The sequence below is a fragment of the Bacteroidales bacterium genome, from assembly GCA_023228145.1.
Taxonomy (GTDB): Bacteria; Bacteroidota; Bacteroidia; order Bacteroidales; family CAIWKO01; genus CAIWKO01.
In genome coordinates this window covers 1-57,671 of the sequence record JALOBU010000003.1, presented here as the reverse complement: position 1 = coordinate 57,671, position 57,671 = coordinate 1, and the positions used below count along the sequence as shown (strand labels likewise).

General features: G+C 36.4%; 45 protein-coding genes and 2 tRNA genes (1 of these 47 running past the window's edge). 16 read left to right on the top strand and 31 right to left on the bottom strand.

Annotated features, from left to right (window positions below):
• Positions 1 to 133: the final stretch of a single-stranded-DNA-specific exonuclease RecJ gene (gene recJ / locus M0R16_02065; GenBank protein ID MCK9611666.1), read on the top strand. It extends 1,646 nt beyond the left edge of the window; the window shows 133 of its 1,779 coding nt (coding positions 1,647–1,779); the start codon falls outside the window, past its left edge; it ends in the stop codon at positions 131 to 133.
• A 6-nt stretch (positions 134 to 139) separates the two neighbouring features.
• On the opposite strand, the gene M0R16_02060 is transcribed toward recJ, so the two are convergent.
• From M0R16_02060 to topA, 11 genes are all read right to left on the bottom strand, one after another.
• Positions 140 to 1,024, bottom strand: a complete 885-nt coding sequence (locus M0R16_02060) for a lysophospholipid acyltransferase family protein (GenBank protein MCK9611665.1) — start codon at positions 1,022 to 1,024, stop codon at positions 140 to 142.
• Positions 1,025 to 1,091: 67 nt separating this feature from the next.
• Positions 1,092 to 1,823 (bottom strand): geranylgeranylglyceryl/heptaprenylglyceryl phosphate synthase, encoded by a 732-nt coding sequence (locus M0R16_02055; protein MCK9611664.1) that lies wholly within the window; start codon positions 1,821 to 1,823, stop codon positions 1,092 to 1,094.
• Positions 1,824 to 1,868: 45 nt separating this feature from the next.
• Positions 1,869 to 2,540: a 4'-phosphopantetheinyl transferase superfamily protein gene (locus M0R16_02050; GenBank protein MCK9611663.1), complete on the bottom strand. Its 672-nt coding sequence runs from the start codon at positions 2,538 to 2,540 to the stop codon at positions 1,869 to 1,871.
• On the bottom strand, positions 2,522 to 4,630 hold the full coding sequence (gene recG / locus M0R16_02045; GenBank protein MCK9611662.1) for an ATP-dependent DNA helicase RecG: 2,109 nt from the start codon (positions 4,628 to 4,630) through the stop codon (positions 2,522 to 2,524). Before recG ends, M0R16_02050 begins: the two co-directional genes overlap by 19 nt.
• A 58-nt stretch (positions 4,631 to 4,688) precedes the next feature.
• Positions 4,689 to 5,543: a gliding motility protein GldN gene (gldN, locus tag M0R16_02040; GenBank protein ID MCK9611661.1), complete on the bottom strand. Its 855-nt coding sequence runs from the start codon at positions 5,541 to 5,543 to the stop codon at positions 4,689 to 4,691.
• A 22-nt stretch (positions 5,544 to 5,565) separates the two neighbouring features.
• The gene (gene gldM, locus M0R16_02035; protein MCK9611660.1) at positions 5,566 to 7,182 is read right to left on the bottom strand and encodes a gliding motility protein GldM; all 1,617 of its coding nucleotides are present in this window, start codon (positions 7,180 to 7,182) and stop codon (positions 5,566 to 5,568) included.
• A 41-nt stretch (positions 7,183 to 7,223) separates the two neighbouring features.
• Positions 7,224 to 8,243: a gliding motility protein GldL gene (gldL, locus tag M0R16_02030; protein ID MCK9611659.1), complete on the bottom strand. Its 1,020-nt coding sequence runs from the start codon at positions 8,241 to 8,243 to the stop codon at positions 7,224 to 7,226.
• A gap of 48 nt (positions 8,244 to 8,291) precedes the next feature.
• Complete coding sequence (locus M0R16_02025; GenBank protein MCK9611658.1) at positions 8,292 to 9,674, bottom strand: SUMF1/EgtB/PvdO family nonheme iron enzyme; 1,383 nt, start codon at positions 9,672 to 9,674, stop codon at positions 8,292 to 8,294.
• 106 nt (positions 9,675 to 9,780) lie between these two features.
• Complete coding sequence (locus tag M0R16_02020; GenBank protein MCK9611657.1) at positions 9,781 to 10,785, bottom strand: type IX secretion system membrane protein PorP/SprF; 1,005 nt, start codon at positions 10,783 to 10,785, stop codon at positions 9,781 to 9,783.
• Positions 10,786 to 11,082: 297 nt separating this feature from the next.
• Entirely contained in the window at positions 11,083 to 12,258 is a 1,176-nt protein-coding gene (locus M0R16_02015; protein ID MCK9611656.1) for a formimidoylglutamase, read from the bottom strand.
• A gap of 1 nt (position 12,259) precedes the next feature.
• Positions 12,260 to 14,665 (bottom strand): type I DNA topoisomerase, encoded by a 2,406-nt coding sequence (gene topA / locus M0R16_02010; GenBank protein MCK9611655.1) that lies wholly within the window; start codon positions 14,663 to 14,665, stop codon positions 12,260 to 12,262.
• 119 nt (positions 14,666 to 14,784) lie between these two features.
• Between topA and miaB the strand changes: the two genes are divergently transcribed.
• The gene (miaB, locus tag M0R16_02005) at positions 14,785 to 16,098 is read left to right on the top strand and encodes a tRNA (N6-isopentenyl adenosine(37)-C2)-methylthiotransferase MiaB (GenBank protein ID MCK9611654.1); all 1,314 of its coding nucleotides are present in this window, start codon (positions 14,785 to 14,787) and stop codon (positions 16,096 to 16,098) included.
• A gap of 40 nt (positions 16,099 to 16,138) precedes the next feature.
• Here the strand turns inward: miaB and M0R16_02000 are convergent, their stop codons facing one another.
• The gene (locus M0R16_02000; GenBank protein ID MCK9611653.1) at positions 16,139 to 19,063 is read right to left on the bottom strand and encodes an insulinase family protein; all 2,925 of its coding nucleotides are present in this window, start codon (positions 19,061 to 19,063) and stop codon (positions 16,139 to 16,141) included.
• A 133-nt stretch (positions 19,064 to 19,196) separates the two neighbouring features.
• Positions 19,197 to 20,888, bottom strand: coding sequence for a DNA polymerase III subunit gamma/tau (gene dnaX / locus M0R16_01995; GenBank protein MCK9611652.1), 1,692 nt, complete (start codon positions 20,886 to 20,888; stop codon positions 19,197 to 19,199).
• Positions 20,889 to 21,316: 428 nt separating this feature from the next.
• Here dnaX and M0R16_01990 point away from each other — a divergent pair, with 428 nt between their 5' ends.
• A complete protein-coding gene (locus tag M0R16_01990; protein ID MCK9611651.1) occupies positions 21,317 to 21,571 on the top strand; it encodes a hypothetical protein in 255 nt (84 codons plus the stop codon).
• A 120-nt stretch (positions 21,572 to 21,691) separates the two neighbouring features.
• On the opposite strand, the gene M0R16_01985 is transcribed toward M0R16_01990, so the two are convergent.
• The 10 genes from M0R16_01985 to M0R16_01940 form a co-directional block, all read right to left on the bottom strand.
• A complete protein-coding gene (locus M0R16_01985) occupies positions 21,692 to 22,840 on the bottom strand; it encodes a sodium ion-translocating decarboxylase subunit beta (protein MCK9611650.1) in 1,149 nt (382 codons plus the stop codon).
• A gap of 36 nt (positions 22,841 to 22,876) precedes the next feature.
• A complete protein-coding gene (locus M0R16_01980; GenBank protein ID MCK9611649.1) occupies positions 22,877 to 23,929 on the bottom strand; it encodes a TerC/Alx family metal homeostasis membrane protein in 1,053 nt (350 codons plus the stop codon).
• Positions 23,930 to 23,943: 14 nt separating this feature from the next.
• Positions 23,944 to 24,384: a biotin/lipoyl-binding protein gene (locus tag M0R16_01975; protein ID MCK9611648.1), complete on the bottom strand. Its 441-nt coding sequence runs from the start codon at positions 24,382 to 24,384 to the stop codon at positions 23,944 to 23,946.
• A 26-nt stretch (positions 24,385 to 24,410) separates the two neighbouring features.
• Positions 24,411 to 24,656, bottom strand: coding sequence for a hypothetical protein (locus M0R16_01970; protein ID MCK9611647.1), 246 nt, complete (start codon positions 24,654 to 24,656; stop codon positions 24,411 to 24,413).
• 10 nt (positions 24,657 to 24,666) lie between these two features.
• Positions 24,667 to 26,226: an acyl-CoA carboxylase subunit beta gene (locus M0R16_01965; GenBank protein MCK9611646.1), complete on the bottom strand. Its 1,560-nt coding sequence runs from the start codon at positions 26,224 to 26,226 to the stop codon at positions 24,667 to 24,669.
• Positions 26,227 to 26,304: 78 nt separating this feature from the next.
• Entirely contained in the window at positions 26,305 to 26,718 is a 414-nt protein-coding gene (gene mce / locus M0R16_01960; protein MCK9611645.1) for a methylmalonyl-CoA epimerase, read from the bottom strand.
• A gap of 101 nt (positions 26,719 to 26,819) precedes the next feature.
• On the bottom strand, positions 26,820 to 28,541 hold the full coding sequence (locus M0R16_01955) for an Ig-like domain-containing protein (protein ID MCK9611644.1): 1,722 nt from the start codon (positions 28,539 to 28,541) through the stop codon (positions 26,820 to 26,822).
• Positions 28,542 to 28,618: 77 nt separating this feature from the next.
• Complete coding sequence (ahcY, locus tag M0R16_01950; protein ID MCK9611643.1) at positions 28,619 to 30,043, bottom strand: adenosylhomocysteinase; 1,425 nt, start codon at positions 30,041 to 30,043, stop codon at positions 28,619 to 28,621.
• A gap of 90 nt (positions 30,044 to 30,133) precedes the next feature.
• A complete protein-coding gene (locus tag M0R16_01945) occupies positions 30,134 to 30,841 on the bottom strand; it encodes a response regulator transcription factor (GenBank protein ID MCK9611642.1) in 708 nt (235 codons plus the stop codon).
• An 8-nt stretch (positions 30,842 to 30,849) separates the two neighbouring features.
• Positions 30,850 to 32,514, bottom strand: a complete 1,665-nt coding sequence (locus tag M0R16_01940) for a HAMP domain-containing histidine kinase (GenBank protein MCK9611641.1) — start codon at positions 32,512 to 32,514, stop codon at positions 30,850 to 30,852.
• A 236-nt stretch (positions 32,515 to 32,750) separates the two neighbouring features.
• Here M0R16_01940 and M0R16_01935 point away from each other — a divergent pair, with 236 nt between their 5' ends.
• Positions 32,751 to 34,094 (top strand): glucose-6-phosphate isomerase, encoded by a 1,344-nt coding sequence (locus tag M0R16_01935; GenBank protein ID MCK9611640.1) that lies wholly within the window; start codon positions 32,751 to 32,753, stop codon positions 34,092 to 34,094.
• Here M0R16_01935 and M0R16_01930 read toward each other — a convergent pair.
• Complete coding sequence (locus tag M0R16_01930) at positions 34,087 to 34,602, bottom strand: thioredoxin family protein (GenBank protein ID MCK9611639.1); 516 nt, start codon at positions 34,600 to 34,602, stop codon at positions 34,087 to 34,089. The genes M0R16_01935 and M0R16_01930 overlap by 8 nt on opposite strands.
• A gap of 187 nt (positions 34,603 to 34,789) precedes the next feature.
• On the opposite strand from M0R16_01930, the gene M0R16_01925 reads away from it, so the two are divergent.
• Entirely contained in the window at positions 34,790 to 37,231 is a 2,442-nt protein-coding gene (locus M0R16_01925; GenBank protein MCK9611638.1) for a T9SS type A sorting domain-containing protein, read from the top strand.
• 68 nt (positions 37,232 to 37,299) lie between these two features.
• On the opposite strand, the gene M0R16_01920 is transcribed toward M0R16_01925, so the two are convergent.
• Positions 37,300 to 38,040: a YebC/PmpR family DNA-binding transcriptional regulator gene (locus M0R16_01920; GenBank protein MCK9611637.1), complete on the bottom strand. Its 741-nt coding sequence runs from the start codon at positions 38,038 to 38,040 to the stop codon at positions 37,300 to 37,302.
• Positions 38,041 to 38,082: 42 nt separating this feature from the next.
• Entirely contained in the window at positions 38,083 to 39,867 is a 1,785-nt protein-coding gene (lepA, locus tag M0R16_01915; protein ID MCK9611636.1) for a translation elongation factor 4, read from the bottom strand.
• A 113-nt stretch (positions 39,868 to 39,980) separates the two neighbouring features.
• Between lepA and M0R16_01910 the strand changes: the two genes are divergently transcribed.
• Positions 39,981 to 40,529, top strand: a complete 549-nt coding sequence (locus M0R16_01910) for a 1-acyl-sn-glycerol-3-phosphate acyltransferase (protein MCK9611635.1) — start codon at positions 39,981 to 39,983, stop codon at positions 40,527 to 40,529.
• A 44-nt stretch (positions 40,530 to 40,573) separates the two neighbouring features.
• On the opposite strand, the gene M0R16_01905 is transcribed toward M0R16_01910, so the two are convergent.
• A complete protein-coding gene (locus tag M0R16_01905; GenBank protein MCK9611634.1) occupies positions 40,574 to 41,869 on the bottom strand; it encodes an MFS transporter in 1,296 nt (431 codons plus the stop codon).
• 309 nt (positions 41,870 to 42,178) lie between these two features.
• Positions 42,179 to 43,162, bottom strand: a complete 984-nt coding sequence (locus tag M0R16_01900; GenBank protein MCK9611633.1) for an adenosine kinase — start codon at positions 43,160 to 43,162, stop codon at positions 42,179 to 42,181.
• Positions 43,163 to 43,365: 203 nt separating this feature from the next.
• Between M0R16_01900 and M0R16_01895 the strand changes: the two genes are divergently transcribed.
• From M0R16_01895 to pruA, 5 genes are all read left to right on the top strand, one after another.
• Entirely contained in the window at positions 43,366 to 43,764 is a 399-nt protein-coding gene (locus M0R16_01895; protein MCK9611632.1) for a hypothetical protein, read from the top strand.
• Between the two features lie 157 nt (positions 43,765 to 43,921).
• Positions 43,922 to 44,404, top strand: coding sequence for a hypothetical protein (locus M0R16_01890; protein ID MCK9611631.1), 483 nt, complete (start codon positions 43,922 to 43,924; stop codon positions 44,402 to 44,404).
• 5 nt (positions 44,405 to 44,409) lie between these two features.
• Entirely contained in the window at positions 44,410 to 48,159 is a 3,750-nt protein-coding gene (locus M0R16_01885; protein ID MCK9611630.1) for a DUF559 domain-containing protein, read from the top strand.
• A gap of 322 nt (positions 48,160 to 48,481) precedes the next feature.
• Positions 48,482 to 49,906, top strand: a complete 1,425-nt coding sequence (locus tag M0R16_01880; GenBank protein ID MCK9611629.1) for an aldehyde dehydrogenase family protein — start codon at positions 48,482 to 48,484, stop codon at positions 49,904 to 49,906.
• 173 nt (positions 49,907 to 50,079) lie between these two features.
• On the top strand, positions 50,080 to 51,711 hold the full coding sequence (gene pruA, locus M0R16_01875) for an L-glutamate gamma-semialdehyde dehydrogenase (protein ID MCK9611628.1): 1,632 nt from the start codon (positions 50,080 to 50,082) through the stop codon (positions 51,709 to 51,711).
• 278 nt (positions 51,712 to 51,989) lie between these two features.
• On the opposite strand, the gene M0R16_01870 is transcribed toward pruA, so the two are convergent.
• Both M0R16_01870 and M0R16_01865 read right to left on the bottom strand, forming a co-directional pair.
• Entirely contained in the window at positions 51,990 to 52,247 is a 258-nt protein-coding gene (locus M0R16_01870) for a GIY-YIG nuclease family protein (protein MCK9611627.1), read from the bottom strand.
• Between the two features lie 47 nt (positions 52,248 to 52,294).
• Positions 52,295 to 52,368, bottom strand: a tRNA-Asn gene (locus M0R16_01865).
• A 180-nt stretch (positions 52,369 to 52,548) separates the two neighbouring features.
• On the opposite strand from M0R16_01865, the gene M0R16_01860 reads away from it, so the two are divergent.
• The 5 genes from M0R16_01860 (at position 52,549) to M0R16_01840 (ending at position 57,289) form a co-directional block, all read left to right on the top strand.
• Positions 52,549 to 53,907, top strand: a complete 1,359-nt coding sequence (locus M0R16_01860) for a tyrosine-type recombinase/integrase (protein MCK9611626.1) — start codon at positions 52,549 to 52,551, stop codon at positions 53,905 to 53,907.
• 616 nt (positions 53,908 to 54,523) lie between these two features.
• Positions 54,524 to 55,519 (top strand): helix-turn-helix domain-containing protein, encoded by a 996-nt coding sequence (locus tag M0R16_01855; protein MCK9611625.1) that lies wholly within the window; start codon positions 54,524 to 54,526, stop codon positions 55,517 to 55,519.
• Positions 55,520 to 55,773: 254 nt separating this feature from the next.
• A complete protein-coding gene (locus tag M0R16_01850) occupies positions 55,774 to 56,298 on the top strand; it encodes a hypothetical protein (GenBank protein ID MCK9611624.1) in 525 nt (174 codons plus the stop codon).
• Positions 56,299 to 56,310: 12 nt separating this feature from the next.
• Complete coding sequence (locus M0R16_01845) at positions 56,311 to 56,508, top strand: hypothetical protein (GenBank protein MCK9611623.1); 198 nt, start codon at positions 56,311 to 56,313, stop codon at positions 56,506 to 56,508.
• Position 56,509: 1 nt separating this feature from the next.
• The gene (locus M0R16_01840) at positions 56,510 to 57,289 is read left to right on the top strand and encodes a hypothetical protein (GenBank protein MCK9611622.1); all 780 of its coding nucleotides are present in this window, start codon (positions 56,510 to 56,512) and stop codon (positions 57,287 to 57,289) included.
• Positions 57,290 to 57,545: 256 nt separating this feature from the next.
• Here the strand turns inward: M0R16_01840 and M0R16_01835 are convergent.
• Positions 57,546 to 57,619: transfer RNA gene (locus tag M0R16_01835), tRNA-Asn, on the bottom strand.
• Positions 57,620 to 57,671 lie beyond the last annotated feature (52 nt).

Genomic DNA, 57,671 nt, shown 5'->3' with positions numbered 1-57,671 from the left:
TGCTGACTTTTATAACTACATCCATGAAGGCAACTCTTTTGATATCTGCTACCACATTGAAGAAAACGAATGGAACGGATTGATTTCCCTGCAATTAAACATCAAAGATATCAAAGAATCGGAACCTGATTAAACAAGCTTAGCCGTAAAAATTCGGTAGATGTTTCCATCGCTTATGCGACCACAACCAAAATTCAGGCTGGCTTAAAATGCTCTTCTGAAGCAGGCCGACATAAATACTCATAATATAACCAAACTCAGTTTCTTTAGGTTTGTCTGTAATCTTAATAATTTCTATTTGATAACGACCCCGTTTCAATCTTCTAAAATCACCATAAACAACTGAATAGTCATATTCCGCTGCATATTTTTCAGCTCCATACAAAAAATCAGTTTCTTTATTTAAAAAAACACAATGATATCCTTTACTTTTACCTCCGGGATACTGGTCGGAAAGAAACAAGTTCGCTGTAAGTTTGTCCTTGTCTTTTTGAAATTCTTCCTTAATATTCTTTGCATTGATAATTTTCATACCAAAACGACTCCTTCTGGCATTAGTAAGTTTATTCATCACCGCATTTGATAAGGGCTTTCCTACCCCAATAGCCCAATGTGGAAATAATAAATTCATCGAATAAATCAGGTATTCCCAATTGCAATAATGTGCAGACATAAATATGACGCTTTTGTTTTTTTGAGCATATTGCTCCATTATTTCTGGGTTCACACAGATAATTCGTTTTAGCAAATTCTTTTTGCTTATGGTAAAACACTTAATAGATTCGACAAAAACATCAGCAAGAAATCGATAAAAAGGCCATATTATTTTTTTTGCATTTGAATCACCCTGAATACTCCCTTCTAGGTTTTTCATAACAACTTTTTTGCGATATCTTAGCACATAACATAATATAAATGCCAGTAAATCAGCAATGCCATATAATACCCAAAAGGGAAGCAGTGACAACAAAATTAAAACTCCAAATAAAAAATAACTTAAAATTTTGGTCGTGAAATTTCTCATGAAATCAGAGTTTTTCTATATACTAATTGAAATTTCAAATTTTATTTCGGCATGTGCCGCTAAAAAATTATTTAATAATTTGCATAATATCATAAATAAGAGACGAGTTGTTTTCGACAGCATTGCCAATAACAAGAATATCTGCTCCAGCATTAAAAATATCTTTTGCTGTATAAGCATCGCAAATGCCGCCACCAATAACCAATGGGATTTTGATATTCGTTTTTACTTTTTCAACCATTGATAAACTGATATTTTTTTCGGCTCCGCTGCCAGCATCCATGTATATTAGTTTTAGTCCTAACATTTCTCCAGCCAATGCCGTACACATTGCAATATCATTTTTATCATAAGGTATTGGCAATGAATTACTCATGTATGAAACTGCTGTTTGTTTTCCACCATCAACAAGCATATAGCCGGTTGGGATTACTTCCATGCCTGCCTCGCGAATATATGGCGCGGCAATAACATGTTTTCCTATCAGCATTTCAGCATTTCTGCCGGAAATAAGTGAAAGAAACAATATCGCATCCGCATGTGAACTTATCTGTAAAACATTGCCGGGGAAAATTACTACCGGAATTGTTGACCTTTCCTTAACGGATATAATGGTTTCATCTATTTTGTCTGAGGTAAAAAGGCTTCCCCCTATAAAAAAACAATCTATTCCTGCATCTTGAGCAACAAAAGTAATGTTTTGAGTATCGGCATGAGTAAGCTTATCGGGGTCAAGTAAAACGCAAAGCTGCTTTTTACCTTTACTTGCTTTTTCTAAAATTTGTTTGTATATATCCATACTTATGCGAAGATAAAAAAAACGTGCTAATTACTAAATTTTGTTTCAACAAATTACATATGAAAGGAAATAATCTTGAATTTTTTGATAATGTATTAAACAATGAACGGAATAACCTTCATTCTTCAATTGTGCATCAATAACTCCTGTATCACTAAGGCTAAAAGGCTTGAGTAGCATTTGATTAGCAAAATCATAGAAATCAGCGCCAAAAACTTTGTACAGCGCTTCTTTTGCCGACCAACTCACACATAAATAATCAAGCCTGAGATCATTATTCATAAAATTCTGTTCTTCATTACATAAAAACTTTGCTGCAACTTTTTCAATACGTTTGCTAATCTTTTCAATATCAATCCCAACCTTCTTTCTATTACTAATTATAACGGCCGCAAATTCCCCTGAATGGGATATAGAAACTTGTTCGTACTCTTTGTTTTTAGTAATCAATGGCTTACCGGTGTAATCGTATTCGATATTAAAGCTATCAGGAATCATTTGTCTTAACAATAATCTATAACTCAACCAGTGTTTTTTTCGATTTTCATGTACGAAATCATTTATTGGAGACTTTTCCTCACAGCACAAACTATAATTGTCCATTAAATTTACAGAGGTTTCGGTGATATGCCAAACCCCAATTTTTGTGCTCTTATCAATTTGATTAATAAAAAATACAGGCATTTTACTACTTTTTATCAGCTTATCATGCTCCATGAGCCTTTACGCTTGTTTTCACTTTGAATAAAATCCTTTATAGGATAATTTTCTGGTTTTTTAAGTTCAGGGTCAGATTCAATTGTTTCTTTTGCAACCATATGTGCATATTTCAGAATTTTTTCATCAGCAACAATATCTGCAAGTACCAGGTCTGTAATTCCGCTTTGTTGTAAACCGTCAATATTACCTGGGCCTCTCAGTTTCAAATCTGCTTCAGCAATCTGAAACCCATCGTTTGTTTTTAACATAGTTTCAATACGGACAAGGGCTTCGTTACTAATTTTATCTGCTGTCATCAATAAACAATAAGATTGGTCGGCACCTCTTCCCACTCTACCGCGCAATTGATGTAATTGTGACAATCCAAAACGTTCGGCATTTTCAATCACCATAACGGTAGCATTAGGGACGTCTACACCCACTTCTATCACGGTTGTAGCAACCATGATTTGTGTTTCTCCTTTTACAAAACGTGACATTTCATAATCCCTTTCCTGTGATTTCATTTGGCCGTGAACCATGCTGACTGCAAATTCAGGCAAAGGAAAATCCCTAACAATAGCCTCATAACCTTCCATAAGGTGTTTCAAATCCAATGCTTCGGATTCAAATATTAATGGATAAACAACATATATTTGCCGTCCTTGACGTATCTGAGTTTTCATAAACCCTTGTACTTTCAGTCGTGACGAATCATCGAAATGCATTGAAGTTATCGGTTTCCTCCCTGGAGGTAATTCGTCAATCACAGAAACGTCGAGGTCGCCATATATTGTCATTGCCAAAGTCCTTGGGATTGGCGTAGCTGTCATAACAAGAATATGCGGAGGAATAGTTCCTTTTTTCCAGAGTTTTGCACGCTGGGCAACCCCAAAGCGATGTTGTTCGTCAATAACAGCCAGTCCCAGGCTTTTAAATCTTACTATATCTTCTATCAATGCGTGTGTTCCTATTACAAATTTTATATCTCCATTACTCAAACCTTCCAATATTTTTTTTCTTTGAGCGGATTTTACCGAACCTGTAAGCAAAGAAACATTTATTCCCATTTGTTTTAGAAATCCCTGCAGAGTTTGATAATGCTGAATTGCCAAAACTTCGGTCGGAGCCATTAAACAGGACTGGAATCCATTATCAAGAGCTATAAGCATACACATAAGTGCCACCAATGTCTTTCCGCTTCCCACATCGCCCTGCAGCAAACGGTTCATCTGTTTCCCGGTGGACATATCTTTCCTTATTTCACGTATAACTCTTTTTTGAGCTTCCGTCAGTTTGTAGGGCAAAACTTTATAAAAAAATGTATTCAGGTTCTCTCCCACAGTAGCAAAAATATGTCCCCTTATTTCTTTTTGCCTGTAATGTTTCATCATAACAAGCCGCAACTGAATAAAAAATAATTCTTCAAATTTAAGTCTTGCTTTGGCTCTACCAAGTTCATTGAAATTTTCAGGAAAATGTATAGCATTAACCGCTGCTTCGTGAGATACCAAATGCAGTTTTTGAATAATTTTTGTTGAAAGATTTTCCTTTAATTTACCGATAGCATCATTTAAAATATTTCTAATTATTTTACCGACACCCTTGCTATCAAGCCCTTTGGACTTAAGTTTTTCGGATGAATTATAAAACGGCTGTAAAATACTTGAAGTTTTGTTTTTTTCGGATTTTTCCAATAATTCAATTTCGGGATGTGTAATGTTTATCTTGCCATTAAAGTAAGTAGGTTTTCCGAAAACAACATATTCAGAACCCTGTTTAATTTTTTCCTTAAGCCATTTCACTCCATTAAACCAAACCAATTCAATTTCTCCGGTATCATCAGCAAACCTTACAATCATTCTTGTCCCTTTGCCAACTCCTGCAATTGAAATTTCATTTACTTTTCCTATTAACTGTACATATCCGGTACTAGTATCAATTTCATAAATTTTTTGAAATTTTGTCTTATCAACATATCTATAAGGATAATAAGAAAGCAAATCTCGAAATGTAAAAATACCTGCCTCTTTTTTTAATACTTCGGCACGAGCGGGGCCAACTCCTTTACAATATTCAATAGGTGTGTCAAGAAAAGTGTGTAACACAATATCAATTTAAAGCAAAAATAAAAAAACCCCGGCGTTTTGCCGGGGTTTTTTTATTTTAATATTCCCACAAATCATGCTCTTTAACAAAGAGTTCTTCTTTAACCCTCTCCGCTTCGAGCAAACCATCCATTCCCTTTGCATATTGGTATATTCTTCTATCGTAAACATTACTTTCTTTGTAAATATAACTTCCAAAAAGCCGTTTAAAAAACACATCTTCATATGTTCTTCTTTCAGCATCGTTCCATTTGTTATATACTTCATTATTGGCAAAAATTTTGCGACATTCAGGAAAATAAACCCAAAATAATGGTTTAAAACCTTTAGGTTCACCAAATTCATCCAATTCTTCCATATATGGACATAAACCAAGAATTCGGACATCCATAACAGAACGCTGTTTATCAAAAAACCAGTCTTCTTTTACCCTCAATAAATAAACTGAAGATGGATCAAAAGGATTGGAAATCACACTATCATATTCATCGTAAGGTGGTTCCAATCTAGTCATTGTCATAGTATCCTCCTTGTCAAGAGTTCTTTTTAATTCTGCAGGAGTTAGTGGTGTTAAAAATTCTTCGTTATCCGTTGTATAAGCTGTAATTGTGTTTTCTTTAATCGCATTATAAAGAATTTGCATAAGGCTTTTACGCCCCTGTTGTTCTTGAACAGGATAATAAAACGGGAGGTTAATTTTTTGTCTCATATCAATAATGCGCCATATACGTTTGGCCCACATAACATCAGCTTCACGAAGTGAAGAATAAGGTATGGGCTCACGATTAGGAGTGTTCAATTTATAATAAACACCATCTAAAGGCGGTTTTCCTAAATTATTTTGTGCATTTGCATCATGCTGTATAGAGAACAGGAATGCAACAAATGATATGATACTGATTATTCTTTTCATAAAATACCTCCTTTGGGGGGTTTTAATTAATTTTTAAAGCAATTGAACTTAAAGAACGTGAAGATCCATCCGGCCCCTTCGCTTTAATATCTTCAATATATACTTTTTGCCCTCTTGTAGCTTTATTTATCATGGTAATCATTTGTGGGGTAAACTTTGAACCGCTCGACTGAAGAGAAATAAGATCGCCGGCCTGACTCATTGTAAGAGTAAAACTTGTAATCGTAAAATAAGCTTCGAATTCAAAACCATCCATTCTTGGTATGACTCCGCCAGCAGCCAAAAGCGTACCTTTAGGTATCAAACCTCCCTGTACATTCCCAACGTAAGGAATAGGGCTAGGTACACGCTTTACCCTGAATTTCATCGAACACATAGAACGAGAAGTTGCTCCCATTTTGGCGCTTACATTTACTGTTGCTTCTCCCTGAGTTGCTACTTTTACAATGTAATTATGATCCTTTCCATTCACTTTAGTAATGCTGCCACCGCCGCCAGTAATAGTAGCTGTTATTTGTTCGTTTGAAGCTCCAGGAACTGAAATCGAGACAGGATTATCTAGTCCAATATAAAAAACATTCATTTTAACCGGTGATATTGTGGCAGATGGTGTTCCAACAACATATTCACTGTTGAAAGGATACGACCTCTCAACCCCATCAGAACCTGTAACTTTAATAACTCCACCGTATTGCTTAACACCGGGACCTCCGGCTGGAAGTTTCAACTTACCCACACCTGCTTCGCCTTCAACTGTCATTTGTGTCCCACTTATTACGAGAGTATTTGTATCAACTCCTGCACCCACAATTATTTCTGGATTTTGCTTTGTGTCATAAGCTGCGACAAAAATATCAGCTTCATAAGTTTCTCCAGTTAATATATAACTGCTTTTTGCAACTACTTTAGCTCCAATTTTATCAAATTTAAAATCTTCCAGTGAAATTTCAGATATCAATCTGTTTACCACATCAAATTCAGCATTTTTCACTTCGGCAATCAGTTTGTTCAATATAACAATGTCTGCTGCCATGATAGTATTATAAAAATTATGCATCTCCCAATTTTGCTCGCGGCCATTTAAACTTTTATAAGGACCTTTTGTGTCTATACCTAAATTCATATTAGCGCGATGTTTTTCATCAATCAGATTTAACAAACTTGTTTTGTATTCTTCCAGTTTGTTTTTTAATTCAGTGGCCTTGGCTCCCTCACCTTTTTCACTGCTTCCTATAAAATAGCGCGTAGATTCGGACCATTTATCCAAGCCGGGAAGGGATCCAAATTTCAATGTCTTAATCTCTTCAACTGATTTGCGTGATTCTTTAGCAATAACTTCCAATTTCATCTGTTCTATATAAGCAATCAAGTCATCTGAAAATTTCTTGGCCTGCTGTGCTTTTTCGTAATAAGGCTGAACCTTGGCTCTATTAATTTCCATCTGTTTATCGAACTGAGCATATGAACTTTCAACTTTTTTAGAAAAGTTTTTATTTGTTGTTTCCATACCTTCGTTTACAACGAGGTATGCATTCAGAATCTCTTTAGATACGTTAAGTGCCAAAAGTGCTGTCAGAACGAGATACATCATTTGAATCATTCGCTGTCTCGGGGTTTCCGGACAATTTGTTGCACCCATAATTTGCTCCTGTTTTTTTAGTTAAACCCTTTAAATAATTCTTAATTGTTTTGTTTAATATTCATTGCAGCAAGCATATTTCCATAAACTTGATTAAGTGCCGAAACATTTTTAGCCAGCACATTGACCTGTTCTTTGTATTTTGCAGTGCCTTCAACAGATTCATTAAGATTTGACAGAAACGAAGTTATTGTTTCTTTCATCATATCTGTTTTTTGAAGCTGTTCACCTGTGCTCTTCAGTTGTAATTCGTAAATGTTATTAAGGTCAGATAAATTTTTCGACATCCTTTGTATCTGGTCTCCATATGATTTTCCGTCAACAGCAGAAAAATCTATAGCTTCTGCTGATTTTGTCAATGATTCACATGACCTTGTATATTTATCTGCAAGATTATGTGCTGATTCTGTGGCCTGCTTAATACTATTAACGTACATTTCGGTAGCATTAATATCTTTTTGGATAGTTTCAGCCATCTGGCTATATGCGCCCGTTAAATTATTTGCAGAAGCCGAAGCGGTTTTAATACTGTTTGTTAATTCTTCAGCTGAGTAGATATCTTTTCCTAAAATTTCAGCAGTTTTTGCATAAGTTTCTGATAAATTTTTAACAGAGCTAGATGCCATATTCAAATTTGATACGTAACTATCAGTAGCACCGGCAGCATCAGCAACGCCAGAAAGTTTTTTTGCATTTTCGCCCAAATGACGCATCCCTTCTCCCAAACTATTTATAAGTTCTGGACCTATTTTTGCTTCTTCAAGCATTCTATCAAGTTCCTGTGTAAGGTTTTTCTTCTTTTTCTTTCCATCAATATCATCCATGCCTGCTAGTTCAGGATATACCAACGACCAGTCATACTCCACATGCAGTGGTTCAAAAGCCGAGAAAAAGAAAATTAATGATTCTGTCCCCAAACCAATAATAAGCATGATATCTGCCCCGGGATAGTGATTGATTTTAAATAAAGCACCAAGAATAACCACTGATGCACCCCAGCCATATAATTTGGCCATAAATTGTTTGTAACCCTTGCTTCTTACTAAATTATAAAGTCCCATAGTTAAAATTTGTTTTTTAAAATTGTTAATATTAATTGATTATTAATTTTATCTATAAACATTTGAAGAACTTGAGCCATCGTCAATATGACGGCCTAAGTATGTTTGCACGCACCTGAAGCCTATATAACATTTTGCCGTATCCTGAAACTCATAGGTTCTGGTTCCTGTTTGCATATAATATCCAACGTCTTTCCATGAGCCTCCCCTAATAACTTTGCGTTTCAACGCTTCAGGATCTGATTTTTTTGCTTCGTATGAATAATTCATATTGAGATCATGAGCAAAATTATAAGCAGATTCATCATATGCATCATCACACCATTCAGCAACATTACCAGCCATATCATATAACCCATAATCATTTGGTGCAAAGTGAGCTACTATCAAAGTATGTACACCTCCATCATCTATATAATTACCTCTTAAAGGTTTGTAGTTTCCAAGGAAACACCCATTGCTATTGCGAATATAGGGTCCACCCCAAGGGAAAGGACTTTCATCAAGTCCGCCGCGTGCTGCCCATTCCCATTCGGATTCTGTGGGTAAACGGAATTCATTAACTCTTGTTTCTCCACCAGCTTCCAGATAATCATTAAGCATATTAGACCTCCAGATACAAAATGCACGAGCTTGTTTCCAGTTAACGCCTACAACAGGATAATTATCATAAGCGGGATGTGCAAAATAATTCAACATGGGCTCATTATAAGAATATGTGTAATCGTGAACCCAGCATAAGGTATCCGGATAAACATTAATTACATCCTTTTTAATATAAACTGATCTGTCTTTTACTCCCTGAGGACGGTTTGCCAAGCTTGCCAAATCATAGTCGGCTTGGTCTTGTGTAGCTTGTGCATCAGCTGAGAAATCTTTTTTTGCTGCTGCTCTATAATCTATCCAGTAATAAACATAATTTAGTTTTCTGGTATCTATTTCTTTTCTTCTGTAAAATCTTTCATGTTCCGGCATATATAAAGGAGCCAATGCTTCTATTTCTTCCTGCTCCAACCTGTCCCAGCGAATTCTTGTCTCCCAGTTCAGCATGTGTGGTTCCAGTGGTTCGCCAAATTCGTCTTCTTCAATCCACCAATCCTCAGGAGTAACTCCTCCAAGTAATTCCCTTGCCAAAGAATCTCTTACATAATATACAAATTGACGATACTCGTTATTGGTTATCTCAGTCTCATCCATATAAAATGCTTGCACGGTAACTGTTTTGTGTTGTGCCGTTAATGAATATGGAACGTCCTGATCGCTGGGGCCCATTTGATAACTGCCGGGAGGAATAAATAACATTCCGTAAGGTGTAGGCTGATAAAATCCTTCCCTTCCCGGAACCCCTATGAGTTCCCCGCTACCTTGATTTTTGCAACTGCTTAAAGCTATTATTGCAAAAAAAGCTATTATTACCAGGAATTTTTTCATATTTTGATTATTTGCTTACTAATTTTCTTTTTTTATATTGATTTTTATTTCGTTGATACCATTAAAACGTAAAAATAATATTTTTTGTTACGTCTGTTAAACATTTTTATAAAAACCTTGTATTGATATATTTTGTAACATATTTTTTCGGTTCAATTTTAAAGCAATACCCAAGCATTACTTCATGGGAACCACTACTTCTCTTATTCTTTCCTAAAGCTGATGTTGTTATATCATATGAATAGCCTATTCTTAAGTTTTGCAATGCTGGGCTCATGGATGGCTGATTAAGTGGATAAGCCCCAACAATAATCGCAACAGCATCCTGCACACGGTAAGCAACACCTCCCCATATCATATTTTTCCATTTAACCAGGGCAGCGATGTCATATTGTGCCGATGCAAAATCTGTTTTAATAAGAACATAAGGGCTAAGTTCCCATTCGGGATTAATATTCCAATGATAACCTCCGGTAAGATAATAGTGTCTTTTGAGCTTAGAATTAAATTGGTCGCCAAGTTTAAGCTTGCTTTCTATAAGCTGATTTGAAGAAATTCCCACATATGCTTTCCCGGGAATATTATAAAACAAACCGAAAGCAATGTCAGTGATAAATAAGCTTTTCTTTCCCGAGTTGTTCATTAACAATGGGTCGTTAGGATCGAGAGGATTGAATTTGGAAAAATCAATTGACTTATTTAAAAAGCCTGCTTGTAACCCAATACCCAGTGTACCAATGGCAATGTTAACATGAAATGAATATGCCAAGCGAACACCAAGATTATTTTCAGCTCCCAGCTTGTCATTAAATACTGAACCTCCGAGGCCTCCATGCAGGGCCCTGATAGGAGCATCAATGGTAAGTAAAATAGTTTGCGGAGAGCTTTTGTATGTCTTTTCCTCTTGAGTTGATTGGTCAGTATAAGTAGATGTAAAGCCTGTCCATTGCTGACGGAATAATGTCGTTATGCAAATCTGCTTATTGATACCTGCATAACCGGGATTCACAAACATGTTAGTAAACATGTTCTGTGTAAATTGTGCATCTTGTTGAGCAAAGACCGTACAAGAAAACAAAACTGAGATTAAAAATAAGTAGAGTTTTTTCATATTTTTTTTATAATTTTTTAAAAAAGGGTATAAAGTAACACATTATTAATTGTATTAACAAATAAATGTTGATAAAAATTTTTGTAAAATTTTTACCCTTCCTGTAAAAACCTGTTTATCAAAACGTTTCACTTAAAGTCCCAAAAATTCAAAAATAATACTTTTTTACTGTTAAACCCATAAAAAAGTTTCACTACGCAAAGATAATTTTTTTTATCTATCTGAAACAGATGAAAAAAAATTTTTAATGTCAATAAAAAAATTTTGATGAGAAATAAAATAAGCAATCAAAAGCAATTACATGATTTTCTTGTATGCCTGCCACCAGCGGTCGGGAATTTCTTCTTTTAAAGCTGTTTTGTAGTCTTTATATGAGCATGGTACCATAAAATGACGTTCATATTTGGATAAAAGTTTTACAGGACAGGGTACTTCCATCCACCAACGGTCGGATTTCTTACTTTTATAAAAAACGATTTCGTTTTGCAACTCTTTTATTGCTACTCTGTACTTACTATAATATTTTTTATCCTTAACCGGAAAATCATGTTTACGGTTATAATAGCCTTCTATAAAATACCAGATTGCTTGTGCCGCTAAATGAGATGTTTGGCCGTTATTGTCAAACTCAGGATTTATTTCGTAAATTCCCAAAGAAGTAAGCTTATCACTTAATCCTGCATAACGCATGATGCGACATAATTCTTCTCCGTAAAACCCGTTTGGAGTAGCGTTTTTATTACCCGGGGCATCAGATTGGCGAACAGCCGAAATATCAACTGATATCATATCCGCATTGCGAACCATAGGTTCTACTTCTTCCATATCACCTTGTATTATACCTAAACGATATGTATCAAAAAATAATTTATCCATGAGCGCTACGGCTTCGGCATCAACAAAATATGTCTGGTACCCAATGCTTGAATAATTAAACAAATAGCTGGGTTGATGAGTAATTATTTTATTCAGATACGTTTTTGAAGTAAGCGCAACATCCCCGACTCCAAGGTCAAAGGATTTGTCAACATTAACAATATTTATTATTCTACCTATGGATTCATAGGCAAGATAATTCGCATAAGTAAGATCTTGACTACCGCCAATAATCACAGGAATTATATTGCGTGTAAGCATATTCGCAATTACATCACGACAAGCAAAATATGTATCCTTAATAGTATTTCCCTGTCTGATATTTCCTAAATCAGCAATTTTAATTCCGGTATTATGCTTAAATAAAGTATAAAGAAATTTACGGACATTGTCGGGGGCACTTGAACAACCATAATTATTAATAGATGCACGGCTCTCACCCACGCCAAACAATACTATATCAATATTATCGAGATCAGGGAATTTATTACTTTCCTGGTATACAGAGAGTGCATAAAATAAATGGTTAGGATGTTTGTTTTCCTCATCAACTATTTTTTGAACATCTACCGGCTCGAAATAGATTGATACATCCATATTACCTAGTAGTTTTTGCTTTTTTTGCAGTTGATTTTTTTGCCTTACCAACTGTTTTCTTCTTTGGAGCTTTCTTCGTTTTATTCTTTTTAACAGCAGTTTTTTTTGAAGGTTCTTTTTCACCAACCTGATTTATTACATCCAGGCAATCCTGCAGTGTCAAATCCTTGGGCTCTTTTTCTTTAGGGATTTTATAATTTTTTTTCATGGCTGAAATGTAAGGGCCATATCTTCCGTTCAATACCCTGATTTCAGAATTTTCAGCAAATTCTTTTATAATATATTTATCTGATTTCGTCTGTTTGCCCTCCATAATTTCAATGCTTCGCGGCAAAGAAATTTCAAGGGGGTTGTCACCTTTTTTTATAGAGTAAAACTTTCCTTTATGCCTGATATAAGGCCCAAAACGTCCTACCCCCACCACAACATCTTCATTTTCATATTTTCCAAGATTTCGTGGCAAGCTCAACAACGCAAGTGCATCTTTTAGTGTGATGTTATCAATACTTTGCCCTTTTAACAATCCTACAAACCTCGGTTTCACATCGTCGGCATTTTCGCCCAGTTGTATCATTCCTCCGAATTTTCCAAGTTTTACATAAATGTTTTTGCCTGTAACAGAATCAACCCCCAGCATGCGTGAACCGCTCACTTTCTTTGCTGTTTTCTGTGTTTCATCAACTTTGATATGGAAATTTTTATAAAAATCTTTTATCATGACATTCCAAACCTTTTTCCCTTCGGCAATTTCATCAAATTCCAGTTCCACACTTGCAGTGAAATTATAATCCAAAATATCTCCGAAATTCTCCTTCAAAAAGTTGTTTACCAAAATTCCAATATCTGTTGGTGATAACTTCGCTTTTTCATAGCCAACAGTTTCGGTTTTATGTGTTTCTGATATTGTATCATTCCTGAGAAACATTTGATAATAGATACGTTCAACACCATCTTTGTTCCCTAAAACAACGTATTCGCGTTTTTGTATTGTTGAAATAATTGGTGCATAGGTTGATGGCCTTCCTATGCCAAGCTCTTCAAGCTTTTTAACCAGGCTTGCTTCAGTATATCTTGGAGGTTGAAGTGTAAACCTTTCGGTCATAGATATCTCTTCCCTCTCAAGTTTATCTCCTGGCTTTACCGGAGGCAACATTCCTTTATTGTTTTCTTCCTCATCATCATCGGTTGATTCAAAATAAACTTTCAGGAACCCGTCAAACTTAATTACTTCTCCTGTAGCAACAAAAATTTCTTTTACCGATGGACTGCTAATTGAAATATTTGTTTTTTCAATTTCAGAATCACTCATTTGCGAAGCAATAGTACGTTTCCAGATTAAATCGTATAGTTTTTTCTGGTCGTTAGTCCCTTCAATAGTCTGATTGTTGATATAAGTCGGTCTTATCGCTTCGTGAGCCTCTTGAGCACCCTTGCTTTTAGTTTTATAATTTCTGATTTTCACATATTCGCTACCGAATGTGGTTTCAATTTCTTTTTTTGCCATACTCAATGCCATATTAGACAGGTTTACCGAATCGGTACGCATATAGGTAATTTTTCCCAATTCGTAAAGTTGTTGGGCAATCATCATGGTTTTTGAAACAGAAAATCCGAGTTTACGACTAGCATCCTGTTGCAGCGTTGATGTGATGAATGGAGGTGCCGGTGATTTTTTGGCAGGTTTAGTTTCAATATCCTTCACCCAAAACTCAGCGCCAACACACCTTTTAAGAAAATCTTCCGCTTCAGCTTTTGTTTTAAAACGGTTTGACAATTCGGCTTTTATTTTATTACATTTGCCGTCAATCATGATATTGAAAATTGCCCCGCCTCTGAAAAAAGACACCGATGTGAAATTTCTAATTTCCTCTTCGCGCTCCACAATAAGCCTGACGGCTACAGATTGAACTCTTCCGGCAGATAAAGCCGGCCTAACCTTTTTCCACAGTAGGGGCGATAATTCGTATCCCACCAGACGGTCAAGGACTCTTCTGGCCTGCTGTGCATCAACAAGATTGATATTAATTGTCCTTGGGTTTTCTATAGCTTCAAGAATTGCTGTTTTGGTAATTTCATGAAAAGCAATACGTTTTACTTTGGCCGTATCCAGATTTAAGGCTTCAGCCAAATGCCATGATATGGCTTCACCCTCTCTGTCTTCATCAGATGCAAGCCACACGGTTTGTGCTTCTTTAGCATATTTGCCCAGTTCATCAACTAACTTTTTTTTATCAGTAGGAATTTCGTATTGAGGGAGAAATCCATTTTTAATATCCACACTCAATTCTTTTTTTGAAAGGTCACGAATATGCCCAAAACACGATTTTACAATAAAATCATTACCGAGAAATTTCTCAATTGTTTTCGCTTTTGCTGGAGATTCTACTATTACCAGGTTTTTTATCATACAATAATATTTATAGCTTTTTAAAAAGTTTTGCAAATTAACGCAAAAAAAAAATTTCAAAACCAAATTATTTTTTTAAAAATTTTTGTTTAACTACTTTTGCATGATATTTAAAACTAATGATTCCTAATACTTATCATATTGAAACTTATGGCTGCCAAATGAATTTTTCGGACAGCGAAATTGTTGCTTCCGTATTAAACAAAGCGAATTATGTGCAGGTTTCAAAGCCCGAAGAAGCCTCATTGATTTTTTTAAATACCTGTTCCATTAGAGAACATGCCGAACAACGTGTTTTGAACCGCCTGAAACACCTGAAAAGCCTGAAGAATAAAAACAACCGGTTGATTATCGGTATACTGGGTTGCATGGCTGAACGCATACAAGACAAGCTGTTTGAAGAAGGCGCCGACCTGATTGCAGGCCCTGACACATACCGGGAATTGCCCCAAATGATTCAGGAAGTTATTAATCACAGCAAAGCAGTAAATACTTTACTTTCCGAATCTGAAACTTACGAAGATATTAACCCCCTAAGAATTGGCAACAATGAAGTTTCTGCATTTATATCCATTATGAGAGGGTGCCAGAACTTTTGTTCATACTGTGTTGTTCCTTACACACGAGGAAGCGAACGAAGCCGTTCACCCGAAAGCATACTTGTTGAAGCCAAAGAACTTTTCGAAAATGGGTACAGGGAAGTTATACTTCTCGGGCAAAATGTGAACTCATACCGTTCGGGAGTGTATGGCTTTCCGAAACTTATCTCCAAAGTTGCCGAAATCAATCCGCTCTTACGCATCCGTTTTGCCACATCCCATCCTAAAGACCTTTCGAACGATTTGATAGAAGTCATTGCCGAGTATCCCAATATCTGTAAATCCATACACCTGCCTCTTCAGTCGGGCAGCAACCGCATTCTGCAACTGATGAACCGAAAATACACAAGTGAATTTTATCTTGACCGTATCAACGCCATTTATAAAGCCATACCTGAATGTAGTATCTCCTCAGATATCATCGCTGGCTTCTGCAGCGAAACCGAAGAAGACCACCAACAGACCATTGCAGTGATGAAACAAGCTGCATTTGATTATGCATTTATGTTTAAATATTCGGAGCGCTCAGGCACCACTGCTTCTGAGAAAATGAACGATGATGTGCCCGAAAAAACTAAATTACGCCGCCTGAATGAAATAATTAATTTACAAAACCAACTATCACTACATAGTAATAAAAAAGATATCGGCAAAATTTCAGAAGTACTTGTTGAAGGTACTTCTAAACGCTCATCCAAACAATTAAGCGGCAGGACTTCACAAAACAAAGTGGTGGTTTTTACTGATGACAAGCATAAAGCAGGGGATTACGTGAATGTGAGAATTACACAATGCTCTTCTGCAACATTGCAAGGAGATGTTGCACCATATTGAACTCAAAAAAAACCGCCCATTTCTGAGCGGCTTTTGTATTTTAATATCCAAAGATATCTTTAAGCTTCAATTTCTTTACCTTGCCATATGATTTCAACATTTTAAAATCCAGCGATTTTGAAGGGCCTAAAACCAAAATAGTCTGTGGCTTCCCTTTGATATAGGCTTCCTGAAATTGTTTAATATCATTGAATTTCAAATCGGGTATAACTTTAAATATTTCGCGGCGTATGTCTTTGTCCTGGCCCAACCTACGTGCTGTTTCGTAATTAAACAAAATATCCGATTGTGTGATTCTTTCGGTACGCATCGCCTGAATTATAGAGTTCTTGGCAAGTTCAAATGATTTTTCGGCTTCAGGCATATTGTTCATCAAATCAAAAAATGCTTTTAGTGCATCTCCGAGCTTATCGGTTTGAGTCATGATAAACGAAATATTGTAATTGTGGTTTTCTTTTTTCTGAAGCAAATTCTGGTAAACAGACATGGCAGCATAAGCCAATGCCCTTGATTCCCGCATTTCCTGAAATACAATGGCATTCATCGAACCGCCAAAATACTCATTGTAAAGACGGATAAGGGGCTCCTTGTTTTTATCATACACTTCGCTTTGGCTAAGCATCAGAAGCATCGCCTGTTTCATATCATAGTCAACCTGATAAACTTTATTTTCATTGGTTGGCTGTTCCGCGAATTTTGTTTCCTCAGGTATGGGAACAAACGCATCCGGAACATTGTGATATTTTTCTATCAAAATTTTTAGTTCTTCTGTAGTATTGCTTCCGTAATACAATATTTTATGATAATGTTTTGTTAAGTTTTTGATTCTGTCAATCAGTTCCTGAGTGTTCAGTTTGTTTAATTCGCTTTCACTTAAAATATTAGTAACAGGTGATTGAGCCCCATAGATACCATACATGACCATCTGCGAAAAAATAATCTGCTGGTTTTTCTTATTGTTTTCTCGTTGTTTGAGTTTATCATTAACAAGATTCGCAAGGGCTTCGGGATTGGGCTGGCAGTCGGACAATAAGGATTCGAAGAGCATCATTCCTTTTTCAATATTTTCGGTAAGGCCGCTAAGCGAAACCCAAACCTGGTCATAAGATTTGAAAACCTCAAAAGAGCATCCTAATTTAAAAAATTCTTTTTTGATTTCCTCGGGGCTGTATTTTGATGTACCGAGATATTCAAGGTAATCAATAGCCATACCCAATTTTTTATCGTGATTTACTCCAAAATCAAAAACATAGTATAAATCAAAAGTTTTATTTTCATTGTTTTTAACATATAATACTTCCAGGTTCTTTTGCTGGAATTTTTTAATATCGGTATTATAATCAAGAAATACCGGTTCAATGTCGCGTACCTTCTGCTCTTCTATAATCTTTAAAAATTCCGATTTGTCATCGCGGTTTATTTTTATTTTGGTAATCTTGGGTTTTTTAATTTTATCAATCGTCTCATCCTTGCCTGTCTTTTTATAAATTAAAACATAGTTGTTCCCGAAATTTTTATTGGCAAAATCTATGATGTCCTGTTTGGTCACTTTTGAAAATATTTCGATTTTATTGGAGTATTTTTCCCACGGTACACCGAGTGTAAATGCCTCAACAAAAGCGTGAGCCCTTGATTCGTTTTTTTCATACTCTTTCACCTGACGCAATTTCATGTCAGTTATAATTGCTTCAAGCAACCAGTCGTCGAATTCGCCTTTTTTAATTTTTTCAATTTGTTCCAGTAAAAGATCTTTTACCTGGTCAAGTGTTTGGCCTTCTTTTGGTTTTCCGGTAAGTAATTCAAAAGAATAATCGGCAAGTATTTCACAGTTTGCTGTTGCAGATAAAACTTTTTGTTTCTGTACCAAATTAAGGTCAATCAATCCGGCGGCGGAATTTGCCAGTATCATATCGAACAGGGGCAGCATAATAGCATCTTTAGTATTCGCCCCCCCAAATCGAAAAGCAAGAGAAACATTTTCTGCATCGGGGCCTGTAACTGTAACTATACGTGGTGCCGTGATAGGTTCTTCGGGCTCATAATTATACGGTTCTACGTCAGAAGGTGTTAAATCACCCCAAATTTTATCAATCAAAGCGATGGTCACATCCGGATCAAAATCACCCGAAAGGCAAATAGCCATATTATTGGGGACATAGTTTTTGCTATAAAATTCCCTGACACGTTTCATCGAAGGGCTTTTCAAATGTTCCGGAGTACCAATCACCGTTTGTGTTCCGTAGGTATGTTTTTGAAATAAAGCTTTTAATAATGCAAAATACATTTTAACCTGGTCGTTGGAAATAGTCATGTTATACTCTTCATATATGGTTTCTAGCTCGGTATGAAACAAGCGAAGTACAGGCTGTCTGAAGCGTTCGGCTTCAATAGTAAGCCAGTTTTCCAGCTGGTTGGCGGGGATATTGTTCACATATACAGTTTGCTCAAGCGATGTGTAAGCGTTGGTTCCTGTAGCTCCGATAATGCTTAATAGTTTATCATATTCATTAGGTATTACAAATTTTGATGCTTCGGTGGAAATACTGTCAATAAGGCGATAGATTTTATCACGATTGGTTTTGTCGTCGGGTTTAATACCTCGGTACACTTCGAACAAGCTATCAATCGTAGCTACCATGGGGCCTTCCTTTTCAAAATTTATACTGCCAATTTTGGAAGTTCCCTTAAACATCATGTGTTCAAAATAATGTGCAAGTCCGGTTGCATCCGAAGGGTCGTTTTTGCTCCCTGCCCTGGTGGCAATATAAGTTTGTATGCGCGGCTCGTCTTTATAAATGGTCATAAAAACCGTGAGGCCGTTTTTAAGCTTGTAAATTCTTGCATTCAGGGGGTCATTAGGAAATTTTGTAAATTTATATTCCTGAGCATATACGCTTTGAAGAATAAAAACAAGTCCCAGTAATACCAATAAAAGTTTTTGATTTGTTTTGAATTTTCTTTTCATAATCGTTGAAGTTAATTTTGTTTATATGGACAAGTTGTGGGTTTAAATGTTACAAATTAGTTTTTATATAAGCTTTAAATTATTTTGACCTCTGCGAGCCTTCTCAATTTTTTCAATATGAATTACAACTCTTTTATTCAATTTCCAAGTCAAGGCTATCTTTAAATTTCTTTAAATCAGGATTTTTTTCAAGCATTTTGCGGTATTTTTCTTCAGAAGTGAACGGCTGAGTGTTATCTTCCGTCATTTCGGACACTCCTCCGTCAATATCCACATTACCATTTTTTAAAGCAACTCTTAATTTGTGAAGTATTTCGGGCTTTTTTGTTTTGAATTCGCTATACTGAATTTTGTTGTCAAACAAAAAATAAATATTTCCCGTTTCGTCTATTTCCGGATTTCTGCTTTTCAGTGCTCTGTAAAAACTTGCTTGTTTTTCATATTGGCTGGCCATCTCGTCCCAGGCTTTTTCTAAAGACTCAGAAGTAATAGTTTCGTTGCCATAATCAATCTTTTTTTCTTCAGCGATGGTATGTGTTTTTTCTTTATCCTCTGTAATGGAAATTATTTTTCCGGCGGATAATACAGCTTTTTTAATTTCGTTTTTTTCTGTAAAATCGGGCTTGTCAGTGTATGTATAGGAAGTTTCTTTTTTATCTTCCGCTTTTTTTTCTACCGGCTCAGTTTTTTTTTTATTCAGCGGATATGAAGTCTGGGCATTTTCTGCTGGGCCTTCATTTAGACTACACATTTTAATAAACGCCAGCTCCAGATGCAACCTCTTGTGGTTGCTGCTTTTATACTCAAAATCAAAACGGTTGACAATATCTAAGTTTCTGATTATGAAATCATCGTCACATTGTTTGGCAAGCTGGGCATATTTGTTTTTAATATTTTCACTTGCTTCGAGAAGATTCAGTGTTGATGTATTTTTACAAACCAAGAGGTTACGGAGATGCGAAGCAAATCCCTCCAGAAATATCTGTCCGTCGAAACCATTTTCCAATATAGTATCAATAAGGTTTAAAGCATCGAAGTATCTGCTCTCAAGGATTATTTCCGTCATCTTGAAATAATATTCATAATCGAGAATATTCAAATTATCAATAACAGACTGAAATGTGATGCGGTTGTTTGTGGAAATAGCTAACTGGTCGAAAATAGAAAGTGCATCGCGCATAGCACCGTCGGCTTTTTGAGCTATGGTATGCAGGGCGTCGGTATCGGCGGAAATTTTTTCGGATTCGGCAACATATGCAAGATAAGAAGCCATGCCTTCCACTGTAATTCTTTTAAAATCAAATATCTGGCAGCGGGATAAAATAGTGGGAAGTATTTTGTGTTTTTCTGTTGTGGCTAAAATAAATTTTGCAAACGAAGGGGGTTCTTCAAGTGTTTTTAAAAACGCATTGAATGCGGCAGATGATAGCATGTGAACTTCGTCAATGATATACACTTTATATTTTCCAACCTGAGGAGGTATGCGCACCTGGTCAACCAAAGCTCGTATGTCATCAACAGAATTATTTGATGCAGCATCCAGTTCGTGTATATTGAAAGATGTTAGTTCGTTAAAGGATACACAAGAAGGGCATGCATCGCAGGGTTGACAGTTATCTTTAAGGTTCTGGCAGTTTATTGTTTTAGCTAAAATCCTTGCACAGGTGGTTTTACCAACACCACGTGGTCCGCAAAATAAAAAAGCCTGGGCCAGCTTATCGTTTTTTATGGCATTTTTCAGGGTTGAAGTGATAGTGTCCTGACCCACAACCATTTCGAAAGTAGAAGGGCGGTACTTACGAGCTGAAACAATATAATTCTCCATGAAAAAATATTTACCCGTGTTTTGGGGTCAACAAAAATATAAATTTTTTTTTAATAATCTTTATCTTTTAATTCTAACGCGACTGAATAAAAAATGTAAAAAATAATTTTAATTAAATCTGCAAATCATAATTACCTAAGCCTACGTTAAATGTTTTTGTATTAATGATTCGTATTACTATGTTAATAAATTAAAAATCAAAATGACTCAAAAACAAGCTTTCAATCAGAATATTAAGGTCAGGTGAATAAACAATGGTATTACACAGGAAATTTCAAGGGGGACATCACTGCTTTGTATCGCTGAAAACCTCGATATTAAACTGAAGTATCCCATACTTTGCGCATTGGTAAATAATTGCAATGAAGAACTTTCTTATGAAGTATTTCAGCCGAAGACAATTAACTTTATTGATATAACACATACTGATGGAGGTACAACCCAACCAGGTTGAATATTCGGAAACCAAAAGGTTGTTAAAATTTTTCAGCTACTTTAAATCTATGGAATCCAGAGGGATACCCCCCACCTCGATATTACGCAAATTCGTTGGGGGCAGTAGTTTCAATGTATTGATTAACCACAAACCATCAACGCCGGAACAGATTCCGGTGCTAAAGCTCCAAACAACAGATGCTACTCAGATTTTTGTTTATGAGGAAATAATTTGTCTATTGCTTTGATGGCAAAGAAGAAAATTATCATAAATAAAAAAATGCCGAGCATCCCCAGGCCTGTAACTTCTAATGCTGATTCAAAATTTTCTAATGCTGCTTCAAAATTATTCATATTCGCCTCCTTGTTTAACAAAATAACGGAATCAACGACAGAATAAGGCCTCCGGCAACAACAGAGCCGATTTGCCCGCCTACGTTAGCACTCACGGCATGCATGAGCAAATAATTGGTAGGGTCTTCTTTTTGCCCCATACCATGTATTACACGGGCCGACATCGGAAAAGCGGAAATACCGCAGGCGCCGACCATAGGATTGATTTTCTTGCGTGCAGGCAGGAAAATATTCATACCCTTGGCAAACATAACTCCTCCAAACGTATCGAAGATAAAAGCAACCAGTCCCAAGCCGATGATCATCAGGGTGTCCAGCCTTACAAATCGCTCGGCAGTCATAGTGCTTGCGATGCTAATCCCCAGCAGGATAGTAACAATGCTTGATAATTCATTCTGTGCAGCCAACGATAACTTATTCAGCACACCACACTCTCTTATCAGGTTGCCAAACATCAGAAATCCAATGAGTGCAAGCGAGGAAGGAGCTATGATACCGGCAAATATGGTTACAATTATTGGAAAAAGTATGAGCGAAGTTTTTGATACGTTTTTGGCATGGGCTTCCATGTGAATACAACGTTCTTTTTTGGTTGTCAGCAAGCGGATTACCGGAGGTTGAATGATGGGCACCAGAGCCATATACGAATAGGCAGCCACAGAAATAGGACCTAACAACTCCGGAGCAAACCTCGCAGATACAAAAATGGAAGTCGGGCCATCTGCAGCACCGATAATACCTATAGAAGCGGCTTCTTTCAAGTCGAATCCGAGCAATGTCGCACCCATCATGGTCAGGAATATACCAAACTGGGCGGCTGCACCGAATAATAACAACAAAGGATTTTTAAACAAAGGAGAAAAATCAATCATCGCCCCGATAGCTATGAAAATAAGCAACGGGAAAACTTCATTGGCAATACCGGCTTCGTAAAAAACTGTTAAAGCTCCTTCCAGTGCTTTTCCGGTTACCGGATCAATTTGGGTAAGTGCTGAAGTTAAAGGGATGTTCACTAACACTGCACCAAAACCCATGGGCAGTAATAAATTTGGTTCGTATTGCTTAGCGATGGCAAGATAAATGAGTGTTAAACCCACAGCGATCATTACCAGGTTTTGCCATGTAATACTATAAAGAACCGGTAACAAGCTTTCAAAATCCATAAGACTATTATTTAATTATTGTATAAATATTGTTTTTTAATCTAATATATCATCCTTCAAAGTTTCAACTTCTTCTTTTAATTCATTGATTTCTTTTTTTTCTGAGATAACCATAGATAGAAGAATGGACAGGGTCAAGGTAGAGACAATTACTACTAAGGAAACCCATGAGTGCATGGAGAAAAATTTCCCTACGGCAGGAATAGCCGACACTAACATTTTAGCGCCAATAAAGAAAAGTATGAAACTGACCCCGTGTTTTAAAAAACGGAACAGGCCAATAATTCCTTTAAGTGCGAAAAATAAAGAAATCAGTCCCATCACAGCAAAAACATTGGAGGTTATGGCAATAAAATTTTCTTCCCCGGGTGTTAAAATGTTGGTCGCACCTTCCTTGATAACGCCAATAATAGCAGGTATAGAATCCACCGCAAACAAAACATCGGTAGACCCCAGTACCAGAAGCACCAGCAAGATGGATGTTATGTGCCATTTCCCGTTTATTTTATGTATAAATTTATGAGGATCCTTGTCCGGGTCAACAGGAAAAAGCTTTGATGCACCTTTGTAAAGAATATTTTTTGTAGGATCAACCTGGTCATCTTCTTTGGTAAAAGCCATTTTGTAGGCGGTCCAAATAAGAATAGCGCCAAATATATATATGATCCAATGGAATTGTTCCACAAGTTCCATTCCCACTAAAATAAACAATATGCGCAATACGATGGAGATTAAAATCCCCAGTTTTAACAAACGGGGTTGATTTTTTGCACTTACCGCCATCATAGAAAAGATCATGATAAAAACAAAAAGGTTATCAACCGAAAGAGAATATTCCGTTAAATACCCTGAAATGAATTTCGTCATCATCACAGGTCCTGTTTTTACTGCACTATCGGGATTTTGCGGAAAGAAAAAATAAAGAGAAACTCCGAAAAGCAAAGCGATACTGATCCATAGTGCGGTCCATTTCAACGAAGTTTTTACCGTCAACTGGCCTTTCCGGTGATCGGTAACATAAAAATCTATTAAAAAAACCACTATGAATAACGCAATAAAAACGATCCAATAAATTGTAACAGGATTCATAACAATATACCAAATTAATTAATTTCCACTAGAACATCACCTTCCATAACAGCATCACCCTTTTTAACTTTGATATTGGTTACTTTCCCTTCTTTATCAGAATTGATATTGTTTTCCATTTTCATTGCTTCAAGAGTAATTATTTTTTGCCCGATCGACACGGAATCGCCAACATTAACATAAATGTTTAAAATGATACCCGGCAGGGGGGATTTGACCACGCCGCTTCCTTTAGGAGCAGAAGGCGATGAGGTTTTGGCAGTCTGAGGCGATGCATCTGTCGAAGGTACAGCTACAGTCCGTACCAGTTTTGGCGTTTTTGTCGTCTGCAACGACTTGTCAACTTCAACCTTGTATGAAGTGCCGTTAACTAAAACATCTGCAATATTATCATCAATATTGGATATTTCGACTTCGTACTGATTTTTATTTATTTGAAATTTATATTTACTCATATCTCGGTTATTTAGATTAATGACTATTATTTAAATCTTTGGCGGGGAATATGCAACGGGGTCTGGCGCAATCCATAAATTTTTGAGCTCCAGGGTGAATAGGGCCGCATAACTTTCTGAATGGTCAATACAGTTTTTTCGTAATCGTGAATATCCCTGACATGCATATCTATTGCCATAGCAATTACGGCCGCGATTTCATCAAAGTTGGTTTCCTGAACCACTTCTTCGACCAAAGGTTTTTCTATTTTTTTCTTTCTAAAAACTGCCATAACTGTACAATTAAAGTGGTAAGTTGGAATGTTTTTTCGGAGGGTTGGAATCCTTTTTTGTTGCCAGCGACTGCAGTGCGCGAATCACCCGGAACCTGGTATTTCTCGGCTCGATCACATCGTCAATATATCCGTATTTTGCCGCCTGGTAGGGATTGGCAAATTTATCCTTGTAATCATTTTCCTTCTGGGCGATGAATTTTTCTTTTTCTGCTTCATCAGTTATTTCCTTGAGGTCTTTCTGGAATAAAACTTCAATAGCGCCTTTGGGTCCCATAACAGCGATTTCCGCTGAAGGCCATGCATAGTTGATATCCCCCCTCAGTTGTTTGGAACTCATCACATCATGGGCGCCGCCATAAGATTTACGCAGCGTTACAGTAACCTTGGGCACTGTAGCTTCGCCATAAGCATATAAAAGTTTAGCGCCATGAATGATAATCCCGCCGTATTCCTGAGTGGTACCCGGTAAAAATCCCGGCACATCGACCAAAGTAACCAGAGGAATATTAAAGGCATCGCAGAAGCGTACAAAACGTGCGGCTTTGCGCGAGGCATTGATATCAAGCACCCCGGCAAGGTAGTTGGGCTGATTCGCTACAATACCGACCGACATACCGTTAAACCTTGCATACCCGATCACAATGTTTGGGGCAAAATGCCTCATGACCTCAAAGAACTCACCCTCATCTACGATAGCGTGAATAACATCTTTTACATCATAAGGTTTATTTGGATTATCGGGAACGATCTCGTTGAGAAAATCTTCCAGACGATCAATAGGATCGTCGCAGGGCGCTAAGGGTGGATCTTCGAGGTTGTTCTGCGGAAGATAGCTCAGAAGTTTTCTTATCAGCATAAACCCTTCCTGTTCATCTTCTGCCACAAAATGATTGACGCCGGATTTTGTTCCATGAATCATGGCGCCACCGAGTTCTTCATCCGTTATTATTTCTCCGGTAACGGTTTTTACCACCTTGGGGCCGGTCACAAACATATAACTGTTTTTCTTGGTCATCATGATAAAATCCGTCAAGGCAGGAGAATACACGGCGCCACCGGCACAAGGGCCGAAAATGGCTGAAATCTGAGGTATAACACCCGATGCCATAATATTACGCTGAAAAATTTCAGCATATCCGGCAAGGCTGGTAACGCCTTCCTGAATGCGGGCTCCGCCGCTGTCGTTGATGCCGATGACCGGGGCACCTACTTTCATGGCCATATCCATTACTTTGCAGATTTTCTGTGCAAAGGTCTCTGAAAGCGAACCGCCGAAAACCGTAAAATCCTGAGCAAAAATATACACCATACGTCCGTCAATGGTTCCATATCCGGTAACAACACCATCCGACATGTACGTTTCTTTTTCCAACCCAAAATTTGTACAACGATGGGTTACAAACATATCAAACTCCTCAAAACTGCCTTCATCCAAAAGCATGTCTATTCTTTCCCTCGCCGTGAGTTTTCCTTTTTTGTGCTGTGAATCAATGCGTTTTTGGCCTCCGCCGAGTTTTGCCTGTTCCCGTTTGTCGAGCAGCTCTTTTATTTTGTCTTGTAAAGCCATATTGTAATTTTTTTATATTATTTACATTCAGGAATTTATGATACTCTTTTTACTTTTCAGTGTAAATATCCTTGCGGATCACTTTTTGTTTTTGTCTTCACATAATTCAGTCAGTACGCCGATGGTTGATTTGGGATGCAAAAAAGCAATATGCAGGCCTTCGGCGCCCTTACGCGGTGTTTTGTCGATCAATTGTACCCCTTTGGATTCCAGTTCGGTCAATGATGATTCGAGATCGCGGGCAGCAAACGCTATGTGGTGTATACCCTCTCCTTTTTTCTCGATAAATCTGCCAATAGGTCCCTCCGGATCTGTTGATTCAAGCAATTCAATTTTCGTCTGGCCAACCATAAAAAATGCCGTTTTTACTTTCTGTTCAGCCACCTCTTCCACAGCATAACACTTGAAACCCAATACGTTTTCGTAGTATTTTATGCTTTCTTCAAGGTTTTTAACTGCAATTCCGATGTGTTCAATATGTGAAATATTCATAATATTTTTTTGCAAAAATACACTTCTTTAAACAATAATGTTAAAAATAGTTAAAAATAATTATTAACTACCAAATTAGGTTTTTAACAAACAATCATTATTTATTGCAGCACAAAATCAAATTCGGTATCCCAGTTTGCACGTATATTTATTTGCTGGGGGAAGTAAAATACCGGCTCAGGTTGTTTTCTTTTAAAATAATCTCCTGTATCCCATTTGTCATTTTTATTTACATCTTCAACAATACGAATTTTATAATTTGCCGGTATTAAATTCTCGAAAACAATCTGGTTGTTACCTGCATTTTTCTGAGAAATAAGAGTATTGCTCTCAGTTAATAATTGAATGAGATACTTCTTTTCAATGCTTTCATGCTTTAATGTAAAAAATAATTTACCATAATCTTCCGGACTGTTTGTTGTAAAAGTAACTTTCAGGCTGTCGTTAGTCAATTTATAAATGTCGGTAAAAGCTCCTGGCAATACGAGTAAATTATATGTAGTTTTTGGCTGCCAGTCATAATTTATGACACATGTCCTTTTTACAGGATTTTCATCCAGAGATGCTCTAAAAGTAACCGGAATCAACAGGCTGTCTTTTTTTTCAGATAAAATGATTTTCGATGAATCGAAAGAGGCAAGAGGGTTTGCACATTTCAGCAGCAGGAGTTTATAATAAGGCAGCGAACCTGAACTTGCAGAAGATGATAATGCCAATTTGCTTATTTCCTCAACATTTTTACCACCGGGTTTGTGTGGCTTTTTATCATCTGTTGGCTTTTGCCTTAATGCAATCGTCACAGTATCAACAATATATTCATCATCAACAATTTCAAGTTTCAGGGAATCTGCATCCGGGTCCATAAGCCAGCAGGTAAGTGTATCCTTGCTTAGTGAGAATTCATCTGTTTTCCAGTTTTCGGGTAAAATTTTGTTCAACACATTTATTTTTAACTCTTTTACCGGATTCTTAAAAATCAATTTAATCTGCCGGTAAACTTCTGAACGTGCTTTCAACAATTTTTGAACAGAATCGGGCTGTAAAAACATTTTAAGTTCAATATTTCTGACAACTTCCGGCACATAGGTGGAATCCGCTTTTGCCAGGCTGTCAGATTTTTTATTGATGTATTGTGGCGTTCGCAGACTATCGGAAAAAGCAATACTTTCGTTGGGTTGGTTGAATAACAAATCTGAATTCATATCTGACAGTGCAAATATTTTAAACCTGCCGGGCTTAATGTGTTTAAGAATAAACTTCCCCTTTGCGTTGGTTTTTGTAATATAAAGCGGTTTTTGCTTTACGGGAGTTGAATCTTCGTCGTTGTCATAAAGCATAATATAAACGCCTTTTACCGGCTCCAGAGAGAGTGCATCTATGATTATACCCTGCATTTGCAATGAATCCATAATGCCGCCTCTTGAAAAAGAAAATTCATAATTGGAAATGGGATTGTCTTCTGTTATATCACAAACAGACTCTCCGAAATAAATCGTATATACGGTCGAATCTTTCAGGCTGTCGGGCAAATTAATGATGATGGATTTTCCTTTGATACCAAATTCAAATTCTTCATCGGTGGGCGGCGAAACCACCACCTGGCCGGCCTGGTCTTTCAGGGAAACATACTCATTAAAAGTAATTTTTATTTTTTTATCTTTAAAATTTACTGCATAATTTGCCGGTTCGGAAGACTTTACCATAGGGGGAATATTATCTCTGGGCCCGCCCGATGGTGAAACAATATTGGCACAGGAAATGACAAAAAGTATAAATAAAAATACTATAATTATATTTATTGTCTTTTCTATTTTCCTCAACATGTCATCACTTCATGTAAAAAAACCAAATCTCTGTATATGCTTAAAAAATTTGCCCTGCACTTGTTAACTGCTAACTGCTAATACCTGTAATGTTCTGCCTTGTATGGCCCTTCAACCGGAACACCAATGTAATCGGCTTGTTCTTTTGTAAGTTTTGTCAGTTTAACTCCGATTTTTTCAAGATGCAGGCGGGCAACTTCTTCGTCAAGATATTTTGGGAGCCTGTAAACATCAATTTTATAAATGTCCCTGTTTTTCCATAAATCAATCTGGGCAAGGGTTTGATTGGTGAATGAATTGCTCATCACAAAGGAAGGATGCCCTGTGGCACAACCCAGGTTAACTAGGCGGCCTTCGGCAAGCATAAAGATGGCATGGCCATCAGGGAAAATGTATTTGTCAACCTGTGGCTTAATGGTAATTTTCTTAATTCCGCGAAAATTTTCCAGTTTATCCACCTGAATTTCATTATCAAAATGCCCAATATTGCAAACAATAGCCTGGTCGTTCATTTTTGCCATGTGCTCAACGGTAATAACATCGCGATTTCCGGTAGTGGTAACAAAAATATTCCCTTCTGCCAGAGTGTTTTCCACCAGCGAAACTTCAAAGCCTTCCATGGCCGCCTGAAGGGCGCATATCGGATCAATTTCAGTTACAATGACACGGGCGCCGTAAGACCTCATGGATTTTGCACAGCCTTTGCCCACATCGCCGTAACCTAAAACCACTACCACTTTTCCTGCTATCATCACATCCGTAGCTCGTTTTATTCCATCGGCAAGCGATTCGCGGCAGCCGTAAAGGTTATCAAATTTCGATTTGGTAACGGAATCATTCACATTTATGGCCGGGACAAGGAGTTCTCCTTTTTCAAACATTTGATAAAGACGGTGAACGCCGGTGGTGGTTTCTTCCGAAACACCTTTCCAGTCTTTCACCAGATTATGCCATTTCCCGGGTTCTTCAAGCAGAACTTTTTTCAGCAGGTTGAGGATTACCTGTTCTTCATTGCTGTTTGCTTTTTTATCAAGAATTGCAGCATCATTTTCCGCATGATATCCTTTGTGAATCAGTAAAGTGGCATCACCGCCGTCATCAACCACAAGTTGCGGGCCTTTTCCTCCGGGGAAAGATAATGCCTGAAGCGTGCACCACCAATAATCTTCGAGGGTTTCGCCTTTCCATGCAAATACGGGGACACCTGTTTTGGCGATAGCTGCCGCAGCGTGGTCCTGGGTTGAAAAAATATTACAGCTTGCCCAACGCACATCAGCTCCGAGTTCTTTTAGTGTTTCGATAAGTACGGCTGTTTGTATCGTCATATGCAAAGAGCCGGAAATTCTTACATCTTTTAATGGTTTTTCTTTTCCATATTTTTCGCGTAAAGCCATAAGCCCCGGCATTTCCTTTTCGGCAATTTCAATTTCTTTTCTGCCCCATTCTGCCAGGTTAATATCTGCGACTTTATATGCAATCTTTTGAGTCATAATTGTTTCCATTTAGTATAAAATTTAAGAGCACAAAGGTACACATTTCTGTTGACCTGTTGGCGGCAAGATAAAACAATATTTTCCAATGCTGTGATTTTCTTAAACAGGTTCAATGTTTCCAACCAGCTTGAACCCTGTTCCGTGAACATTTATCAGTTCCACACTATTATCTTCTTTCAGGTACTTGCGCAGCTTTGTTATATAAACATCCATGCTTCTTGCATTGAAATAACTATCGTCATGCCAGATTTCTTTTAACGCAATACTGCGGTCAAGAACATCGTTGGCATATTCACAAAGCAGGCGTAATAGTTCAGATTCCTTAGAAGTCAGCTTCTGCTCATTGTTCTGAAAAGCCAGCAACTGCCGGGTATTATCAAATATATAATTTCCAAGTTTGTAAGTATGAACTGGGACTCCTGTTTTTTCGTTTCCCGCTGAACGGCGCAATATTGCTGTCATACGCATCAAAAGTTCTTCCATGCTGAAAGGTTTTGTGATATAGTCGTCAGCACCAAGCTGAAAACCCTTAAGAATATCCTCCTGCATGGACTTGGCTGTTAAAAAAAGTATAGGGATTTTTTTATCTTTTTTCCTGATTTCTTTTGCCAGCGTAAAGCCATCTTTTAAGGGCATCATTATATCAAAAACGCAGAGGTCGTAATTTTCTGCCATATAAGCATTTAACGCATCATCACCATTTACACAAAGCATTGTGGTAAACCCTTTTACCTCCAGATAAGTTTTCAGAACTTCTCCAAGGTTTTTGTCATCTTCTGCTAATAATATTTTAATGTTCTTTTTCATATACATTATTATTTTTTACAATCAAAAGGCAGAAAAATAAAAATTGTGGTTCCTTTTTTAATTTCACTTTCCACGTTTACTTTTCCGCCATGTGTTTCCACAATAGTTTTCACATAATGAAGCCCCAGTCCGAAACCTTTTACATTGTGGACATTACCGGTGTTCACCCTGTATAACCTGTCAAATATTTTCTTCTGGTTTGCTTTGCTTATTCCAATGCCATTATCGCAAACGGTGATATGAATCCCCTTGTTGTCACTGTTGGTTTTAACAATGATATACGGGTTCACAATGGAATACTTGTTGGCATTATCAATCACGTTATATATAACATTTGTTATGTGGGTTTTATCGGCGCTTATTAAAGTGTTTTCTGCATTAAGCTCTGTTTTTATCATACCTTTTTTCACCTCAACCTGTATCCGGATGCTTTGGACAGTTTCATTAATAATTTTGTGTATATCAATGAGTTCGGTATGTAAATTTACCTGTCCTTTGTCAATCACAGCCGTTTGCAATATTTTCTCAGCCATAGCGCCCAGCCTTTTGTTCTCTTCATTTATAACACGAATATAATTATTATATAGTGGTTGTGATTTTTCCACACTGTTATCGGACAATACTTCACAGGAAAGTGCAATGGTTGAAATAGGGGTTTTAAACTCGTGTGTCATATTATTGATGAAGTCGTTTTTCATTTCCGATAGTTTCTTTTGCTTAAAAATTGTAATTATTGTGTAACTAAACGAAAAAGCAATGATAAAAATCAGAATGAAAGAAAGTAAAATCATCTGCCAGTTTTGCATAAAAAGATAAGCTGCTTTGTTAGGGAAATAAATCATAAGATATTCCGGGGTCATAAACAAATCCCTCGGAAAAATATTGAAAGCATAACCTTCTTCAAGTAGTTTTTTATGATAATGCCCTGTTTTTTCAATAATCATAACATTTCTCAACGGGCTGTAAACACCAAATTCGTAGTCGGAATAAATATTTTTTTTTCGCAATTCCTCTTGTATCATTGAATCAAGAATAATAAAATTCAACCTGTTTTCAATATCATCGTAGTGTTTAAAATTAAACAGGTCGTTAAACACATCATTTACAAGCGTTGTTCTGTCAAGATATTTGTCTATATTCTCTTTCAGAATATCAACTTCCTTCGACAACATGCTATCAATACCATAAGATAATCCGGGAATATCAGAAATTACAGGAGAAGACGGGTCGGGAGAATTCATTCGTTTTTTAATAGTAACAATGGTAGTGTCATAGGTTTTAATAATTTCGCCGGTGTGCTCCTGTAAAACCGTTACATTTATTTTTTCGCTGGTAACATTAAAGATGTTTTTTGATACCTGAGAACTGTCATTATCCAAAGTATCTGCATTAACAGATTCAATTTCCTTTGCATACACTCTGTTTATAGAATCAATGGTTTGCATTATTTTTTTTCCCTGTTTGTTCCGATACATTTTGGAACGTATCTGCTCTGCAATTTCAAGCTTTTCCAGCTTATAAATCACATTGTTCATGGCCTCATTGATACTTCTCGTAAAATTTGCTTCTCCCATGGCAATGGCGTTTTTCATCCAGTAAAATTGAATGGAAAACAACACTATCATTGCCATCATCATCAGGAAAATCACCAGGTAAACCACCTTTTTATTCATCAAATCTATTTATCTAAATTAACAAATATTAACTATTATTAACCTATCTTAACAGAGCGAGGTATCTTTTTATGCGTACCTTTATTCCGTTAAAATAATTTTTGTATTATATAAATAATTAATTATTAAAAATTTTTGGTTATTATAATTTTGGTTATTAATTTCTAAGGAAGAGCGGATTTAACCGCTCTTTTTTATTTTATATTTTATAATTTCACACCAAAATTAAGAAAAAAATGAAAAGCATCAAAATAAACATTGACAGGGTGATTCCTTTTGTTAGCTATGATATAATTAAATCGCTTCAAAAAGAAGCAAATATTGCATACAAACAACTAAATGGAAAAGCAGGCAAGGGCAATGATTTTCTGGGATGGCTTCATTTACCCGGCAAAATTTTTAAATCAAAATCATATAATAAAATCATCACAGAATCGGAGCGCATCAAAAAAATTTCTGAAGTAATTGTCGTCATTGGAATAGGTGGTTCTTATCTGGGAGCAAGAGCTGTTATTTCGGCACTTAGCCATAGCTTCCCTGAATATAAAAAAGGGCATCCCCGGATACTTTATGCAGGGCACAATATAAGCAGTAGTTATCTGAATGACCTGTTAAATTTTCTCAATAATAAGGATTATAGCATCGTAGTCATATCCAAGTCGGGAACTACCACCGAGCCGGCACTCGCTTTCCGGCTTTTAAAAAAACACATTGAAAAAAAATACGGAAAAATAAATGCCGGAAAACGCATTATCGCTATAACCGATAAAGAAAAAGGTGCCCTGAAAAAACTGGCAGACAAAGAAAACTACACTACTTTTATTATTCCCGATGATGTAGGAGGCAGATACTCTGTTTTTTCCCCGGTTGGATTGCTTCCTGTCGCAGTTGCAGGGTTTGATATTTCTTCGTTTTTAAGAGGGGGGGCATATATGCAGAATGAATTATTAAAATCACCTGCATTTAAAGATAACCCTGCATGCTTATATGCAGCATTAAGAAATGCATTATACCGTACTAATAAATCCATCGAAATCATGGCCAGTTTTGAGCCGGAATTTTTTTATATTACGGAATGGTGGAAACAGTTATTCGGAGAAAGTGAAGGAAAAGACGGAAAGGGGATTTTCCCCGCGGGTGTAATTTTCAGCACGGATTTACATTCGTTGGGGCAATACATACAAGAAGGACAAAGAATCATCTTTGAAACCATGCTTCTTACTGAAAAGCCCCGGGCATTGCTGAAAGTTCCGCATGAAAAAACTGATGATGATGGATTAAACTATCTCGCAGACAAAAGCATTCATGATATAAATTGTATGGCTACCCTGGGAACCTCTGTAGCTCACACCGACGGTGGAGTACCGGTTATTGAAATACGTATTCCGGAAATAAATGAATTTTATCTCGGACAGTTATTGTATTTCTTTGAATTTGCCTGTGGCATCAGTGGATATATGCTTGATGTAAATCCTTTTGACCAGCCGGGTGTTGAAGCATACAAGAATAATATGTTCGCCCTGCTGGGCAAACCCGGATTTGAAAAACAACAAAAAGAAATCTTAAAGAAAATCAATTAGATAATATTTCAAGCATGTCTTTTTCAAGGCTGTTAACAGGAGTTTCAATGATACGGCCTATTTCTTTTTCACCCTTATAAAAAATAAATGTAGGAACTTTTTCTATGTTACATTTTGTTTTGACATCCATGCCCTCTGCTTCTTTATTCCGGTCAACACAAAATATTTCGAAACTTTCAAATTGAGTTTCTGACAAATCCAGAATTTTAAAAAAGCGTGGCACCTGTTCTTTGCTATCGCCGCACCATGTTCCCAGCACCAAAACACAACTTATTTCACTAAACAAGCCTTTAAACTCATTCAAAACCGCTTCATCAGGTTTGTAAGCCGGGTATTCCAGATAATAATCTTCAGCAAACGGGCAGGACAATAAACCCTCACGGGTACATATCCCAACAAGTATATTTTTCTGGCTTTTTTCATCAAACATCTTTTTATTTACATCCTGTGCCATAATGATGTTGCCGGATAAAGACAAAACAACCATAAATAAAAAAACTTTATTCATAAATTATTGTTTTCAGACGAACAATTATTTTTACTGTTAAAACACAAAGATACAATGTTATTTGAATATTTTGTTAATTCAAAAAAATGCCCTTAAAAAAATAAATTTCCCTAATAACTAATTTTATATAAATAAATAGCTTAAACTTGCAGTAAAGAAATTATTTATTCACTAAAACTCAAAAAAAATGAAAAAAATTACATTTACAATGATCACAGCTTTTTTAGTCGCATTTAGTTTATGCGCCCAAAAAGCAAATCAAAACAATCTTCAAAGTGTTTTGAATTTAAGTTCTTCCCCTAGTGTAAATGCAGGAAACAAATATTTTGCTGAAGGCAAAACAGTTAAACTGCATAATATCTTAAACACAAAAGCCACCATTTTTTCTGAAGATTTCAGTGATGGTATTTTGCCTGTAGGATGGGACACTATTGACAACACAGGCGGTGGAGTTTGGGTGTTTAACAATCCGGGTGAACAAATAATTAACACAACAACGGCAGCAAATGGTTTTGCCATTTTTGACAGCGATGATTTAGGTAATGATGGATTGGCAGAAAATGCCGATTTAATTTCACCGGCATTTGATTGCTCAGGTTTAACTGCTGTTAAACTATCATTTGAACATTATTTTGAAGCCGGATTTGGCGGATCTGCAGAAGTATTTGTCAGCGGTGACAATGGAACAAATTGGACATCTTTGCAGGCTTGGAGTGCAACATCAACTGCAAATGCAGAAGCTGCAGAATATAATATTTCTGCTATAGCTGCCGGACATTCTCAAGTAAAAATCAAATGGAGATGGATCGGAGATTATTCATGGTACTGGGCTGTTGATGATATTCTGGTTTTTGCACCTGAAACACATGACCTGACCGTTACAAATATAACACCTAAAGGATTCCTTCTTTCAGGCTCCACAGTTGCTCCTGTGGTTACAGTTGAAAATGTTGGTGCTACTGCTGAAGCTAGTTATTCAGTTACATTAAAAGACGGCGCAGCTTATAACCAAACGGTCAATGTTTCTACTTCAATTGCTCCTGACTCCACTTATGATGTTACATTCCCGAACTGGACTCCCGCTGATGGCGATAATACTTTAACGGCATTTGTTACTGTTGCACTTGACGGGAATACTGCTAACGATACTTTAGACCAAGACGTTACGGTAACACCCCAGGCCTGGGTAGCAGCAACCGGTACAATTCCGGCCCCTGTTTATTTAGGAGCTTCTGCAGGATATTTCAACGGGACAAATCATTTTCTTTATTCCATTGGAGGCAATGATAATGTATCGGGCATTGGAACAAATCTCTCGATTTATAATATTGAAACAAGCACATGGAGCGCTGGAGCAGTGATGCCTGATACGAGTCTTGTGAACTGCGCTGTGACTGTTGGGGATTACATCTATGTATTACAGGGTTCAGATGCTAATAGTGTTTATACCAATGTTTTTTACAAATATGATATTGCAGGTAATTCCTGGTCAACTTTAGCAAATCTACCTATTGCTTTAGGATGGACAAATATCGCAGCAATAAATGGAAACATATATTGTGTTGGTGGTCACAATGGCAGCAGTGCTGTAAATACTACCTATCGTTATAATATTTCTACAAATACGTGGACAACATCCAGTGCTATTTCTTCTATTACAGGAGTATTCGGAGGTAGTTTAGTTGCAACTGATAATAAGTTGGTTTATATTCAGGGTATTGTTAATGATGTTATTAGCGGTAATGTTTATATTGGAACCGTTGATGGCTCCAACCCTGATCTTATTACTTGGACTAGTGGAGCTGTTTGTCCTACGGGTGGGGTTTATAAAATCAAGGCTGATTTATGGTCCCCTTGTGAAGTAATTTATACAGGAGGCAATGATGGTGTTGCTGGCGGTTACTGGGGAGCCGTGCCAAAAACTTATATTTATAATATTATAAATAATTCATGGACTGCGCTACAGGATAAAACAACTCCTGCAATAGGATACGCAGCAGCAACGTTCCTTATAGATGACGAAATCAGATACTATGTTGCAACCGGATTCGATGCTTCAGGTGCAGGGCAGTTGAGTAATGTAGAATATTTTAGCTCACCACTTCCCACAGAAATTCTGACTTTCGATTTTAACGGGCTGACACCAGCTGTTGTCGGCGTTGTAAATGCTACAAGTCATACGGTATCGCTTATTGTTCCTTTTGGTACAGATGTCACTGCCTTAATACCAACTATTGTTACATCATGCGGAACAACAATTTCCCCCGAAAGCGGCGTAGCTCAGGATTTTACAAATCCTGTTACATATACAGTAACTGCAACTGATGGCGTTACAACTCAGAACTGGACAGTAACAGTAAATGTAGCTCCAGCAGGAATTGATGATAATAATGCCAATGAAACACTCAGTGTTTATCCAAACCCATCAAAAGATATTGTTAATGTAATCATGAACACCACAATAAAACAGATTGTGATTGTTAATCTTCAGGGACAAGTGGTGTCAGAAACATTGGTTCAGAGCAACGAGGCTACAATTAATACTTCTGATTTAATCAATGGTATTTATTTCCTGCGTATTTATACCGACAATGGAGTTACCATGAGAAAAATCCAAATCCTGAAATAACAACAGGTTTTTATTATAAAAAAAGAGCAGCCGCCTGGCTGCTCTTTTTTTTATCATTAAATCAGCGATTAAATTTCCGCTATAAGTTCATCCGTTAATTCCAGGTTGTGATATACATTTTGCACATCATCATCATCTTCGAAAACTTCAATCAGCCTGAGTACCTTCTGGGAAGACTCTTTATCTAAAGAAGTGGTTGTTTTAGGGATACGCTGTAATTCTGCGCTTTCCACCTCCAGCTTCAATTCTTCAAGTTTCTTTAGCATGGGACCAAAGTTTTCAAGAGCAGTAGTAATTACAATAGTGTCATCTTCATAATCAATATCCTCTGCACCAGCATCAATTATTTCCATCTCGAACTCATCTGTGTTGATATTTCCTTTAGAAAGACGAAAAATTCCTTTGCGATCAAAAATAAAACTTAAAGAACCATTGGTTCCAAGGTTTCCACCATGCTTGTTGAAATAAGACCGGATATTGGAGACGGTACGCTGCACATTGTCTGTTGCACATTCAATATATATGGCAATTCCGTTAGGTGCGTAGCCTTCATAAGTAACTTCCGAATAACTGGAAGCATCTTTGTCAGAAGCCTTATTTATGGCTCTCTGAACATTTTCCTTGGGCATGTTTGCGCCCTTGGCATTAGCGATGGCCAGCCTCAGTTTCGGATTGCCGTCGGGGTCAGGGCCACCTTCTTTAACTGCAATATTTATCTCTTTAATAATTCTGGAGAAAATCTTTGACCTCTTTGAGTCAAGGGCTCCCTTTTTTCTTTTGATTGTTGACCACTTATTATGTCCTGACATAGGTTTATATTTTTCGACGATGTAAAATTAGTAAAAAAAGTGCTAAAGTTTCAAAACGGCCAAAAATGCCGATTGTGGAACCTCTACGCTGCCAATCTGCCTCATGCGTTTTTTTCCTTTTTTTTGTTTTTCCAGCAGTTTTCTTTTGCGTGTGATATCTCCGCCGTAACATTTAGCTGTTACATCTTTGCGTACCGGTCTGATGGTTTCGCGGGCAATTATTTTCGAGCCGATGGCTGCCTGTATAGCTACTTCGTATTGTTGCCTGGGTATTAGTTCTTTTAATTTTTCGCACATTTTTCGCCCTACATCATAAGCATAGTCTCTGTGTATAAGTGTTGATAAAGCATCCACCATTTCCCCGTTAAGCAAGATATCCAGGCGAACAAGATGAGCAGGCCTGTTGCCAATAATGTGATAATCAAAAGAGGCGTAACCGCGAGAAATACTCTTGAGTTTGTCATAAAAGTCAAAAACAATATCACTCAATGGCATCTCAAATGTGAGTTCAACCCTGTCGCTGGTAAGATATACCTGATTTTTAATAATACCTCTTTTTTCGATACACAAGGTCATTATCTGCCCGGTGTATTCTGATTTGGAAATAATCTGTGCCAGGATATATGGTTCTTCAATGTGTTCGATATTTGTTGCCGGAGGTAAGCCCGACGGATTGTGAACATCAATTTCCTCGCCTTTTGTTGTAAACACTTTAAAGGAAACATTGGGCACCGTCGTGATAACATCCATGTCAAACTCCCGGTACAAACGCTCCTGAATAATTTCCATATGCAGCAATCCGAGAAAACCGCAACGAAACCCAAATCCCAAAGCTGCGGAAGATTCCGGTTCAAAATGCAGAGAAGCATCGTTTAATTGTAATTTTTCAATCGAAACGCGCAACTCTTCGTAATCATCCGCATCCACTGGATAAACTCCCGCAAAAACCATAGGTTTCACATCCTGAAAGCCGGAAACAGCTTTGTCGCAAGGGGTTTCAACATGTGTAATGGTGTCCCCGACTTTCACTTCCTTAGCCGATTTTATACCCGAAATAATATAGCCGACTTCCCCTGCCGACATCTTTTCCTTAGGCTGATAATCAAGTTTCAGCACCCCTATCTCATCGGCATGATATTCGTGGTTTGTTGCATAAAACTTAACCAGGTCGTTGCGTTTCAGCGTACCGTTGAAAATACGGAAGTTGGCAATAATGCCCCTGTACGAATTAAAAACAGAGTCAAAAATCAGCGCTTGCAATGGTTTGTCGGGATCGCCTATCGGGCAGGGAATACGTACCACAATAGCTTCCAGAATTTCATCAATACCTGCTCCGAGTTTTGCGCTTGCTTCAATAATATCCTCTCGGCGGCACCCGATAAGGTCAACAATCTGGTCTTTCACTTCTTCGGGCATGGCACTTTCCATGTCCATTTTGTTAAGCACCGGAATTATTTCAAGCTCATGTTCCAAGGCCTGATAAAGATTTGATATGGTTTGTGCCTGTATTCCCTGGGTGGCATCAATTACTAATAACGCCCCTTCGCAGGCAGCTATGGAACGTGAAACCTCATAAGAAAAATCCACATGGCCTGGGGTATCGATGAGATTCATAAAATAATGTTCACCTTTGTAATCATATTCCATTTGTATGGCATGGCTTTTTATGGTAATGCCCCGCTCACGTTCCAGGTCCATATCATCAAGCACCTGGTCTTTGTATTCGCGTTCCGAAATAGCGCCTGTAGCTTCGAGCAAACGATCGGCCAACGTGCTTTTCCCGTGGTCAATGTGCGCTATAATACAAAAATTTCTGATATTTTTCACCGGCGCAAAAGTACTAAATTTTTGTTTTTTGTGTTAGTTTTGCACTTCAGGAATTTTGCCGGAAATTAAAAAACCGGTTTTGTTAAACATCGGAATTTAATATTTATTTATTAATGAGAAATTTTTTTCGTTTTATTTTGAAACTTTTCGGATGGAAACCTGTTTCGCTGATGCCTGAAAACATTGGCAACTGCATATTTCTTGTCGCTCCCCACACGAGTTTCTGGGATTTCCCCATAGGACTGTTTTCTGCCATTTCTCATAAACTCAATGCAAAATTCATGATCAAGAAAGAATATTTCCACTTCCCGCTCCGGCATTTATTAAAGTGGTGCGGAGGAATTCCTGTCGACCGTGCTCATGGCAGCAACGTGACAAAACATGTGGTTAATATTTTTAAAAATTCAAAAGACCTTTGCCTTATCATCACGCCCGAGGGCACACGCAAATACACCTCCAACTGGAAAAAAGGCTATTATTTCATTGCTAAAGCCGCTAAAATACCCATTGTGCTTTGCTATGTTGATTACAAGGAGAAAGTCTGTTGTGTTTCCGATGTAATTATTTATCCCAGCGGCAATTATGAAGAGGATTTCAAGATAATTGAAAAATTCTACAAAGGCAGAGTTGCCAAACATCCCGAGAGATATAATCTTGCCTAATAATTGTTGGATTTTTTTCCGAAAGCTCTGCAAAAAAAATTCTTCTACAACCCCTTCAAATCATATTTTTTTATTGACCTCATGGAAATAATTACGGCTATCAGCAAAAATACTATGCCCGTGATAAATGTCGCCGTAAAACCTATGAGCAGGTAAATTCCCAGTCCAAGCATAGGTGCAAAGAAAGAACGAAATCCTGTTAATGTCAGGTGTATGGCCTGGTAATCCGAAACTTCAGTTTTCGGGCTGAAATATGCCGAGCCTATGCTCCACAGCAATCCCATGGTGGCTGCAAAAACACCGTTAAAAATCATCGCAGCAAGCAAGGAATAATAGATTTTAATGCCCTTAAACCAAACAAACCAGGGAAAATATGACGTAAGCATAATAAACAGCAGGTAGAAAAGTAAGGAAGCAAAAGTGATGGCGGCAAAGCGCCTCGGGTCTATTTTTCCCATTAGTTTTCCAAACATGGGCAATATGATTATCGCCAGCAAATTATAAGAATTTTTATAGAAAGCCACACTCGAATAATTCAGCGAGAGCTCCTTCTGAAAAAATATGGCTATAACCGACACCGTGCCCATAAAAGCAAAACCATAAAACATAAAACCCGCTTCAAAGTCGCGAAAGGGTTTGTTGCCGGCCATTTTACGGCGCATATTTTTAATGTTCGCCCTGATGGATTTCCATAAGGGTAAAGCCGGCCTTGTAACAGTCAGGTTGCTGTTTTCAATGCGCGTGAGCAGCCATACAGAAAAAATTCCTGAAACAGACACAAACGGAAAAACATAGCGGTAGGCATCTTTGTCTGCATCAAGCAGCCAGCCGAATGCAAAGGTAACAATCAGCATAACGATTTTGTTCACTATGGTTGACCAGCTGTAAAGTATGCTGAAGTTGTAATGTGAGTAATTGGTTTTTAACAGCTGGTTTATCACTGGGTAAATAATAGGATTGGCAAAATAATACATCAAAAAAATGCCGAGAAAAATGTAGTGATATATGTAATTGTCAGCCGAATGGCTCAGTCCGGCAGGGAAAAAAAGAAGCAGAAACAAGGGAAGGCGTGTAATCAACCCCAGAAGAAATAAAAACTTTTTCACCTTTTTCACCCGGCGCATCCATTCATTAAGCAATATAGAAAATGTCAGCACAAATACGCTGAACTGAAACAAAACACTCACCCCGGCATCCGTGCCTGCCAGGCTTATCAGAAACACAAATTCGTTGAGTGCAAGTACGCCAAGTATAAAGCCTTCAATGATAGAATAAGCAAAATGAATCCGGAACGTGCTTTTTTCAAGTGTTCCGAGATTTAGTTTTTCAAATTGTAGCATTTGGGAATTTTGAGCTGCAAAAATAATTTTATTACCAACACAAAAATCCAGGGATTTTCAAAAAAATAAAATCATACCGATTGCACATTCAATATAGTCCAATGACGACTTTTCTTATTGGACTACTTTCATGTAACAACGGCATTAACCATTGTATTTTATTTTTTGTCCTTGGACTACAAAATAAATACAATTGGTATTAAACGGAGACAATAAGAAAAAATAAAACTTTAGATTTTTAACAATGTTTTTTCTTCAGCATTATAATGAAGCGCTTAGTCAGCTAAATCAATGATATAGGGAAATCCATTAATCCTTTGTGATTTTTTCAATATCTTTTTTAATTCGTTCCCATGATTTTGTATCCAGTTTTGCACCAACAACTTCTATCACTTTCGCAGCAATAAGCGAGCCTATGGCCCCGCATTTATCAAGCGAAAGGTTGTGCGCCAGCCCGTATATAAATCCGGCAGCGTAAGCATCTCCGGCACCGGTGGTATCAATACAATTTGCAGCTACCGCTTGTATTTTAAATATCTCATCCCCTCTTTTTACCAAAGAGCCATTCTTCCCTGTTTTGACCACCGCGATATCGCACATTTCAGCAATATAATTGAGCGCTTCATCGGGGTTTTTACCACACAGGGCCAAAGCTTCTTCTTCATTTGCAAAAACAATGTCAATACTATCACGAATAATCTGATTTAAAAAATCCACATTTTGTTCAACCACATTATAACTTGCCAGGTCAAGGCAAACTTTGAGTTTGTGCTGTGATGCCAATGTTAATGCTCTATTAATCAGGGCTCTGTTTTGCACCAGATAACCTTCCAGGTAAAGGTAATCATGCCCTTCAAAGAGTTCATCGCTCAGGTCTTCGGCAGTAAGTTCAATGGCAGCGCCAAGGTATGTAGCAAATGTTCTTTCCGAATCAGGGCTTATGAGTGCAATGGCCCTGCCGCTGTCGGCGCTTCCTTCAAACAACATAGGGATGATATTATTCTGGCGCATGTCATCGGCAAAAAACAGCCCGTAATTGTCTCTGCCTACTTTGCCAATAAAAGAAGAACTTATGCCCAGATTGGCGATACCATGAATGGTGTTGGCTGCAGAGCCGCCCGACGACAATTCCTTTTTAAGTGTATCGGTTTTGGATAATATTTCCGATGACAGGTCGAAGTCAACAAGCTGCATACTTCCTTTCTTAATATGAATCTCCTTTAAAAAATCCTCTGATTCCAGAAGAGTCATGATATCCACCAGGGCATTGCCAATTCCTAAAATTTTTTTCATGTGCTGTTTTTTTAAAATGCAAAAGTATAAAAGATTATTCTAACTATCCTGAAAGCAAGAGAACAAAGCATTAATATAGCAAAAAATCAATTCCAAAAAGGGTTTTATATTTCATTCAAATTAAAATTCACAAAAAACTTTTTGTAAATTCTCTTGATAATTAAAAAAATTACGATATTTGATGTGATAAATACACAGTCATCATGAAAACAAATTTTCTGTGCCCCCATTGTAAAGGGCATTTAAGAGTATCCAACAGTATCATTTTCCTGACAAAAACATCCAAAGGTAAATCAGGCCTGTTGCTGGTAAGCTCTGAACTCGGCGATTACACCGTTAAAATGCATCCCGAATACAGCGACTTTAAGGAGGGTGAAATAGTGAATTTCATTTGTCCCATTTGTTACGAAAACTTAGACGCTAAAGAATACAGTAAAAACCTTGCAAAGATAATCATGCAGGAAGAAGACGGCAGCGAATCCATCATTGTTTTTTCCAAGATTACCGGTGAAAAATGTACTTATAAGATCCATAAAGGAAGAGTAAAATCTTATGGCAATGATGCCGATGGATACAAAAGTGCATTTGGCGATTTATTCTGAAATTTCCTGAACTACATGTTCTCAAACAGAAAATCATTTTATTTTTCTTAAGAATAATTATCAATATTCCTGAACCCATAAAAAAAGCCGTTTTTCAACGGCTTTTTTGTTTTAAGGATTTTATTAATTTTACATACCTATTTTTACTCTATTAGCAATGAATGATAATTTAGACGAAAACAAACAAAAAGGCGATGCCTTTGAAAAATGGGTGGTAAAAAAGTTCGACCGAGATTATTTTCAGGTTGAAGAATGGCGAAGCGACAAATACGTGGATGGCATATACCCGGTATCAAACCATTTTCCCGACCTTGAAATTAGTTTCTCTTTGCCGGGGAAGGACATAAACAAGACCTTTGCCGTTGAGTGTAAATGGCGTAAAAATCTTTACAAAGGCGGTATTAATTGGGCAGAAGAATATCAGGTAAAAAATTACGCTGAATATGCAGCCATGCTCAAAATTCCCGTTTTTGTCATTTTGGGTGTAGGCGGCGAGCCCGACAAACCCGAATCCGTTTATATCATTCCTTTACAAAAACTTCAGTATAAATTCTGTACCGGGACATACTTAAACAAATTCCGGCACATAAATATTGACAAAAACTTCTTTTACGATTTTGAAAAATCTAAACTCCTTTAGTTACAATGACCATCCCCGAATACATCGAAAAAATCAACACCCGATACAAAGCCGGAATATCAACAGAACATAGTTACCGTGGAGACCTGCAAAATCTTTTAGAAACCATTACCCCTGATGTGCTTGTTACCAACGAACCCACCCGTGTTGCCTGCGGAGCCCCAGATTATATCATTACCAAACGTAAAATTCCTGTTGGTTATATCGAAGCCAAAGATTTGGGCGCAGATTTGAACAGCAAACAGTACAAAGAACAATTCGACCGCTACCGGAGTTCGTTACCTAACCTGATTATTACAAATTATTTGCAGTTTAGCCTGTACATTGAAGGCAATTATACCACCTCTGTTACCCTTGCCGACATACAGGGCAATAAAATTGTTGCAAAAACTGAAAATATTGAAACTTTTACCCGGCTAATACAGAATTTTTGCAGTTATGCCGGACAAACCATAAAAAGCCCCTCAAAACTTGCAGGCATGATGGCGGCAAAAGCCCGACTGCTTGCCAATACTATCGACAAAGCTTTGTCTGCAGAAGAGCCGAATACTGAAAATATGGTTTACGAAAACGCCAACAACAGCATAAGGCAGCAATTAACGGCATTTCAGCAGCACCTGATACACGACATCACGGTTAAAGAGTTCTCGGATATTTATGCACAAACCATTGCTTACGGAATGTTTGCAGCACGCTATCACGATTCATCACTCAAAGACTTTACCCGACAGGAAGCTGCGGAACTGATACCGAAAACCAACCCGTTTTTGCGTAAACTGTTTCAGTATATTGCCGGATACGACCTTGACGAACGTATTAAATGGATAGTGGACGAATTAGTAACAATTTTTCAGGCATCTGATGTGGCAGCTATATTGAATAATTTTGGCAAGGCGACACAACAAACAGATCCTATCATACATTTTTACGAAACCTTTCTTTCTGAATACGATCCCAAGTTGCGCAAAGCCCGGGGTGTTTGGTACACACCCGAGCCGGTTGTAAATTTTATTGTTCGGGCTGTTGACGACATTCTTAAAACGGAATTTGGACTTGAAAACGGATTAGCCGATACCACAAAAACGAAAATAAAAGTAAAAGAACCTGTAAAAGCCACCGCTGACAGGCGTTCTAATGTAACTTACGTTGATGTTGAAAAGGAAGTACACAAGGTACAGATACTTGATCCGGCATGTGGTACAGGAACATTTCTTGCCGAAATCGTTAAACAGATTTACAAACGCTTTGAGGGGCAGCAGGGCATCTGGAGCCAGTACGTTGAAGACCATTTAATACCCCGGCTTAACGGTTTTGAGTTGCTAATGGCTTCATACAGCATGGCACACCTGAAAATGGATATGTTATTTCACGAAACCGGATACCGCCCCTCCAACGGAGGGATTGGGGGTGGCCGGTTTCGTATTTACCTAACCAATTCTCTTGAAGAACACCACCCCGATACCGGAACTTTGTTTGCAAGCTGGTTATCTGACGAAGCCAGCGAAGCCAACCGGGTAAAACGTGATACGCCGGTGATGGTAATTATTGGGAATCCTCCATATTCGGTAAGCAGCAGCAACAAAGGTGAATGGATACAAAACCTTATATCAGATTATAAAAAAGATTTGAATGAGAGAAAAATTAACCTTGATGATGACTACATTAAATTCATTCGTTACGGACAGCATTTCATTGAAAAAAATGGTGAAGGAATTTTAGCATATATATCGAATAATAGTTTTATTGATGGCGTCACACACCGCCAAATGCGTAAACATTTATTAGAAAGCTTTGATAAGATATATATTCTTGATTTACATGGCAATGCTAAGAAAAAAGAAGTTTGTCAGGATGGTTCATATGACCAAAATGTATTTGATATCATGCAGGGAGTCAGTATCAACATTTTTGTAAAAACAGGCAAGAAAAATAAAAACGGATTAGGACAAATACTTCATAGTGATTTACAAGGCAAACGTGAATTTAAGTATGAAACATTAAATTTAAACTCTTATAAGTCCATAAAGTGGAATGTAATTAAATATCAAACCCCTAATTACTTTTTTGTTCCAAGAAATGTTGACGCAGAAGATAGATATTCATTAGGTTTTTCAATAAATATATTATTTGTTAACTCAAATTCCGGTATTCAAACTAAAAATGACGGATTAACAATTAATATGAATAAAAATGAACTTGAAAAAGTTGTAAATAATTTTAAGGAAATAACTGTTGAAAATCTAAAAAGAAATTACTCATTGACCGATACCAGTGGTTGGACAGCTCAAAAGGCGAAAGATGATATAATAAATAATAAGGGTGCTTATTATAAAATATTTTATAGACCATTTGATATAAGGTTTATTTATATGACGGAAAAATCTGGTGGCTTTGTTGGTCGCCCAAGATTAGACACGATGCGTCATTTTTTTAATGGTGATAATTTAGGATTAATTACCGTTAGGCAACAAAGTACTTTTGATTTTCAACACATCTTAGTATCTAAAACTCTAATGGAAAGTGGTGCAATATCGCTTCAAACTAAGGAATGGGGTTATATATATCCTCTTTATCTTTATCCCGAAACTACCGCTCAGCAAAGCACCGAACAAACACCCGAAAGAATACCCAACCTAAACTTAGTAATAGTAAACCAAATTGCTGAAAAACTCGGTTTAACTTTTACACCCGAAAAACCAGATTTTTCCCCGTCGGGTAATGTGTCCGAAGGACACAAGGGGCAATTTGCCCCGATTGATATTTTGGATTACATATACGCAGTGCTGCACAGCCCAACCTACCGGGAGAAATACAAAGAGTTTTTAAAAATTGATTTTCCGAGAGTGCCATACCCCGAAAACAAAGAAACATTCTGGCAGTTGGTTGCTTTAGGCGGAGAACTCCGGCAGTTACATTTATTGGAAAGTCCAAAAGTAAACCAGTTTATTACCACATATCCCGAAACCGGAACAAACGAAGTAACTAAAGTTAGGTTTGAACTGTTGCCCACTCCGGCCTACGCACAAGAAGAAGATGACTTTGATGACAACAAGGTTATGGAATATGGGTGGCAGACAGCAGCGCCGGGATATTACGCTGTTCGTAAAGAAGACAAAGACCGACTAAAAGCAAATATGACCGAAGCAGAGAAAATATTATGGCAGGAACTGCGCGGAAAGAAACTTGGTGCGCGTTTCAGAAGGCAGCATATTGTGGATTGTTTTATCCCCGACTTTGTTTGCCTGTGGTACAAACTGATCATTGAAGTGGACGGCAAGATACATGACTTTCAAAAAGAATACGATGAAAGCCGCACCGCAAGGTTAAACGAAATAGGTTATGAAGTGCTGCGTTTCAAAAACGAAGAGGTTCTAAACAATATAGCGGTAGTTTTGGAAAAAATAAAAACAGCCTTAAAACAACGTGAACACATTGCTATTGCCGCACAGGAAAGCTCCGGCCACCCCGCCTCCACCCTCCTTCGGAGGGCCGGGGTGGTCGGGACGACAAAACCCGAAGGAGAGCACGGGGTGGTCGGAAAAGTCTGGATAAACGAAACACAATACTTTGCCGGAGTTCCGCAAATCGCCTGGGAATTTTACATTGGCGGATACCAACCTGCTCAAAAATGGCTAAAAGACCGTAAAGGTCGGGGTTTATCGTTTGAGGATATTCTGCACTATCAGAAAATTATTGTATCATTAACGGAAACGGCAAGGGTTATGGGGGAGATTGATAAAACAATTACTTTTTGAAAAAGTAAGTATTGATTTTTTTTTAAAATCGTTGATGGTATTATTAAAATTTTTTAAATTTGCAACCGATATGTATTATAATACATATCGGAAAAATCATTTTTTTTCAAATAGCATTCCATGAATCTTTGTCTTGAAATATATTATTTGGTCTAAGCATTATTTCAAAGCAAATTCTGTATTATTGATGAAACGCTAAAACCTATAGCGTTCGGCATCATTTCATTTTTTAAAATAATTCACGTAAATCAATTCAACTTTTTACATGTATCTGCATGTATGAATGACAATAAAAAAAATTAATAATTAAAAAAACACTTTTATGAAAATGTTATTAGGCGGTAAATGGGTAGTAAAAAAAGAAACTATTAAAGTTTATGACCCATATGATAATTCGTTAATAGATGTAGTTCAGAAAGCTACTGAGAGCGACGCATTAAAAGCTATTGAGTCGGCAAAGAGAGGATTTGATATTGCCCGGAAAATGACTGTTTATGAAAGGGCGAATATTCTTTTCAAAACGGCAAAATATGTTGAGAAATACAAAGATGATTTTGCTGAAACCATAGCAAGAGAAGGTTCAAAAACAATTAAGGAAGCACGAAAAGAAGCTATGCGTTGCGTTAACACACTTCGAATTTCGGCTGAAGAATCAAAAAGAATTTTAGGTGAAACCATCCCTTTTAATTCATTCCCGGGGGGAGAACAAAGAATAGGCTACTATTACCGTTTCCCGATTGGAATTGTATTAGCAATAACTCCTTTTAATGACCCTTTAAACCTTGTTGCTCACAAATTAGGGCCAGCATTCGCCGCAGGAAACAGTGTTATATTAAAACCAGCTACCGTAACCCCGCTCTCGGCTTTGAAACTTGCTGAAGCATTTTTAGCTTCAGGGTTACCTGCCGAATGTTTACAGGTAATTACAGGAAACGGAAGCGAAATCGGTCCTATACTTTGTAAAAGCGAAGATGTAAGAATGATTTCATTTACAGGCGGACTGGATGCCGGAAGAGAAATAACAAAAATTGCAGGTATAAAGAAAATCGGTATGGAGCTTGGGTCCAATTCTCCGGTAATTGTTTGGAAAGATGCTGATTTGCAAATGGCTGTTGAATCGTGCGTTTCAGGCGCTTTCTGGGCAGCCGGACAAAATTGCATTGGAGTACAGAGAATTTATATTCATCAGGGGATTTATAAAGAATTTAAAAAGCGATTTATTGAAATTACAAAAAAATACAAGGTAGGCAACAAAATGGCAGAAGACTGCGATATGGGTCCGATGATAACAGAAAAAGAAGCAGTACGTGTTGAAACATGGGTGAAGGAAGCAGTAAAAATGGGCGCTACCTGCCTATGCGGCGGAAAGCGGAAGGGGGCAATAATGGAACCAACAGTTTTAGAAAATGTTCCTGAAAAAGCCAAAATACATAAGGACGAAGTGTTCGGCCCGGCTGTTAATTTATATGCAGTAAAAACACTTGAAGAAGCCATAGAAAAAGCGAACAGCTTACCTTTCGGGTTACATGCCGCAGTATTTACCAACGATATCAATACCGCGCTCAAGGTTGCTTATCAACTCGAATGCGGCGGGGTAATGATAAACGATTCTACAGATTACAGGCTGGATTCAATGCCTTTCGGTGGTGTAAAAAATTCAGGCCTTGGCAGGGAAGGAATAAAATTTTCGCTGCAGGAAATGACAGAACCTAAAACCATAAGTTATTATACAAACTTTAAAGTATAACCGTTGTGCTATTGAGAAAATAACTATTTGTCGGTCATATTGAGTGACGTAGAAATCTGAACCATCAATATCTTGTAAATATTTGAAATAGTGAAAATTCATAATTTAATAGCACAACCCTAAGTATCGCAATTTTACATGTAAAACAACAAACCATTTAAAAAAATTATACTATGAACAATGCAATATTTAATTTCAGAGAACCAAAGAATGAACCTGTTTTTCAATATATAAGCGGTAGTGAAGAAAGAACCAAGCTTCAAAATGAAATAAATGTTCAGTGCAGTACTGAATTTGAAATACCGCTCATCATTGACGGAAAAGAAGTAAGAACAGGCAAAACAAAAAAGCTGACCATGCCACATGACCATCAACATGTATTGGCAACTTACCATATCGCAAGCGAGAAAGAAGTTAAAATGGCTGTTGATGCTGCATTAAAAGCAAAAGAAGACTGGATGAATATTTCATGGATTGAAAGAGCATCTATTTTAATCAAGGCAGCAGAGCTAATTTCAAAAAAATACAGAAACTCATTAAACGCTGCAACCATGCTTGGTCAAGGGAAAAATTGTTTTCAGGCAGAAATTGACGCAGCTTGCGAAGTAATAGATTTTCTAAGATTCAACGCCCATTTCGCTGCAAAAATATATGGTGACCAACCTACAACCGATTTCGATATGATTAATAGAATAGAGTACAGGCCGCTTGAAGGTTTTATTTTTACGATTTCTCCATTCAACTTTACCGCTATTGCTGCAAACTTGAACACTTCGGTGGCTTTGATGGGAAATACCACAGTCTGGAAACCCGCTACCACGTCTCTTTTGTCAAATTATTTTTTAATGAAAATTCTTAGTGAGGCGGGTTTGCCTGATGGAGTTATTAATTTTATTCCCGGTCAGGGCTCTTTAATTAGTAATGTAGTTCTGAACCAGCCTGAACTTGCAGGAATACATTTTACCGGGTCAACAAGCACTTTTAATACTTTGTGGAAAAATACAAGTGATAAGCTTTCCGTGTATAAATCTTATCCAAAACTTGTAGGTGAAACTGGCGGAAAAGATTTTATTTTTGTTCATAATTCAGCCAATGCGATTGAAGTTGCAACAGCAATTGTTCGTGGTGCTTTTGAATATCAGGGACAAAAATGTTCTGCTGCCTCACGGGCATATATTCCAGAATCATTGTGGCCGCAAATAAAAAGCTATGTGCTCGACATGACAAACAGCATTAAAGTTGGTGATGTAAGAGATTTTGACAATTTCGTAAATGCAGTAATTGATGAGGCTTCATTTGATAATATCATGTCGTATATTGAAAGAGCAAAAAAATCAAATGATGCAACAATTATGATTGGTGGTGAAGGCGACAAATCAAAAGGTTATTTTATTCAGCCAACAATAATTCATACAACAAATCCTCATTTCCTGACAATGGAAGAAGAAATTTTCGGACCTGTGATGACCATTTATGTGTATCACGATAATGAATATGAAGAAACGTTGAAAATATGCGACAAAACATCACCCTATGCTCTCACGGGTTCCGTATTTTCAAAAGACAAATATGCTTTGATTAAAGCTTGCAAACATTTAAGATATGCAGCAGGAAATTTTTATTTTAATGACAAACCGTCAGGAGCAATGGTAGGACAACAGCCCTTTGGTGGAGCAAGAGCATCCGGAACAAACGATAAATCAGGAAGCCATTTGAATCTTTTAAGATGGGTAAGCCCAAGAACAATTAAGGAAACATTGTTGCCCGCAAATGATTATCGTTATCCTTATATGTTGCAAAAATAAGTTTGTACAGATGTGAATTTTTTTTTACATTTAAAGTGGAAGACACTATTTTTAATCAAGAATAAAACCGGATGTTTTGGTAAAATAAAAAGGGCTTCAGTAAGTTATTTCTGAAGCCCTTAATTTTATTCTTCCCAGCCTGGACTTGTCCGCCGCGGCGGACAGGGACCCTCTGACTAACAATGCCGTTTCTTATTGCATAAAAAGCCGTCTTTCAACGGCTTTTTGTTTGCTCCCCAGCCTGGACTTGTCCGCCGCGGCGGACAGGGACCCTCTGATTAACCTTTCAAAAACAACTGTCGTTTTATAAAATCACGCCCGGCACCCGTTTTCAAATATTTTTCTCTGGCCATTGCCTGAGAACGATCTGAAAAGTCTTCGGTATAAACTAATTCCCAAGGACCACGTCCTTTTGTATATCTAACAGGACCAGTTTCCGTCTGATGTTCATTGATCCGTCTTTGAATATCCTCTGTTTGTCCGGTATATAGTTTCCCTGTTGAAAGGCTTTTTAAAACATACACAGTAAAAACCATAACTGTTTTTTTATAAAAAAAGCCGTCTTTCAACGGCTTTATTTTTGCTCCCCAGCCTGGACTTGAACCAGGGACCCTCTGATTAACAGTCAGATGCTCTAACCAACTGAGCTACTGAGGAGTCTGTATAATTTGTTATTAGAACCAATCTGTATTAGGCAATTTTTGAGAAAACTTGAAATAATGTCAGTGTATAACCTATTCATTTCGCAATTATAAATTTTCAAAAACTTATAAAAACAGAAATTTCTCTCCCCAATGTTGTCCCCAATTATTATTCTTGGGACTTTTATAACAAAAAATGCCAACAGTAAATTATTATTTGTACGATAAAAAAGCTAAAGAAGAAACTTTGATTCTACTTCACTTCAATTATAATGCAAGAAGACTTATCTACTCTACGAGACAAAAGATAAATCCTAATTATTGGGATACAGATATTAAAAGAGCTATTAAAGTTAGAGGAAAAGATAACCTTGAAGAAATTAACCTACTTCTAAATAAACTTGAAAATAATCTTTTAGCTTTCTACAGAAATTCAGTAATACAAAATTCACCGATAAATAACGAGAATTTAAAGGCTTTTTTAAATTCTCAGCTTCTGATACCAAAAAGGGAAGAAAAGGTAAAAAAGCCGTCAAAAACAATGTCATTTCTAATGCTATATGATGAATTTATAAAGGATAGTAAAATTGGAACACGATTACAGAAAAATGGATCTAAAATTTCTCAAAGTACTATTGATCGATATAAATCTTTACGTACGATTTTAGTTGAATTCGAACAAAAGAAAAAATTCAACCTCATCTTATATAACTTAGATTTAATCAAGAAGGAGGAATTATCATATATTAAACGGTATTACAAAGAGTTTTACTATCGTTTTACTGAATTCCTTTATAATGACTGCAACAATTTTGATAATGCAGTAGGTTCGAAAATTAAAATTCTAAAAGCCTTTTTTGCCTATTTAATATCAGAAAAAGACCTCCCTATAGGCTCATATCACAAGGACTTTTATGTGATAAAGGAAGAAATACCAATTATTGCCCTTCAGCCTGAACAACTTAAAAAACTTATTAATGACAAGGAATTCGAAAACTCATTACCAGAAAAAATACAAAGAATAAAAGACATTTTTGTATTCGGTTGCACAGTAGCTTTAAGAGTGAGTGATTTAATGTCATTAACAAAAGAAAACTTGAAAATTGAAAGAAATAATTACTATTTAAATGTTGTTTCTAAAAAGACTAAAACGCTTACTACTATTAAATTACCGCCATATGCTATTGATATTATAAAAAAATACGAAAGTAAATCTGAAAGACTTTTACCGCAATATAGCCATCAAAAAATAAATGAATATCTAAAAGAATTAGGAAGGCATTGTTTGTGGACAGACGAAATCAAGAAAATTCGTAGCAAAAGAGGTGTAAATATTGAGGTTAAAATAAAAACATCATTTGCTGAACTTTTGACTACACATGTAATGAGAAGAACCGCAATAACAACAATGCTAAGACTTGGAATTCCAGAGGTTATAGCAAGAGAAATTTCCGGTCATAGTAGTACGAGTAGTGAATTTTATAGATATGTTGAATTATCTCGCTCTTATATTGATGAAAAAATGAACACATATTTTGAAGAATTAAAGAATTAGCAAATAATTTATCTGATTCAAGTTCAATTGAAATTTGATTAATTTAATTAGAAAATATTAAAACCAAATTTTATCTTTAAAATAAGCCGTTTTTTTAAAATACTTTGAGGGGTTTCTATTTTGATCTCACAATTTTATCAGTTAACAAAAAAAAATCAAAATATCGATTAATATAAGCAAATTCATTAATTCGCATTTGAGTTGATTCTTTTTCAAGAAATCACAATTTTTGAGTTGGATAAAAAGTGTTTTTGAGGTATAACTTATTTTAGACATACTATTATTCCTAAACATTTTAATAATTAATAAAAGCAATTACATCGTAATTGCTAACTAAGTAGGTAATCACGTTGTGATTACCTTCTATTATTTATTATTTATTATTCTATTTTAATATTATCTTTTATTAATACTATTAATATCTATCGAAAAATCGATAGGGCAAAATAATTAGTATGTTTTCTTGATTTTAGTTATCCCAAGCATTATTATTGCAAAATGTATTTTAGTACAACTTCGTAAAACCCTCAATTTATGAGGTGGTAAGGATATGCTTACAAGTGCTGGCTTTTTATTGAGCTGGGGCGGATCGGTAAATAATTTTAAAATCTATTTTATGGGAAATTTTACTGTTCGTCAAAGCAATTCATCTTGGGAAGGGTTTGAATATATTATTCAACAAGATTTACCTGATTTAGCAAAGCTTATTTACCTCGAAATTTTTCGGATTTGTAAAGAAAAAGAAAAGGGATATTGCTATGCTACAAATGGGTATTTTGAAAAAAAGTTCAATAGAAAAACAGGTGCTATAAGTTCTTCAATAAGTGAATTAAAGAAGATGTGCCTTATTAAAATTGAGTTCGGTATTAAAGGGCAAAGATTAATTTATATTATTGATGAAGAAGAAAAACGAAATGAAAAGGAACTATTATTAAAACAGTGTTTGAATTGTGAAGATTTAAATACTTATCTAAAAAACGAGTTAAAGATTTTAATTAGAAAATTCCCAACTATAAGCAAAAATAAGTGGGAAATGGTGATTAATAATCATCTACAATTTGAAGATATTGAATCAAGAAATGAATATTTAGACCTTTTAGAAGAATTATTGCGTGAAAATCCAATAAGTAAGGTTTTTGAGTTTGTTGTTGAAGATTTTATTACATTAGATTCACAAGAAAAAAAGATTTCAAATGACGATTTTGTGCAAATTCAAGAGCTTCTATTTACATTTTTATCTGAATTATTTGAAAGAAAACAAGAATGTGTTTTAAAATCAACAAAAACAGACCTTAGCACGTTCGATGATATCCGATTTGGTAAAAATGATAACTATTATCGCAATGTTAAAGGAAAATTGATAAAAGTTTATAAAGTTTGTGATAAATTTAAAACAGAGAAAAAGTATGCAAATATAATTTTACAAAATGATGTTGGGGAAAAACTAAATGCAAGAGTTAACTCAAATGAATTTTATAAAATAGAAGAAATATTAGATTCGTTGATAGGTTCAGAAATAATAATACATGGCTTAATACAGTACAATGCATATTATAAAGAAGGTATGTTGGTGAATGTAAAACATGAAAATTTTTTAATTCTTGAAAATTGATTTTGTATATTTGCATTAGCATTGTATAATTTTGAGTTCTTTTAAATATTTTTAAAGCGTATAGCTTTATTCTTGTTCTCTAAAACCGCCAATTTTAAAGAATCCTACAAGAGTATCTGCTTTACGCCCGAGATGGGTGTAGGCTGTGCTTTGTAGGATAGGTGCTTGGCGGTACCTGAGAACAATAGCTACAGACCTACGCTTTTTTGTTTTATATACATATTTGGTCTGATATGTAATAAATCGATTAAACGATGAAATACATAAAAGAAAAAGAGATATGCAACAAATATCTTTCTTCTCGTAAAGACTTTTTAGAATTTGCCGACAAATCCTCTGCTCTAAGAGGAAATGATAATATAATAGGGCGAATAGGAGAATTTGTTGTATTACAATTTCTTGAAGACGAAGGCAGGGATCCAGAAATAAATACTTCAAAAAATGAAAAAGGTTTTGATATTTTATGTGATTATAATAGTTTAAAAGGTAAAAAGGATTCAAAAATCTCTGTTAAAGTAATTACTTCTGAAAATAAATATGGCAGAACGACAAGAATTAAAAATCCTTGGCATGAATTATTTATTGTAATTTTAGGACAAGATTATAAAATCGAAAAAATTGGTCGGTTAAGACGATCTGAATTTGAATTTCGAAGAGTTCAAAATCCTGAATTAAGTATCAAAGAACCTTATGCTGAAAAAAAACTTCTTGAAAAAGGGGGTTTGTTTTATAAATATGGGGAAATTTATGATAAGGAATTTTGCTCAAAATACTTATAAATTTTTTTAATCATGGAAAAAGAAGGAGATAATGGTTTCGGATTTGAAGAAACTCCTGAGTCGGAAGATTACAGTAAATTTTCCACATACCTAACCTTGAAAAAAGAATGTGGATATTCACACTCAGAAGCTTTAAAATTTCTTCGCATATCACAAGAGGAGTACGAAAGACTGTATAAAAAATATCTTCCTGATTTAGAACTGGAATAGCATGTTGAGTGATTATAAATCTGAGTATAATGGGGAAGTTGAAACAGTTTCAACAAGGTTTTTTAAAATAAAAAATGGAGAAGAATCAGAATTTTTCCCGAGTTGTTGTAATTTTTATGAAAAGTATAATAGAAATGGCACATATAATGAATTGAATTATTATGTTGATGATAAGCAGAATTTTAATTCAAAAAAGTACGATTACAGCAGTGATAAAATAACAATTAATATATACAATAATCAAAAAGAGTTTTTACAAACGAATATTTATTTCACTGAGAAGTTCGGTGAATTTTGCTTTTTAGAAAAGATTTTTATAAATGATGAATTATCAGTATTAAAAATTAGTGAAACGAATAATTTTAGAATTTTATTGAAAGAGGATTGTATTTATCTAAAATTACAGAAACACAACTATTCTCTTGTAAATAAAGTAGATAATTCGGGAAAAATAGTTCAGTCTATTTTAAAGCATGCCAGTGGTATCAGAGTTGAGAAATATTACTTCAATAATGATATTTTGGTAAAAAAAGAAACTTTTAAAGGATCAGAAATTGAAAATGATTTTCCTTCTGAAATTGAGGAATATATCTATAATTCTGCTGGAAAACTGATTAAAGAAAAAGTAACTTATTCTCTAATAACTGATAATAATCTTCAAGAAATTATGTATCAGATAAGGTATAAGTACGATAAAAAAGGCAATTGGATTGAAAAAAGAGAATATGGAGCTAATAAATTGATTGAAAAAAGTATTAGAAAAATTACATACTTCTCCTAAAAAGCAGAGCAGATATATTATATCGGAAATTTACGGTTTAAACAATCGAATTTTGAAACAAAAAATCCTTTCAAGTATATCCCTTTTATTTTTGTTTCAATCATAAAAAGTCGAGTACAATTATGCAAAAAAAGTCTGAGTATAATTCTTAATTCGGTCTGAACGAAATAAACCTAAATTTGCTCACAATACTGCTCAAATAAAATCTATGAAATAACAAGAGCCTCACAAAATGCGAGGCTCTTTTTCATTTTTGCTCCCCAGCCTGGACTTGAACCAGGGACCCTCTGATTAACAGTCAGATGCTCTAACCAACTGAGCTACTGAGGAATTTTTAAATTGAAGTGCAAAATTACTTTTTTTTTTGACACCTCAAAATATT

Coding starts and splice junctions, on each gene's coding strand:
- M0R16_01935 (MCK9611640.1), top strand. CDS start 32,751: ATGAAAAGCATCAAAATAAACATTGACAGGGTGATTCCTTTTGTTAGC.
- M0R16_01975 (MCK9611648.1), bottom strand. CDS start 24,384: ATGAGTAAATATAAATTTCAAATAAATAAAAATCAGTACGAAGTCGAA.
- gldL (MCK9611659.1), bottom strand. CDS start 8,243: ATGGGACTTTATAATTTAGTAAGAAGCAAGGGTTACAAACAATTTATG.
- pruA (MCK9611628.1), top strand. CDS start 50,080: ATGAACAATGCAATATTTAATTTCAGAGAACCAAAGAATGAACCTGTT.
- mce (MCK9611645.1), bottom strand. CDS start 26,718: ATGAATATTTCACATATTGAACACATCGGAATTGCAGTTAAAAACCTT.
- M0R16_01900 (MCK9611633.1), bottom strand. CDS start 43,162: ATGAAAAAAATTTTAGGAATTGGCAATGCCCTGGTGGATATCATGACT.
- M0R16_02055 (MCK9611664.1), bottom strand. CDS start 1,823: ATGGATATATACAAACAAATTTTAGAAAAAGCAAGTAAAGGTAAAAAG.
- M0R16_01910 (MCK9611635.1), top strand. CDS start 39,981: ATGAGAAATTTTTTTCGTTTTATTTTGAAACTTTTCGGATGGAAACCT.
- M0R16_01985 (MCK9611650.1), bottom strand. CDS start 22,840: ATGGATTTTGAAAGCTTGTTACCGGTTCTTTATAGTATTACATGGCAA.
- M0R16_01905 (MCK9611634.1), bottom strand. CDS start 41,869: ATGCTACAATTTGAAAAACTAAATCTCGGAACACTTGAAAAAAGCACG.
- M0R16_01970 (MCK9611647.1), bottom strand. CDS start 24,656: ATGGCAGTTTTTAGAAAGAAAAAAATAGAAAAACCTTTGGTCGAAGAA.
- M0R16_01885 (MCK9611630.1), top strand. CDS start 44,410: ATGACCATCCCCGAATACATCGAAAAAATCAACACCCGATACAAAGCC.
- M0R16_01955 (MCK9611644.1), bottom strand. CDS start 28,541: ATGTTGAGGAAAATAGAAAAGACAATAAATATAATTATAGTATTTTTA.
- M0R16_01840 (MCK9611622.1), top strand. CDS start 56,510: ATGTTGAGTGATTATAAATCTGAGTATAATGGGGAAGTTGAAACAGTT.
- M0R16_01880 (MCK9611629.1), top strand. CDS start 48,482: ATGAAAATGTTATTAGGCGGTAAATGGGTAGTAAAAAAAGAAACTATT.
- M0R16_02025 (MCK9611658.1), bottom strand. CDS start 9,674: ATGAAAAAATTCCTGGTAATAATAGCTTTTTTTGCAATAATAGCTTTA.
- M0R16_02000 (MCK9611653.1), bottom strand. CDS start 19,063: ATGAAAAGAAAATTCAAAACAAATCAAAAACTTTTATTGGTATTACTG.
- M0R16_01990 (MCK9611651.1), top strand. CDS start 21,317: ATGGAGGTACAACCCAACCAGGTTGAATATTCGGAAACCAAAAGGTTG.
- gldN (MCK9611661.1), bottom strand. CDS start 5,543: ATGAAAAGAATAATCAGTATCATATCATTTGTTGCATTCCTGTTCTCT.
- dnaX (MCK9611652.1), bottom strand. CDS start 20,888: ATGGAGAATTATATTGTTTCAGCTCGTAAGTACCGCCCTTCTACTTTC.
- M0R16_01870 (MCK9611627.1), bottom strand. CDS start 52,247: ATGGTTTTTACTGTGTATGTTTTAAAAAGCCTTTCAACAGGGAAACTA.
- M0R16_02015 (MCK9611656.1), bottom strand. CDS start 12,258: ATGGATGTATCAATCTATTTCGAGCCGGTAGATGTTCAAAAAATAGTT.
- M0R16_01895 (MCK9611632.1), top strand. CDS start 43,366: ATGAAAACAAATTTTCTGTGCCCCCATTGTAAAGGGCATTTAAGAGTA.
- M0R16_02020 (MCK9611657.1), bottom strand. CDS start 10,785: ATGAAAAAACTCTACTTATTTTTAATCTCAGTTTTGTTTTCTTGTACG.
- M0R16_01945 (MCK9611642.1), bottom strand. CDS start 30,841: ATGAAAAAGAACATTAAAATATTATTAGCAGAAGATGACAAAAACCTT.
- M0R16_01940 (MCK9611641.1), bottom strand. CDS start 32,514: ATGAATAAAAAGGTGGTTTACCTGGTGATTTTCCTGATGATGATGGCA.
- M0R16_01850 (MCK9611624.1), top strand. CDS start 55,774: ATGAAATACATAAAAGAAAAAGAGATATGCAACAAATATCTTTCTTCT.
- M0R16_01965 (MCK9611646.1), bottom strand. CDS start 26,226: ATGGCTTTACAAGACAAAATAAAAGAGCTGCTCGACAAACGGGAACAG.
- M0R16_01855 (MCK9611625.1), top strand. CDS start 54,524: ATGGGAAATTTTACTGTTCGTCAAAGCAATTCATCTTGGGAAGGGTTT.
- topA (MCK9611655.1), bottom strand. CDS start 14,665: ATGATAAAAAACCTGGTAATAGTAGAATCTCCAGCAAAAGCGAAAACA.
- M0R16_01980 (MCK9611649.1), bottom strand. CDS start 23,929: ATGAATCCTGTTACAATTTATTGGATCGTTTTTATTGCGTTATTCATA.
- M0R16_02060 (MCK9611665.1), bottom strand. CDS start 1,024: ATGAGAAATTTCACGACCAAAATTTTAAGTTATTTTTTATTTGGAGTT.
- M0R16_01860 (MCK9611626.1), top strand. CDS start 52,549: ATGCCAACAGTAAATTATTATTTGTACGATAAAAAAGCTAAAGAAGAA.
- M0R16_01920 (MCK9611637.1), bottom strand. CDS start 38,040: ATGTCAGGACATAATAAGTGGTCAACAATCAAAAGAAAAAAGGGAGCC.
- M0R16_01930 (MCK9611639.1), bottom strand. CDS start 34,602: ATGAATAAAGTTTTTTTATTTATGGTTGTTTTGTCTTTATCCGGCAAC.
- M0R16_01925 (MCK9611638.1), top strand. CDS start 34,790: ATGAAAAAAATTACATTTACAATGATCACAGCTTTTTTAGTCGCATTT.
- M0R16_01845 (MCK9611623.1), top strand. CDS start 56,311: ATGGAAAAAGAAGGAGATAATGGTTTCGGATTTGAAGAAACTCCTGAG.
- M0R16_01890 (MCK9611631.1), top strand. CDS start 43,922: ATGAATGATAATTTAGACGAAAACAAACAAAAAGGCGATGCCTTTGAA.
- ahcY (MCK9611643.1), bottom strand. CDS start 30,043: ATGGAAACAATTATGACTCAAAAGATTGCATATAAAGTCGCAGATATT.
- miaB (MCK9611654.1), top strand. CDS start 14,785: ATGATTCCTAATACTTATCATATTGAAACTTATGGCTGCCAAATGAAT.
- M0R16_02050 (MCK9611663.1), bottom strand. CDS start 2,540: ATGGAGCATGATAAGCTGATAAAAAGTAGTAAAATGCCTGTATTTTTT.
- gldM (MCK9611660.1), bottom strand. CDS start 7,182: ATGGGTGCAACAAATTGTCCGGAAACCCCGAGACAGCGAATGATTCAA.